This is a genomic window from Dactylosporangium sp. NPDC049742 (assembly GCF_040674675.1).
GTDB lineage: Bacteria > Actinomycetota > Actinomycetes > Mycobacteriales > Micromonosporaceae > Dactylosporangium > Dactylosporangium maewongense.
This window is the reverse complement of sequence record NZ_JBFANF010000091.1, coordinates 1-40,475: the sequence shown is the minus strand read 5'-3', so window position 1 is coordinate 40,475 and position 40,475 is coordinate 1. Positions and strand designations below refer to the sequence as shown.

The 40,475-nt window shown below is 74.4% G+C and carries 31 protein-coding genes; 16 read left to right on the top strand and 15 right to left on the bottom strand.

Features of this window, described 5'->3' with window-relative positions:
- Positions 1-118 precede the first annotated feature (118 nt).
- Positions 119-3,013: a hypothetical protein gene (locus tag AB0J72_RS53830; RefSeq protein ID WP_363415375.1), complete on the top strand. Its 2,895-nt coding sequence runs from the start codon at positions 119-121 to the stop codon at positions 3,011-3,013.
- Between the two features lie 154 nt (positions 3,014-3,167).
- Here AB0J72_RS53830 and AB0J72_RS53825 read toward each other — a convergent pair whose 3' ends face one another.
- Positions 3,168-4,082, bottom strand: a complete 915-nt coding sequence (locus tag AB0J72_RS53825) for a carbohydrate kinase family protein (protein WP_363415373.1) — start codon at positions 4,080-4,082, stop codon at positions 3,168-3,170.
- A 106-nt stretch (positions 4,083-4,188) separates the two neighbouring features.
- Here AB0J72_RS53825 and AB0J72_RS53820 point away from each other — a divergent pair, with 106 nt between their 5' ends.
- The 4 genes from AB0J72_RS53820 to AB0J72_RS53805 all read left to right on the top strand — a co-directional run bounded on the left by AB0J72_RS53820 (position 4,189) and on the right by AB0J72_RS53805 (position 7,891).
- Entirely contained in the window at positions 4,189-4,746 is a 558-nt protein-coding gene (locus tag AB0J72_RS53820) for a carboxymuconolactone decarboxylase family protein (protein WP_344504223.1), read from the top strand.
- Between the two features lie 47 nt (positions 4,747-4,793).
- Positions 4,794-5,957, top strand: coding sequence for a M20/M25/M40 family metallo-hydrolase (locus AB0J72_RS53815; protein ID WP_363415371.1), 1,164 nt, complete (start codon positions 4,794-4,796; stop codon positions 5,955-5,957).
- Between the two features lie 11 nt (positions 5,958-5,968).
- On the top strand, positions 5,969-7,144 hold the full coding sequence (locus AB0J72_RS53810; protein ID WP_363415369.1) for a glutamate--cysteine ligase: 1,176 nt from the start codon (positions 5,969-5,971) through the stop codon (positions 7,142-7,144).
- 147 nt (positions 7,145-7,291) lie between these two features.
- Positions 7,292-7,891 carry a nitroreductase family protein gene (locus AB0J72_RS53805; protein ID WP_363415378.1) on the top strand — a complete coding sequence of 200 codons (600 nt, stop codon included), beginning with the start codon at positions 7,292-7,294 and terminating at the stop codon, positions 7,889-7,891.
- On the opposite strand, the gene AB0J72_RS53800 is transcribed toward AB0J72_RS53805, so the two are convergent.
- The 3 genes from AB0J72_RS53800 to AB0J72_RS53790 all read right to left on the bottom strand — a co-directional run bounded on the left by AB0J72_RS53800 (position 7,875) and on the right by AB0J72_RS53790 (position 12,432).
- Complete coding sequence (locus AB0J72_RS53800) at positions 7,875-9,419, bottom strand: NAD(P)-binding domain-containing protein (protein ID WP_363415367.1); 1,545 nt, start codon at positions 9,417-9,419, stop codon at positions 7,875-7,877. The genes AB0J72_RS53805 and AB0J72_RS53800 overlap by 17 nt on opposite strands.
- 73 nt (positions 9,420-9,492) lie before the next feature.
- A complete protein-coding gene (locus tag AB0J72_RS53795; protein WP_363415365.1) occupies positions 9,493-10,434 on the bottom strand; it encodes a hypothetical protein in 942 nt (313 codons plus the stop codon).
- A gap of 189 nt (positions 10,435-10,623) precedes the next feature.
- Complete coding sequence (locus tag AB0J72_RS53790) at positions 10,624-12,432, bottom strand: discoidin domain-containing protein (protein WP_363415363.1); 1,809 nt, start codon at positions 12,430-12,432, stop codon at positions 10,624-10,626.
- Between the two features lie 238 nt (positions 12,433-12,670).
- On the opposite strand from AB0J72_RS53790, the gene AB0J72_RS53785 reads away from it, so the two are divergent.
- The 6 genes from AB0J72_RS53785 (at position 12,671) to AB0J72_RS53760 (ending at position 24,341) form a co-directional block, all read left to right on the top strand.
- Entirely contained in the window at positions 12,671-15,805 is a 3,135-nt protein-coding gene (locus AB0J72_RS53785) for a BTAD domain-containing putative transcriptional regulator (RefSeq protein ID WP_363415360.1), read from the top strand.
- A gap of 69 nt (positions 15,806-15,874) precedes the next feature.
- Positions 15,875-19,333 carry an ABC transporter ATP-binding protein gene (locus AB0J72_RS53780; protein WP_363415357.1) on the top strand — a complete coding sequence of 1,153 codons (3,459 nt, stop codon included), beginning with the start codon at positions 15,875-15,877 and terminating at the stop codon, positions 19,331-19,333.
- A gap of 116 nt (positions 19,334-19,449) precedes the next feature.
- Positions 19,450-20,373, top strand: a complete 924-nt coding sequence (locus AB0J72_RS53775; RefSeq protein ID WP_363415355.1) for a hypothetical protein — start codon at positions 19,450-19,452, stop codon at positions 20,371-20,373.
- Positions 20,374-21,390: 1,017 nt separating this feature from the next.
- Positions 21,391-21,729 carry a MerR family transcriptional regulator gene (locus tag AB0J72_RS53770; RefSeq protein WP_363415352.1) on the top strand — a complete coding sequence of 113 codons (339 nt, stop codon included), beginning with the start codon at positions 21,391-21,393 and terminating at the stop codon, positions 21,727-21,729.
- Between the two features lie 3 nt (positions 21,730-21,732).
- Positions 21,733-22,047, top strand: a complete 315-nt coding sequence (gene trxA, locus AB0J72_RS53765; RefSeq protein WP_363415349.1) for a thioredoxin — start codon at positions 21,733-21,735, stop codon at positions 22,045-22,047.
- A gap of 41 nt (positions 22,048-22,088) precedes the next feature.
- Positions 22,089-24,341, top strand: coding sequence for a bifunctional diguanylate cyclase/phosphodiesterase (locus tag AB0J72_RS53760; RefSeq protein WP_363415346.1), 2,253 nt, complete (start codon positions 22,089-22,091; stop codon positions 24,339-24,341).
- 18 nt (positions 24,342-24,359) lie between these two features.
- Here the strand turns inward: AB0J72_RS53760 and AB0J72_RS53755 are convergent, their stop codons facing one another.
- Positions 24,360-25,241 carry a zinc-binding dehydrogenase gene (locus tag AB0J72_RS53755; protein WP_363415343.1) on the bottom strand — a complete coding sequence of 294 codons (882 nt, stop codon included), beginning with the start codon at positions 25,239-25,241 and terminating at the stop codon, positions 24,360-24,362.
- A gap of 106 nt (positions 25,242-25,347) precedes the next feature.
- Here AB0J72_RS53755 and AB0J72_RS53750 point away from each other — a divergent pair, with 106 nt between their 5' ends.
- The 3 genes from AB0J72_RS53750 to AB0J72_RS53740 all read left to right on the top strand — a co-directional run bounded on the left by AB0J72_RS53750 (position 25,348) and on the right by AB0J72_RS53740 (position 28,310).
- Positions 25,348-25,740: a helix-turn-helix domain-containing protein gene (locus tag AB0J72_RS53750; protein ID WP_363415340.1), complete on the top strand. Its 393-nt coding sequence runs from the start codon at positions 25,348-25,350 to the stop codon at positions 25,738-25,740.
- Between the two features lie 56 nt (positions 25,741-25,796).
- Positions 25,797-27,422, top strand: coding sequence for a sensor domain-containing diguanylate cyclase (locus AB0J72_RS53745; protein WP_363415337.1), 1,626 nt, complete (start codon positions 25,797-25,799; stop codon positions 27,420-27,422).
- A 588-nt stretch (positions 27,423-28,010) separates the two neighbouring features.
- On the top strand, positions 28,011-28,310 hold the full coding sequence (locus tag AB0J72_RS53740; protein WP_363415334.1) for a hypothetical protein: 300 nt from the start codon (positions 28,011-28,013) through the stop codon (positions 28,308-28,310).
- On the opposite strand, the gene AB0J72_RS53735 is transcribed toward AB0J72_RS53740, so the two are convergent.
- From AB0J72_RS53735 to AB0J72_RS53705, 7 genes are all read right to left on the bottom strand, one after another.
- Positions 28,307-28,966, bottom strand: coding sequence for a methyltransferase domain-containing protein (locus AB0J72_RS53735; protein WP_363415331.1), 660 nt, complete (start codon positions 28,964-28,966; stop codon positions 28,307-28,309). The two genes, AB0J72_RS53740 and AB0J72_RS53735, sit on opposite strands and share 4 nt — an antisense overlap.
- A gap of 45 nt (positions 28,967-29,011) precedes the next feature.
- Positions 29,012-29,278, bottom strand: coding sequence for an acylphosphatase (locus AB0J72_RS53730; protein ID WP_363415328.1), 267 nt, complete (start codon positions 29,276-29,278; stop codon positions 29,012-29,014).
- A gap of 14 nt (positions 29,279-29,292) precedes the next feature.
- The gene (locus tag AB0J72_RS53725; RefSeq protein ID WP_363415325.1) at positions 29,293-30,933 is read right to left on the bottom strand and encodes a sodium:proton antiporter; all 1,641 of its coding nucleotides are present in this window, start codon (positions 30,931-30,933) and stop codon (positions 29,293-29,295) included.
- Positions 30,934-30,950: 17 nt separating this feature from the next.
- Positions 30,951-32,141, bottom strand: a complete 1,191-nt coding sequence (locus AB0J72_RS53720) for an LCP family protein (protein WP_363415322.1) — start codon at positions 32,139-32,141, stop codon at positions 30,951-30,953.
- 160 nt (positions 32,142-32,301) lie between these two features.
- On the bottom strand, positions 32,302-33,318 hold the full coding sequence (locus tag AB0J72_RS53715; protein WP_363415319.1) for a nitroreductase: 1,017 nt from the start codon (positions 33,316-33,318) through the stop codon (positions 32,302-32,304).
- A gap of 235 nt (positions 33,319-33,553) precedes the next feature.
- On the bottom strand, positions 33,554-34,555 hold the full coding sequence (locus AB0J72_RS53710) for a hypothetical protein (protein WP_363415316.1): 1,002 nt from the start codon (positions 34,553-34,555) through the stop codon (positions 33,554-33,556).
- Positions 34,556-34,677: 122 nt separating this feature from the next.
- Positions 34,678-35,337 (bottom strand): hypothetical protein, encoded by a 660-nt coding sequence (locus AB0J72_RS53705; RefSeq protein WP_363415313.1) that lies wholly within the window; start codon positions 35,335-35,337, stop codon positions 34,678-34,680.
- A 26-nt stretch (positions 35,338-35,363) separates the two neighbouring features.
- Here AB0J72_RS53705 and AB0J72_RS53700 point away from each other — a divergent pair, with 26 nt between their 5' ends.
- Entirely contained in the window at positions 35,364-36,176 is an 813-nt protein-coding gene (locus tag AB0J72_RS53700) for an SDR family NAD(P)-dependent oxidoreductase (protein ID WP_363415310.1), read from the top strand.
- 8 nt (positions 36,177-36,184) lie between these two features.
- On the opposite strand, the gene AB0J72_RS53695 is transcribed toward AB0J72_RS53700, so the two are convergent.
- The 3 genes from AB0J72_RS53695 to AB0J72_RS53685 all read right to left on the bottom strand — a co-directional run bounded on the left by AB0J72_RS53695 (position 36,185) and on the right by AB0J72_RS53685 (position 38,540).
- Positions 36,185-36,682 carry a SigE family RNA polymerase sigma factor gene (locus AB0J72_RS53695; RefSeq protein ID WP_363415307.1) on the bottom strand — a complete coding sequence of 166 codons (498 nt, stop codon included), beginning with the start codon at positions 36,680-36,682 and terminating at the stop codon, positions 36,185-36,187.
- Positions 36,679-37,425 carry a hypothetical protein gene (locus tag AB0J72_RS53690; RefSeq protein WP_363415304.1) on the bottom strand — a complete coding sequence of 249 codons (747 nt, stop codon included), beginning with the start codon at positions 37,423-37,425 and terminating at the stop codon, positions 36,679-36,681. Before AB0J72_RS53690 ends, AB0J72_RS53695 begins: the two co-directional genes overlap by 4 nt.
- 92 nt (positions 37,426-37,517) lie before the next feature.
- Positions 37,518-38,540 carry a helix-turn-helix domain-containing protein gene (locus AB0J72_RS53685; protein ID WP_363415301.1) on the bottom strand — a complete coding sequence of 341 codons (1,023 nt, stop codon included), beginning with the start codon at positions 38,538-38,540 and terminating at the stop codon, positions 37,518-37,520.
- Between the two features lie 184 nt (positions 38,541-38,724).
- On the opposite strand from AB0J72_RS53685, the gene AB0J72_RS53680 reads away from it, so the two are divergent.
- Positions 38,725-40,365, top strand: coding sequence for an FAD-binding dehydrogenase (locus AB0J72_RS53680; protein ID WP_363415298.1), 1,641 nt, complete (start codon positions 38,725-38,727; stop codon positions 40,363-40,365).
- The last annotated feature ends 110 nt before the right edge of the window (positions 40,366-40,475 follow it).

The window sequence follows — 40,475 nt, the reverse complement described above, 5'->3', positions numbered from 1 at the left end:
CGGGCTCGCCGGTGCTGTCCATCGCCACCGCGGGCTGCGACCTCGGCTGCCGCTTCTGCCAGAACTGGGACATCTCCAAGAGCCGCGAGATCGACCCGGCGGCGGGGAGGGGGTCGCGGTGATCGGGCTCGTGCTGGCGATGCTGTGGTCGCGGCGGGGGCGGGCCGCGACCGTCATGCTGCTGACCGCGCTCGCCACCGCCGGGGCGCTCGCCGCGCCCGCGTACCTCACCGCCGCCGACGACCGGATCGTCCGCTCCGAGGTGGCCGCCGCCGCGCCCAGCGAGCGGACCGTGCTCATCACCGGCGAGGTGCTGTCCTCCGGCGGCGGCAGCATGGCCAAGACGTTCCAGAGCCTCGCCGGCGGCTGGCTCGACGCCCCCGGCTACGCGACCGTGTTCTCCGCCCAGTTCCCCGCGCAGCCCGAGGACCTGGCGATGGCGACCGCGTCGCAGCTCACCACCGTCGTGTTCCGCGAGAACATCTGCGCGCACGTCCGCGTCGTCGCCGGCCGCTGCCTGATGGGCACCGGCGACACGATCCTCTCCGGGCGCACCGCCGACCGGCTCGGCCTGCACCCCGGCGACACCATGTCGCTGACCGGCTCCAGGTACGACCAGCTGTCCAGCCGGTACGTGCCCGCCGGGCCGGCGACCGCGCTCACGATCGTCGGTGTCGTCGAGCCCCGCGACGCCGGGGAACCCTACTGGGGCCGCGCCGGCGGCATGCGCGACGCGTTCCAGGTCGACCGGCGCACCCTGGACACGTTCTCGCGGCCGGCGGAGCTGGAGTCCTACGACGCGTACCCGCTGCCCGGCGCCATCACCGTCGACACCCTCCCCGCGCTGCGCGAGTGGGCCGAGAAGGCGCAGCAGCGCAGCACCGAGGAGGCGCGGCTCAACACCGACCTCGACGTGCTGCTCGACCGCATCGCCGAGCGCCGCACCGAGGTCCGCGCCGCCGTCCCGTTCGCGGTCGCGCCCGTGCTGCTGCTCGCCTGGGCCGTCATCACGCTCGCCGTGTCCACCGTCATCCGGGCCCGCCGCTTCGAGCACGGCGTCATCGCGCTGCGCGGCGTGGCCCGCCCCGGCCGGTGGTGGCTGGCGACGGGGGAGACGCTGCTGTCGGTGCTCACCGGGGCGGCGCTCGGGTTCACCGCCGCCGGCGGCTGGCAGATCCGCGGCGCCTGGCCGTACGCGGCCGTCGCCGTCCTCGGCGCGCTCGCCGTCGCCCTCACGGTCGCGCTGCGCACCGTGTCCGCGCCCGTGTCCGCGCTGCTGCGGCAGGTCGACCGGCACACCGCCCGCTGGCGCGGCCTCGCCCTGGAAGGCGTCCTCGTCGTGGCCGCCGTCGTCGCCGTCGCGCAGGTCCGCGGCCGGCCCGGCGGCGTCGCCCTGCTCGCGCCGGCCCTCGTCCTGCTCGCGGTCGCGGTCCTCGCCGGCCGGGTCGGACCGATCCTGAGCGGGCTGGCCGCCGCCAGGGTGCTGCGCCGCCCCTCCGCCGGCCGGTTCCGGCTCGCCGGGGCCCTCGCCGGGTTCCGGCTGGCGCGGCGGCCCGTCGGCGCGCGGCTCCTCGCGCTGCTCACCCTGGCCGTCGGGTCGCTCGCGTTCGCCGCGGGCACGACGTCCGCCGTCGACCAGCGGCAGCGCGACCAGGCCGCCCTCGCCACCGGCGCGCCCGTCGTCCTCAACGTCGACGCGACCAGCCGCACCCAGCTGCTGCGGGCCGTCCGCGCCGCCGACCCCGAGGGGCGGTCCGCGATGGCGGTGGTGCCGATCCGCGACTCCGACGACAACCCCGGTGCCGTCGCCGTCGACGCGGCCCGCCTGCCGGCCGTCGCGCTGTGGCCCGCCGGCGCGCCACCCGTCGCCGACGTGGCCGCGCGGCTGCACCCGTCGGCGCCCGCCGAGGCGGTCACGCACACCGGCGCCAAGATCGCCCTGGACGTCACCGTCTCCGTGCTCGACCGCCCCGACGTCGTCCTCACCGCCACCCTCGCCCCGCTCGACGGCCAGCCCACCGCCAGCGCCGACCTGGGCAAGCTGGTGCTGGGGCGGAAGACGTACACCGGCGAAACCCCCATGTGCGTGCGCGGCTGCCGCCTCGTGGAGATCGCCGCGAAGCTGCCGCCGTACGTCGGGCCGACCATCGTGGTGACCCTGCACTCGCCGCCGCAGACCGAGTGGCGCACCGCACCGGGCGCGACCGCCGTGCGCGGCGCCGACGGGATCACCTTCAGCCTGCCGATGACCTCCCAGTCGGGCGCCGGCGTGCTGCGCCCCGCCTTCGGCCCGGCCGAGCTGCCGGTCGCGACCACCGCCCCGCTGCCCGACGCCGAGTTCAAGACCTTCGGCAGCAAGGCCGTCCCGGTCGCCGAGTTCAGCGCCACCCGCCTGCCCCGCGTCGGCACCGCCGGCGCCCTCGTCGACCTGGAGTACGCCGACCTCACCGCCGAGGACGACGGCCGCGCCACCGGCGCCGAGGTGTGGCTGTCGGCGACCGCGCCGCCGGGCATCGTCGACGCCCTGCGCGCGCAGGGCCTCACGGTCACCGGCCGCCGCACCGTCGCCGACACCCGCGCCGCGATCGCCGCCGGCGGCACCGCGCTCGGCCTGCGCTTCTACCTCATGGCCGGCTGGCTGTCGGCGGTCCTCGGCGCGGCCGGCCTCGCGGTGGCCGCGATCGGCACCAGCACCCACGACCTGCGCGCCCTGCGCGTCCAGGGCCTGCGCCGCTCGACCGGCACGCTGGTCGAGCCGTTCGTGGTGCTGGTCCTCGTCGCGGCGGCCGGTGTCGCGGGGGTGCTGGGGGCGGGGCTCGCGTGGTTCGCCGTCGGCGGCACGCTGCCCGGGCTCAAGGGCACCGGCCTGCCGCCGCTCGGCGGGCCCGCGGCGATGGTCGGGGTGACGCTGGCGGCGCTGGCCGTGGCTGGCCTCACCGCCCAGGCCGCGGCTTCCCGCACCCGTACGCCGCGCCGCTCACCCCGCTCCGGCAGGTCCCGGCGCTTTCCGTGATCCGGTAGACCTTGTGCACCCGGGAGTGCACGAAGTCTTCCGGATCACGAGGAACTGGCGTGGAGGCTGAGCCGCGGCGGCGGTTGCGGTCCGGCCAGCGCTTTCCGTGATCCGGTAGACCTTGTGCACCCAGGAGTGCACGAAGTCTTCCGGATCATGTGAGCGGGGCGGGGGACAGGGCGGACAGGCGGGTGGTCAGGCCGGTGGCGGTGATGAGGTCCTCGTGGGTGCCCGGGGCGCCGCAGGCGTACGCGCCCGAGACCGCGCCGGCCAGGGCGCACTCGGCGACGGGCCGGCCGGCGAACCAGCGGCTCATGAAGGCGGTGCTGAAGGCGTCGCCCGCGCCGTTGCTGTCGACGACCGGGCGGTCCGGGGTGACGGCCGGGTAGCGGACGATACGGCGGTCGGCGCGGTCGAGCACCTGGCAGCCGGCGGCGCCGCGGGTCGCCACGACGAGCGTCGCCCGGCCCGCGTCGAGGACGGTGTGCATGAGGTCGTCGATCCGGTCCGGGGCGGCCTCGGCGCTGAGGAACACCAGGTCGGCCTCGCGGGACAGGGTCAGGCCCCACTCCGACGTGCCGTCCCACGCGTGGATGTCGGTCGACGTCGTGATGCCCAGCCGGCGCGCCTCGCCGAACGCGGCGGCGGCCCGGCCCGCGGCGATGTGCACGTGCCGCGACTGCGCCAGGGCCGGCAGGTACGCGTCCGGCGGCAGGACGAGGTCGGCCGGGTGGCGCGGGTCGAAGAACGAGAACCGGCGGCCGGCGGCGTCGACCAGGTTGACGCTGCGGGGCGTGCCGTTCGGGGCCGGCAGATGCGCGAAGTCGAGGCCGGCGGCCGCGTAGCGGGCCAGGATCTGCGCGCCCTGCGGGTCGTCGCCCAGGAAGTCGATGAACTTGGTCCGCAGCCCGAGCGCGTGGAACCCGAGCGCCACACCGTTGCCGGAGTGGGCGACGTAGTCCCGGACGGGGTCGACGTGCAGGTTGTCGCCGGGCGGGATGGCCAGGTCGGGGACGCGGACGATGGTGTCCACCCCCACGCCGCAGAGCACCAGGACGTCATAGGTCACGTGTCATTCAATCATGTCCACAGTGGACAGAAGCACCGCACGAACGGAGAAACACGGACGCCGGAGAAAGTGGCATCGTGACAGCCAATACCGGAAGGGGAGCGACATGGCACACATCGATCTCGGGGTCGACGAGAAGCAGTTCCCGGGCATCACCGGACCGATGCGGTTCCGCCCGGAGACGGCGAAGCCGCTCAACGAGCTGGCCGAGGTGCTGCTGCGCGCACCGCACTCGCTGCCGGCGGGGGAGCGGGAGCTGATCGCCGCGTACGTGTCCGGCCGCAACGACTGCAACTTCTGCTGCGCGTCGCACTCGGCGTTCGCCGCGGTGCAGCTGGACGAGGGCTACACGCTCGTCGACCAGGTGCGCGCGGACCTCGACACCGCCCCGGTCTCGGCCAAGCTGCGGGCGCTGCTGCGCATCGCCGGCGCGGTCCAGGTCAGCGGCCGCCAGGTGACCACGGAGCTGGTCGAGGCCGCCCGCGCGGAGGGCGCGACCGACGTGGAGATCCACGACACGGTGCTCATCGCCGCCGCGTTCTGCATGTTCAACCGGTACGTGGACGGGCTCGGCACGTTCGCGCCCGAGGGCCGCGACGCCTACGCCGAGTCGGCCCGCCGCGTCGTCGAGGTCGGCTACGGCAACGCCATTCCGATGGACTGAGCAAACACAAGGGTGACCGGGCCCGATCCAACTGCGATCGTCGATGAATGGATCGTGAACGCCGCCTGCTCCAATCCGCGCAGCAACTCCTGGCAGACATGGTCGACCGGCTGGCCACGCTCGTCGCGTGCGAGTCGCCGCCGGGCTCGCTGCCCCATCTCGAATCCTGTGCCGATCTGCTCGCCCGCTGGGGCTCGCAGGTGCTCGGCCGGCCCGCCCGGCGGGTCGTGATCGACGGCCTGCCGCACCTGCTGTGGCCGGCCGCCGATCAGCGGGTGCTGCTCCTCGGCCACTTCGACACGGTCTTCCCGGTCGGCACGACCAGGTCCAGGCCCTTCACCGTACAAGGGGACATCGCGACGGGTCCCGGCGTGCTCGACATGAAGGGCGGCATCGTGCAGATGCTCGCGGCGCTGCGCCTGGTCGAGGACACCTCGGCGGTCGGCGTGCTGCTCACCTGCGACGAGGAGACCGGGTCGGTCACGTCGCGGCCGCTGATCGAGGCCGAGGCGCGGCGCTCCGCCGCGGTGCTCGTCTGCGAGGCGGCCACGCCGGAGGGGCACGTGAAGGTGGCTCGGAAGGGCGGCTCGGTGTACAGCCTCACCATCCAGGGCCGCGCCGCGCACGCCGGCGTCGAGCCGCAGCGCGGGATCAACGCGACGGTCGAGGTGGCCCACCAGGTGCTCGCGCTGGGCCGGCTCGGCGTGGCCGACAGCGGCGGCACGTCCGTCACGCCCACCCTGCTGTCGGCCGGCACGACGACGAACACCGTGCCCGAGAGCGCCAGCCTGGCCGTCGACGTGCGGGCCTGGACGAGGGACGAGCTCGAGCGCGTCGACCACGCCATCCGCGGGCTGGTCCCGGTCCTGTCGGACGCGACCCTGGCGGTGGGCGGCGGGATCAACCGGTACCCGATGCCGGCGGAGCTCGCCCGCCCGCTGCTGGCCCTGGCCCGGACGACCGCACGCCGGCTCGGCATCGCCGACCTCGACGGGGCGTACGCGGCCGGCGCGTCCGACGGCAACTTCACCGCCGCGCTCGGCGTGCCGACCCTCGACGGCCTCGGCGCGGTCGGCGGTGGCGCGCACGCCGCCGACGAGTACATCCGCCTGGACCGCATGCCGGAGCGGGCCGCGCTGCTCGCCGGTCTCGTCGAAACGCTCGCCGCGGCAAGGCGTGCCGAGGCCGCGAAGGCGGGCGGGATCCCGTAACGTGCGTCGGCATGACCTCGGCGCAGCGCCCGGCATCGGCAGTCCCTCTGGTCGGCGTCGAGGAGGAGTTCCTCGTCGTCGACGCGGCCAGGGGCGAGGTGGTCCCGGAGGCCGCGACGGTCGTCGACGCGGCCCGCCCCGCCCTCGGCGCCAGGGTCGGCGGGGAGATCACCAAGCTGCAGGTCGAGACCCGCACCGACCCGTGTCGTAGCGTCGACGACCTCGCCGCGCAGCTCGCCGGTGGGCGCGCCGCCGTGCAGGCCGCGGCCGCGCCGGCGGGGCTGCGGGTGATCGCGAGCGGCTCGCCCGTGCTCGGCCGGGCCGTGCCGCCGCCCATCACCGAGGGGCCCCGCCAGGACCTCGGCAACGCCACCTTCCGCGGGCTGCACGACGAGCTCGCGATCTGCGCCGTCCACGTCCACGTGGAGGAACCCGACCGGGACCGCGCCGTGCTGATCGGCAACCACCTGCGCCCGCACCTGCCGGTGCTGATCGCGCTCACGGCCAACTCGCCGTACTGGGCCGAGCGGGACACCGGCTACGCGAGCTGGCGCAGCGTGACGTGGGGGCGCTGGCCCGTGGCCGGTCCGCCGCCGTTCCTGACCTCCGCGCGCCAGTACGACGACCACGTCGACATGCTGCTCGACGCGGGCGCGCTGGTCGACCGGGGCACGATCTTCTGGGACCTGCGGCTGTCGGCGAACCACCCGACCCTCGAGGTCCGGGTGGCCGATGTGCCCGTCACCGCCGACGAGTCCGCAGCGCTCGCGGCGCTGGTGCGGGCGCTCGTCGTCGTCGCCGGCGACGCCGTGGACAAGGGCGACGAGGGGCCGAGGCCGCTCGCCGAGCTGATGCGGCTGTCGTACTGGCGGGCCGCCCGCGACGGGATGGGCGGCCACGGCGTCGACGTCGCCACCGGGCGGCTGCTGCCCGCGGCGGCGCTGGCCGAGCGCCTCGTTGCGCTCGCCCGGCCGGCGCTGGACGAGGCGGGCGACCGCGCGCGGGTCGAGGGCTGGCTGGCACGGCTCGCCACCGGCGGTGACGGCGCCACCCGCCAGCGCGCCGCCGCGGCGCGGCGCGACCGGCTCACCGACGTGGTCGACGAGCTCGCCGCCCACACCGCCCCCGGCGTGCCCGCAGGTCAAGTAATGGCATCGATGACAGTCGAAGAGAGCACGTCCGCATAGCGACGAACCGCACCGGTCTCCGCGACGCTGGAGGGGCCGGGCGCCGCCTGGGCGACCGGCCGACCCTCGCAGGGAGGCCACAAGGTGTCCGACGCAGAGCTGCTCGCCACCGTCCCGATCCGGCACGACCGCAGGCCGCCGGCGGACATGGTCCGCGCGGCGGAGGTGTTCGCGGAGCGGATGGCGCAGCGCCGTTCCGTGCGGGACTTCGCCGCCGACCCGGTGCCGGACGGGGTGATCGAGGCCGCGATCCGCGCCGCCTCGACCGCGCCCAGCGGCGCGAACGTGCAGCCGTGGCGGTTCGTCGTGCTGACCGACCCGGCCCGCAAGCGCCGGCTGCGCGAGGCGGCGGAGGCGGAGGAGCGCGACTTCTACGAGCGGCGCGCCCCGCAGGAGTGGCTGGGTGCGCTCTCCGCGCTCGGCACCGACTGGCACAAGCCGTTCCTGGAGACCGCACCCGCCGTCATCGTCGTGTTCGAGGTGCACCGGGGGCCGCACAGCCCGAAGCCGTACTACGTCAAGGAGTCCGTCGGCATCGCGGTCGGCCTGCTGATCACCGCGCTGCACCACGCCGGCCTGGTCACCCTGACGCACACGCCCAGCCCGATGCGGTTCCTCAACGAGGTGTGCGAGCGCCCGCCGGAGGAGCGCCCGTACGTGGTGATGCCCGTCGGCTACCCCGCGCCGGACGCCCGCGTCCCGGACCTGACCCGCAAGCCCCTCGAGGAGGTCATGGTTCGCTGGTGAAGTCCTTGGCCAGGAAGTCCACGAGCGGCTCGACGTGCCGGTCCGGGCGCCGCCACTCCGCGAGGAGGTCCTCCAGCAGGTGCTGCTCGGCGACCAGCTCCGTGCCGCGGTACCGGCGGATCACCGGGTGGATGAAGGCGCTCTCCCTGGCGCGGTCGGGGGTGGGGTGGCGCTCGATGGCGAAGACGTCGCCGTAGTCGTCCCGCCCCCAGCGCAGCGCGAGCGTGTACCAGTGCCGGGCGTCCGCGAACCGGTCCACGGCGTAGTCCTCGGGCAGGTCCTCGTAGTGGTGGAAGTCGCCGGTGTCCTCGTCGCGGACGAAGACGTCGCACAGGTACTCGAACTGGGTCCACAGCGCCGAGCTCCAGTTGACCCGGTCGAGCATCAGCTCCGCCAGCGACCCGGGGTCGGCCGGCGTCGCCGTGCGCGGCAGCGGCACGCCCTCGTAGCGCTCCCGCAGGATCCGGGTGAAGGTCCGCAGGTTGTACCGGAAGCCGTCGATGAACGGCGACGACGCGTGCTTCACGTCCCGTGCCTGCGCGATGGTGCCGGCGAAGTACAGGCCGTTGACGTTGCTGGACTGCCAGTCAGGGCGCAGCCCGGGCATCCGCCCGTCGCGGATCATCTGCGGGCTCGTGGTCTCGTCGAAGATGCCGGTGTCCATCTGGAAGCCGGTGCAGCGCAGCACCGTGTGGTAGTCGAGGACGGCGGTCTCGCCCTGGGCGTGCGTGTACGTGATCGACACCTGGAAGCGCCCGTCGACGGGACGGATCTCGTCGATCGTGCAGTCCAGCACCGAGTGCAGCGTCTTGAACTGGTAGCTGTCGAGGATCGCGCCGTACTGCCCGCGGACGTCCCCGGGATGCTTGGTGTTCCACGCGAGCCGCAGCGGCTGCCGGCTGGCGAGGTGCACCATCGACGCCCGCCCGAGGATCGCCGACGCGGTCTCGAACGCCGAGTTGCCCTTGCCGATGATCAGCACCCGCTGGTTGTCGTATGCCTTCGGGTCGATGTCCATGTCCTCGTACCCGACGGCGTGCTCGATGCCCTTGATGGCGGGCACGAACGGCGCTCCCCAGCCGGCCGCGACGATCACGCACGCCGCGCGCACGTCACCCTGCGCCGTGCGCACCGTGAACCCGTCACCCGTCCTGGTGATCCGCTCGACCGTCGTGCCGAACCGGATGTTGAGCCGGTGCACCCGCTGGAACTCCGCGAGGTAGCCGACCAGGTCGTCGGCCGCCGGCAGGTACTCCTCGCTGAACTTCGGGAACAGCAGCTCCGGGTCGTCGTTGAGCAGGGAGTTCCAGTCCCACCGCAGCCGGATCTCCGGGTCGGTGCTGTCGGTGTGCACCTTGTTCAGCGAGATGAGCCGCCGGTGCCGGGGGAATTTCGTGAAGAACCCGCCCGGTGCGTCCCCGCTCTCGAGTGTCAGGTAGTCGGCACCGTGCTGCTGCAGGTAGTAGCTCAGTTGAACTCCGGCGGGTCCCGCCCCGACGATGACGTACCTGTGCTCGCTGCTGGCCATCCGTAGCCCTTCCGCAGATCGACGGCGATGCGTTGCACCGACCTTGGCGGCGGAGGGCGACACGTGTCAAGGCTCATGCGGCCATGCTCGACCAGCTGTCGTAGTCATGGATCGCGATGCCGTTGAAGGAGGTGTACCGCGCCGCCTCTGTGTCCACTGTGGACAATGCGGTGGACAGGGCGGACCGGGTGCCCGCGGCGAACGTGCAGTAGGCGCAGCCGGCCAGCGGCTGGGTCTCCGCGGCGAGGCGCACCGGGCGGCTGGCGCTCTGCCCGCGGGCGAGCAGGTCCGCGCCGACGCCGACGACGCCCGCCGCGCTGTCGCGGTACGACATGACCGTGATCGCGTGCACCCTCGCGATGACGGCGTCGGCGAGGTTGCCCTTGCCCGCGGGCACGGTCGCGAGCCAGAAGGGCACGTCCGCGTCGAGCGGCTCCGGGCCGGCGGTGCGGACCGCGTCGAGCATCGCCAGGTAACCGGCGACGATCCGCGGCTGGTCGGTGGTCCAGCCCGGCAGCAGGTACGGCTCGACGTCCAGGTGGATCCCGTCGAAGAGGCCGGTCGCCGTGGCCCGCTTGCGCCAGGCGACGGCCGACGCGGCGTCGAGGGCCCAGGACGGGTCGCCGCCGAGGGCGGAGAGCCGGATGCCGGCGGCGCGCGTGCGGGTCCGCAGGTCCTTCAGCCGGGCGAGCTGCGCGGCGGTCGGCTGCCACGGCACCGCCACGAAGATCTCCGTGATGCGCTGGCCGGTGGCCCACGGCACGACGGCCGCCGGATCGGCCTGCGACCACAACCACATCGCCCGGGAGCCGGCCATGGTCTTCGCCTTCGAGTCGGTCGGGGTCTTCGTGGCCGGCGTCGCGGCCGGCTTCGTCGCGGCCGGCTTCGTCGCGGCCGGCTTCGCGGCGGCGGGTTTCGTAGCGGCGGGCTTGTTCGTGGCGGCGGACGCCGCGGTCGGGGCGAGGGTCAGCCCGACCGTCAGCGCCGCGGCCACCGCCCACGACTTCCGTGCCATGCCCGACCTCCGTGCCCGCCGTTGTGCGTGAGGGGCAAGCGTCACGGCCGGTCGTGGCGGGCACGGTCCCGGACCGGTTCGATCCGGTTGCCGTGCCACGGGTCGGGCACATCCTGTGATACTGCGCCGTCCGCGACGTGCGGCCGGCCGGATTCCGGTGGCCGGCCGGCCGACACGCGCGGGGTGTTGTTACGGGGTGCAGCAGGTCATGGCGTACACCTGGAACTCGAACAACGAGTAGCCGTAGTTCGTGGCGCGCTGGGTGCCGAGGACCCGGACGTAGCGGCCCGACCCGCTCGCGTTGAGCGTCTGCACGCCGCCAGTGCCCGTCGTCGTGGAGTAGATCGTCGTCCAGGTGGTGCCGTCGGTGGACGTCTGCACCTGGAACGCCTTCGCGTAGGCGGCCTCCCAGTTCAGCACGACCTTGTTGACGTTCATGACGGCGCCGAGGTCGACCCGCAGCCACTGCGGGTCGCTGAAGGCGCTCGACCAGCGGGTGCTGCCGCTGCCGTCGGTGGCGTTCGCCGCGGCGGTGCCGGCGTTCTCCGTCGACGAGGCGGTCGTCGGCCTGCCCTGCGAGACCAGGGTCCCGCCGGTGTTGGTGCCCGGCGTGCCGTTGACCGACATCTCCCACAGCGAGTAGCCGTACGCGGTGCCGCGCTGTGTGCCGTACATGCGCACGTACCGGCCGGAGCCGCTCACGTTCCAGACGTCGGTGCCGCCGTCGCCCGTCGTGGTCGCGGCGACGTCGACCCACGTCAGCTGGTCGTTGGAGGTCTGGATCTTGTACGCCTTGCCGTACGCCGCCTCCCAGTTGAGCGCGACGTTGGTGATGTTGTACGTCTGGCCCAGGTCCACCTGCAGCCACTGCGGGTCGCTGAACGCGCTCGACCAGCGGGTGTTCAGGTTGCCGTCGGTGGCGCAGGCCGGGCAGCCCGCCCCGCCCTCGTTCGAGGACGCCGTGGTCGGCTTGCCCAGCGCGACGTTGTTCGTCGGCGGCACGGTGCCGGGGCCCTTGTTGTAGACCGCGACCCAGTCGATGTTCAGCTGCCCGCCGGAGACCGTGGCGGCGTTGGGCCCGCCGCCGAACGCGTCGGGGAAGCCGCCGCCGATCGCCAGGTCGTAGATGATGAAGAACGGGTGGTGCACCGCGTTGGCCCAGGTCGTGGCGTCGACCCGGGTCGCCGGCAGGGTGAAGTACAGCGCGCCGTCCAGGTACCAGCGGATCTCCTCCGGCGACTTCGACCGGTCGATCTCCACCGCGTACGTGTGGTAGCCGGTCTGGCAGCCGGCGCACGGCCGCTCGCCGCTGCCGAGGCCGGTCGACTCGTTGCACGGCCCGCCCGGGTTGACCCCGCAGTGCAGCGTGCCGAACGTCGAGCTGCGCCCGTTGATGTCCTCCATGATGTCGATCTCGCCGCTGGTCGGCCAGCTGGTCCCGGTCCGCAGCGTGGAGCCGAGCATCCAGAACGCGGGCCAGTACCCGGCGCCGTTCGCGGTCGTCACGTCCGGCTGCTGGAGCGAGGACTCCATCCGCACGACGCCGCCGGGCTCGGCGCCGAACGTCGCGGCCTGCGTCTCGATCCGGCCCGACGTCCAGCCGGCCCGCGGGTCGGTCCCCGAGTGCAGCGCCCGCAGCGCCAGGTGACCGTTGCCGTCGTGGAACACGTTGGCGGTGCTGCTGGTCATCGTCTCGATCTCGCCGGTGCCGAAGCTGCTGCCCGGCCCGGTGTCGTACTTCCAGTTGGCGGTGTTGACGCCGGTACCGGCGGCGGCGCCGAAGTCGTCGCTCCAGGTCAGCGTGAAGCCTGCCGGTGGCGCGGGCACGGCCGCCGCCGCGGCCTGCGCCGTGCCGGCGGTGGTCGCGGCGTTCGCGACGGCGGTGACCGCCACCAGGGCGACGGTGGCGGCGGCGGTACCGGCGGCGACCCACCCGCGGAAGCGGCGCTTCGGGGCGGGCGCGGGCGGTGGTGTGTGCACTTCGTGCGGGTCGTTCATGCGGGAATCTCCTCAGGCGGGGGTGTCCACCAGCGGCGGAGTCCTGCCGATGGGCGCGACGATGCGGCCGATGGCGGGTCGGCGGGCGGTGCCGGGGACGTCCGGGCGGGTGGACGCGGACCGTGTGATTGGTCACGGTCGATGCGGTGGAGCTGGGAGAGCGCTCTCTCGGCACCGTACAACGCGCGGCGCCGGGTGGAAACCCTCGTTCTGCGCGCGGCGGGGCACAATCGGGGACGTGCGGATCGGGGTGCTGGGGCCGCTCGAGGTGCGGGCCACGTCCGGCGCGCCCGTCGAGATCGGCGGTGCGCGGCTGCGGGTGCTGGTCACGCTGCTCGCGCTGGACGCCGGGCGGCCGGTCACCGGCGCCCGCCTCGCCGACGGCATCTGGGGCGGCACCCCGCCGGGCGACGCCACCAACGCCCTGCAGTCCCTCGTGTCCCGGCTGCGCCGGATCCTGCCTGACGGGATGCTGCTCGCCCGCCCGTCCGGCTACCAGCTCGACGTCGACCCCCGCGACGTCGACCACCTCCTGTTCGCCGACCTGGTCGAGCACGCCAGGACGCTGCTGGCCGAGGACCCGGCCGCCGCGGTGCGCCTGTTCCGCGACGCGGAGGCGCTGTGGCGGGGCCCGGCGCTCGAGGACGCGGGGGAGGCGCCGCTCGTGCTCGCCCGGCGGGCCACGCTCGACGAGCTGCGCCTGGCCGCGACGGAGGACCGGACCGCCGCCGAGCTGTCCCTCGGCCGCCGCGTCGTGGCCGACCTGGAGGCCGCCGTCGCCGCCCACCCGCTCCGGGAGCGCCTCGTCGACCTGCTGATGCGCGCCCTGCACGCCGAGGGCCGCACCGCCGACGCGCTGCGCGCCTACACCCGCTGCCGCGAGACCCTCGCCGAGGAGCTGGGCGCCGACCCGTCCGCCGCGCTGACCTCCACCTACCTGGCGATCCTCCGCAGCGCCCCACCCGGCCACCACGCGGCGGGGCCGCCGTCGACGCCTGGGGAGGCCGCGCCGGAGGAGTCCGCGGCGAACGGGGCGGGGAACCTGCGGGCGCCGCTGACCAGCTTCGTCGGGCGGGCGGAGGAGCTGCGGGCGCTGCGGGACACGCTCGCCACGGCGCGGCTGGTGACGCTGGTCGGGCCCGGGGGAGCGGGCAAGACGCGGCTGGCGACCGAGGCCGGGCGGGCCGCCGCGCCGCGGGACGGGGTGTGGATCGTCGAGCTGGCCAACGTCACGGACCCCGCGGACGTCGTGCAGGCGGTGTGGACCGGGCTGGGCATGCGGGACCCGTCGGCGGCGGCCGGGCCCGTCCGGCGGGCGACGGTGGCGTTGCCAAGGATCGCGGAGGCTCTGTCGTACCGGCGGATCCTCCTCATCCTCGACAACTGTGAGCACGTCGTCGAGGCCGCCGCGGCGCTCGCGGACCGGCTCCTCGGCGACTGCCCGGACCTGCGCGTGCTCGCCACCAGCAGGGAGCCGCTCGGCATCACCGGCGAGGTGCTGCTGCCGGTCGGGCCGCTGCCCGCGGACGCGCTGGACTCGGCGGCGGTGCGGCTGCTGTCGGACCGGGCGGCCGCGGTACGGCCGGGCTTCCGGCTGGACGGATCCGCCCTCCGGATCTGCCGGGCCCTGGACGGGATGCCCCTCGCGATCGAGCTGGCGGCGGCGCGCTGCCGGTCGATGACCGCGGCGCAGGTCGCGGACCGGCTCGACGACCGGTTCCGGCTGCTGACCCGGGGGAGCCGCACGGCGCTGCCGCGCCACCAGACGCTGCGGGCCGTCGTCGACTGGAGCTGGGACCTGCTCACCGAGCCCGAGCGGGCGATGCTGCGCCGGCTCGCCGTCTTCCCCGGCGGGGCGACCCTGGAGGCGGCCGCGGCCGTCTGCGACCCGGACGGCGCGCTCGGCGACCCGGTCGAGCTGATCGCCGCGCTGGTCGACAAGTCGCTGCTGGTGGAGGCCGGCGGGCGGTACGGGATGCTGGAGACCATCCGCGCCTACGGCCTGCAGCGCCTCGACGAGCAGGGCGAGACCGTGCGGCTGCGGCACCGGCACGCGACCTGGTTCCTGACGCTCGCCGACCGGCTCGAGCCGTCGCTGCGCACCGCCGGGCAGCTCGAGTCCCTCGCCGTGCTGTCCGCCGAGCACGACAACCTGCACGGCGCGCTGCGCCGCGCGATCGCCGACGGCGACGCCGACCTCGCCGTCCGGTTCGTGCTGGTCCTCAGCTGGTACTGGTGGATGCGCGGGCACCGGGTCGAGGGCGGCGCCCTGGCCGTCGCGGCCCTCGCGCTCGACGGGCCGTGCGACCCCGGGGCGCGCGCGATGGCGTGCGGGGTCGCCGCCGTCAACGGGTTCGACGGCGTCGGCGAGGCCTCGCAGGTGAACGAGTGGTTCGACGAGGCGTTCGCCCACCAGGGCGACCACCCGATGTTCCGGCTGTTCCAGGCCGTCGCGATGCTGTTCCGCCAGGGGTCGAGCGAGGCCACCCTCGACCGCATCGGCGCGCTCCTGGACGACCCCGACCCGTGGCTGTCGAGCCTCGGGCAGCTGCTGCTGTGCCACGCCGAGATGAACGTCGGCATCCCGTACGACGCCGCGGTCGCGCGCTTCGACCTCGCGCTCGCCGGGTTCCGGGCCATCGGGGAGCGGTGGGGGATGGCGGCGTCGCTGCAGTCCCTCGGCGAGATCCACGCCCGGCGCGGCGACTACGCGACCGCCGCCGGGCACATCGAGGAAGGGCTGCGCCTGTTCGACGTGCTCGGCGCCACCGAGGACCGGCCGCCCGCCGAGGTGCGGCTCGCCCAGCTGTACGAGCTGCTCGGCCGCACGGAGGAGGCGGAGGCGATGCTGGACCAGGCGCGGCACACGGCGCTCAAGGTCGGGCTGCCCGACGGGATCGCCTACGTCGAATACGTGCAAGCCGACCGGGCGCTGCGGGCCGGCCGGCTCGCCGACGCCCGGCAGCGGTTCGGCCGCGCGGCCGAGGTGCTCGGCGCCGACCGCGCCTCGCCGCAGCTGCTCGCGGCAGTCCACGGCGGACTGGCGGTGGTGCGCGCCCGGGAAGGTGCGACGGCGGCCGCCCGTACCATGGCCGCGGTGGCTCTTGAACACGCCCGCGACGCGTTCGACGGGCCCGTCGCCGGAGCCGTGCTCGAGGATGCGGCGGAGGTCCTGCTGCTCGGCGGTGACCCGGCCACGGCAGTGACGCTGCTCACGGCGGCCCGGAAGACCCGGGGCGGCCCCGACCGCACCCGCCCACACGTCGCCACGCTCACGGCGGACGCCGAGGCCGCCCTGCCGGTCGCGGAGCGTGCCGCGGCGGTCGCCAGAGGTCACGCCCTGTCGATCGAGACGGCGGTTGATCTCCTGTAAATGGTTTGAAAATGCCCCGCGTCGCGGCGCAGGCTGAGAGGCCGCCACAACGATCCGGGGGGATCCACCATGCGCCTGCTCCGTGACCTCTGGGCCACGTCGCCGCGCCGCACCGGTTTCGTGGTGTTCCTGGTCGTCCTCGGCGCCGCCGGTCAGGCCCTTGCCGCCGGCGTCGCCGGCTCGGTCCTGATCCATCGATCATGGACCATGTTCGTGGTCCTCGCGGTGGCGCTCTTCGCCGCCGTGGCCACCGATCTCCTCGTCGGGCTCATCATGGCTCGGGTCACCGCCGACTGGTCCGCCGACGTGCGCCGGCGGCTGTGCCGGGTCGCGTTCGGCCAGGACCTGCCGACCCTGGAGACCACGCCGGTCGGCGAGCTGCTCGACCGCATCGACGGCGACGTCTACCAGGTCGGCTCCGAGCTGCGCGGCAGCGGCGTGCGGATCGCCCAGTCGATCGCGTTCGGCGTGCTGTCGATCGGCACCACCTTGTACGTCTGGTGGCCCGCCGGCGTCGGCATGGTCGTGCTCGTCGCCGGCCTCACCGCCGTGCTGCGCAAGCCGACGTCGAAGATCGGCACCGCCCGCATGGGCGAGGAGGAGGCCTGGTCCGACCTCGCCGCCGTGATGGAGGAGTCCATCCACGGCCAGGACGACGTGCGCACCAGCCTCGCCCGTCCCTACGTCCTGCGCCTGTACGCCCGGCGCGCCAGCGTCGTGCTCGAGCGCGGCCGCCAGGTCTGGAACCGCTCCGGCGCGGTCACGGCCGTCGCCGCCGGGACCGTCCGGGCCGGCATCGCGGTCATCGTCGTCGCCGGGCTGTGGGCCCTGACCGCCGGCCACATCGACGGCGCGCGCCTCACCGCCGTGTGGCTGCTCGCCCTCGGCTTCGGCGCGACCGTCGAGCACACCAGCCGGATGGTGCCGGAGCTGCAGTACGCGCTGGGCGCCTGGGGCCGGGTGCAGCTGCTGCGCGACTCGCCGCAGGAGCCGCTCGGGGGCGCCGCGCCCGCGGCCGGCGACCTCGTCGTGCGGGACCTGACCTTCCGGTACGCGGCGGACTCCACGGCGCGGGCCGCGCTGCGCGACGTCAGCCTCACGTTCGCGCGGGGCCGTTCGTACGCCCTCATCGGCCGGACCGGATCGGGCAAGTCGACCCTGGCGAAGGTGCTGACCCGCGCCGTCGAACTGCCCCGCGGCACCGTCTTCCTCGGCGGCACCGACCTGCTCGACCTCGACATCGAGGCGCTGCGCCGGTGGATCGCCGTCGTGCCGCAGCGCACCGAGATCCTCGCCGGCACCCTCGCGGAGAACATCGCCCTCTTCGACCCCGCGCTGCTGCCCCGGGCCGCCGACGCGCTGGAGGAGCTCGGCCTCACCTCCTGGGTCGCCGAGCTGCCGGACGGGATCGACACCAAGCTCGGCGAGGGCGGCCACGCGCTGTCCGCCGGGCAGGAGCAGCTCGTCGCGTTCGCCCGCATCGTCGTGCGCGACCCGCAGGTCGTCATCCTCGACGAGGCCACCGCGCGGCTCGACCCGGTCACCGAGGCACAGGTCCAGCGGGCCACCGACCGGCTGCTCGTCGGGCGCATCGGCATCATCGTCGCGCACCGGCTGTCCTCCGTGCGCCGCTGCGACGAGGTCGTGGTCCTCGCCGACGGTGCCGTCGTGGAGGCCGGCCCCATGTCGTCCTCGACCCGGTTCGCCTCGCTGCTGGCGTCTTCTGAGGTCCGTGTCACCGTGCCCGCGTCTTCCTCGTCCGTCGCGGTGCTCGATGCGCCGCCGCCGTTGGAAGGCTCGCTGGTCTTCGCCGTCACGGACAAAACGGACCCGCCGCCGCTGCCGAAGCTGCCGCGCGCCCGCACGCTGTGGAACATCTACAGGCTCGCCACCAACGACGCCCGGTTCGGCCTGGTCTCCGTCGCCATGTTCTCCATCATGGTGTTCCTCGGCCTCGACGGCTCGGTGCTGCCGTGGCTGTGGGCCGACCTCGTCGACGGCACCGGCGACCTGCTGTGGCCGGCCGTCGGGATCGTCGCCGGCCTCCTGCTGCCGTTGCCGCTGCCGTACTACACCGGCAAGTGGTTCCCCGAGTGGTGGGTCAGGCAGCTGCTGCGGATCAGCCTGCGCCTCGTGCACGGCCAGACCGGCCCGCGCCGCGTCAGCAGCCACACGCCCGCCGAGGTCGTCGCGCAGGGCGGCGACACCGAACGCGTCGTCGTGCTCGCCGACAACCTCATCGACCAGTGGATCTGCGCCTTCGTCCTGGTCTCGATGACCCTGGTCTCGGGCTCCCTGGTGCCGGCCGCGTTCATGGCCGCCACGATCGTCGTCTCGGGCCTCACCGCCACCCTCTTCGGCCCCGTGCTGAAACGCTCGGCGACCTTCACGGTGGCAGCGCGCGCCGCGTTCGCCACCGCGCTCGTCTCGTCGCTGTCCGCCGCCCGCACGGTGAAGCTCGCCGGCGCCACCAGCCCCGTCCTGGACCACCTCGCCAAGCTCGACGAGATCCGCAGCGCCCGGCAGCGCTGGGAGATCTCGATGCAGGTCTGGGCCCGCTCCACCCCGGCCATCGCCAGCGGCCTGCTGCCGATCGGGGCCTGGGCGCTGCTGCTCACCGGCCACCTCACGCCGGGCGCCACCCTCGTCGCCGTGTCCACCCTGGGCTCGGCCCGCTGGTTCGCGTGGACGACCGCGTCGCTGGTCTCGCAACTGCCCTCCGCCCGCGTCTGGACCCGCCGCACCGTCGCGATGACCGGCGAGGCGGAGTACGCGGCGCAGGTACCCGGCGTCGACCTCTCGCTGGGCACCGCACCTGCCCCGGTCGCGCCGCCGCGCCGCCCGCTGCGCCGCCTCGACCTCGACGGCTTCACCGCCGTCCACGAGGACGGCACCGTCGCCGTGCGCGACCTCGACCTCACCGTCTCCCGCGGCGAGCTCGTCCTCGTCGTCGGCCCCGTCGGCTCCGGCAAGTCCTCGCTCCTGCGCGCCCTGGCCGGCATCGTCCACCACACCGGCGCCCTGCGCTGGAACGGTGAGCCCGTCACCGAACCCGAGATGTTCCTGCGCCCCAACCAGATCGGCTACGTCGCCCAGCTCCCGCGCGTGCTGTCCGGCACCGTCGCCGACAACATCAGCCTCGGCCACGAGGTCGACCCCGACGACGCGGTCTCCACCGCGCAGCTCACCCACGACCTCGCCGCGGCCGGCGCCGGCCTGGGCCTGCTCATCGGCCACAAGGGCACCCGCCTGTCCGGCGGCCAGCTCCAGCGCCTCGCCCTCGCCCGCGCCCTGGCCCCCCGCACCGAGCTCCTCATCGCCGACGACGTGTCCTCCGCCCTCGACGTCACGACGGAGCTCGCCCTCTGGCGCGCCCTCCGCGCCCACGGCGTCACCGTGATCGGCTCCACCTCCAAGCGCGCCGCCCTCACCCAGGCCGACCGCGTCGTCGTCCTCCTCGACGGCACCGCCGCCGCCCAGGGCACCTGGCACGACCTGGAACCCCACTGGGGCCACCTGGCCGGCTGAGGCTGTGCTGCGGGGGATTGGATCATGGGTGGACGCTCGTGGTCGTTCTCCCGCGTATCCACAGCTCTGGTCAGCCCCTTGCCGCTCCGCGCGGCGTTGCGGCACCGTCGGGCCTCATGGGGGACACTCAGCACGGCCTCATCGCCCGTTCACAACTCACCGCCGCCGGCGTGACCAGGTCACAGCTGCGCTGGCGCCTGCACACCGGCCGATGGACGGCCCGGCTACCCGGCGTCTACGCGACGTTCAGCGGCGAGCTCAGCCCTCACCAGCAGGCGATCGCCGCCCTGCTCTACGGCGGCCCCTCCGCCTGCCTGACCGTCGCCTCGGCGCTCGTCGTGCACGGCTTCCACACCGCACCCCGCGAGCGCTGTGTCCGAATCGTCGTCCCCTGCAACAGCCGGGTCCCGTCGACCGGTTTCGTCCGCGTCCACCGTACGACCCGCCCGGATCCCTTCAGCCGGCGCTACGGGCCGCTGCGGGTCATCTCCCCTGAGCGCTGCGTGGTCGAGGCGTCCAGGCTGTGCACCGACCCGGGCCGGGTGCGGGCGATGGTCGCCGAGGCGGTGCAGTCCGCCCACTGCACCGTCGAGGACCTGGCCCGGGAACTGGCAGCCGCACCCAAGGCCGGCACCGCCTTCTTGCGTCGAGCCGTGGCCGAGGTGCTCACCGGCGTCAGGTCGGTCGCCGAGGGCGACGCCCGGGCACTCCTCGCCAGGTCCACGATGCTGCCGGCCATGCTGTGGAACCCCGTTCTGAAGACCCTCGACGGCACGGCACTTCCCTCACCGGACGGCTGGATCCCCGACGTCGGTCTCGCCCTGGAGGTCGACTCCCGCTCATACCACCTGTCCCCGGAGGGCTGGGAACGCACCCTCCGCCGCCATGCCCGGCTCACCGAGGCGGGAGCCGTGGTCCTGCACTTCTCGCCCCAGCAGATCCACCGCGACCCTGCGTGGTTCGTCGCCTCGGTCGAACGCAGCTACCTCGCCCGCCTCACCGCCAGCCCCAGACCCCTGATCCGCACCTTCCCCCGTTGAGACCCAAGCCCGCCCGCTGACCCCGCTCGTGATCCAAGGACAGTCGTGGCCATCCGGACGACCACCACGCGACTTCGATCACGGACGGCGCCGCCGAACGACGAACACGACCGACGCTGTGCCCGGTGGCGTTGCCGTGGCCTCCCATGCCGAGATGCGGACCTGCATCCACGCCTCGGGGAACCTTCCGTTCCCGGCTGACGCCGCTCGTGATCCAAGGACGGTTGTGGTCGTCCGGACGGCCGCCGCGCGACTTCGATCACGGGCGGCGCCGCTGGGCGGCGAGCACGACCGACGCTATGTCCGGTGCCGTTGCCGTGGCCTCCCGCGCCGAGATGCGGACCTGCACCCACGCCTCGGGGCCCTTCCGTCCCCCGGCCGACGCTGCTCGTGATCCAAGGACGGTTGTGGCTGTCCGGACGGCCACCGCGCGACTTCGATCACGGGCGGGTGCGCCGGGCGGCGAGCACGACCGACGTTATGTCCGGTGGCGTTACCACGGCTTCCGCGCCGAGATGCGGACCTGCACCCACGCCCTGGGAGACCTTCCGTCCTCGGCTGACGCGGCTCGTGATCCAAGGACGGTTGTGGTCGTCCGGACGGCCACCACGGGACTTCGATCACGGGCGGGGGCGCCGAACGACGAACACGACCGACGCCTTGTCAGGTGGCACCGTGGCTTCCCGCGCCGAGATGCGGACCTGCACTTACGTCTCGGGAGCCCTTCCGTCCCCGGCTCACGCGGCTCGTGATCCAAGGACGGTTGTGGTCGTCCGGACGGCCACCGCGCGACTTCGATCACCGGGCATGGCGTCGGTGGTGAGCGGCGGGTGGGGCGATGGCCGGCCACCGGATGCTGCGCACGCGCAGTCCCAGGCAGCGCGGCACGCGCGCCTGTGCGTCGCGGAGCGGCGCATTGGGGTGCGGGTGAGAATCCCCGCAGGGACCCGCCGCGACAGCGGTGGGGGGAATTACAGGCTGGCGTTGACGCTGGTGGCAAGGTTTACGGTTGGCGGCATGCGGATCGGTGAGCTGGCGGAGCAGGCCGGGACGAGTGCGCGGGCGCTGCGGTACTACGAGCAGCAGGGGTTGCTCAGCGCCAAGCGGACGTCGAACGGGTACCGGGAGTACGACGAGGAGGACCTGCGGCTGGTGCGGGAGATCCGCGCCCTGCTGGAGATCGGGTTCAACCTGGAGGACACCCGGCCGTTCGTGGAGTGCATCCGCGAGGGGCACAGCTCGGGTGCGGAGTGCCCCGGGTCGGTCGAGGTGCTCACCCGCCGGCTCGCCGAGATCGACGACTACATCGTGCGGCTGCGGCGGATCCGGGCCACGATCGTGAAGGAGCTGGGCTGAGTCATGCAGGATGTCACGGACGCCACGTTCGCCGCGGAGGTGCTCGGCAGCGAGCTGCCGGTGCTGGTGGACTTCTGGGCGGAATGGTGCCCGCCGTGCCACCGGTTGTCGCCGGTGCTGGAGGAGCTGGCCAAGGAGTACGAGGGCCGGGCGAGGATCGTGAAGATCGATTCGGATGCGAACCCTGAGACGGTGCGGGCGTACGGGGTGCTGTCGATGCCGACGCTCAGCCTGTTCCGCGGCGGGGAGCTGGTGTCGCAGGTGGTCGGGGCGCGGCCCAAGTCACAGCTGCGGGCGCAGCTCGACACCGTGAGCTGAAGCACCCTCAACCAGGCGGCAACCCCGCCGAAATAGCACAGGTGCGGGGGAAGCTGTGGATGTGGTGGACGGTCGCCGGCGTGCTGGCGACCGTCGGCTACTTCCTGCTCCCCATCGGGTCGCTCGCCGCCGGTCTGGTCTACGACGGGCTCGGCGCCTCCGCCGCGACGGTACTGCTCGCCGTGGCCCCGAGGCAGGCCGCGAAGGAACGGCCCGCGTGGTGGCTGTTCGCGGCCGGCATGCTGCTGTGGTCGAGCGGCGACGCCGTCTACACGTACTACGCGCACGTGCTGCACCAGGACCCGTTCCCGTCGGTGGCGGACGCGCTCTACCTGGCCGCGTACCCGCTGCTCGCCTCCGGCGTGTTCGTGCTGGTCCGGCAGCGGGCCGGCCGGAGCCGCGCGGCGGTCCTGGACGCCTCGATCGTGGCGACCGGCGCCGGGCTGGTGCTGTGGACGTTCCTCATGCAGCCGATCGCGCACGACGGCTCCGCGATCGGCACGCGGGTGGTGGCGCTCGCGTACCCGGCGTTCGACGCGCTGCTGCTGGCCATGCTCGCCAGGCTGTTCGTCTCCGGCGCCGTGCGCGACGCCGGGATCGGCCTGCTCGCCACCTCGCTCGCCCTGCTGAACTGCGCCGACGTCATGTACTCGATCGTCACGTCGTACACCTCCTATGGCGGCGGGCTGTTCGACGCCGGCTGGATGCTGTCCTACGTGCTGTGGGCGGCCGCGGGGCTGCACCCGTCGTCGAGAGCGCCCCGGGCGAAGGCACGGGAGGCGCGGGCGACGGTCGGGTGGGTGCGCCTGCTGACCCTGGCCAGCTCGTCGCTGCTGGCCCCGGGCGTGCTCCTGGTGCAGGGCGTCACCCGGCCGCACGACATCGACTGGCTGCCGGTCGGTGCCTGCGCCGTCGTGTTGTTCCTGCTGGTGGGCGTACGCATGGCGGGGCTGGTCCGGCAGGTGCACCGGCTCGCCATGCTCGACGACCTGACCGGCCTGGCCAACCGGCGGGAGCTGGAGGCGCGCATCCGGGCGGCGCTCGACACCCCCGCGACGGTCGCGCTGATCGACCTCGACGACTTCAAGGGCATCAACGACCGGCTCGGCCACGGCGTCGGCGACCGGCTCCTCATCGCCGTCGCCGAGCGGCTGCGGTCGGTGGCCCGCCCGGGCGACACCGTGGCCAGGCTCGGCGGCGACGAGTTCGCGCTGCTGCTGCCCGGCGGCGACGTGGCCGCCTACGCCGAGGCCCTGGAGCGGCCGTTCCAGGTGGGTTCGCACCGGCTGCTGGTGCGCGCCAGCGTCGGCGTCGCGGACTGCCTGGGCACCGGCGAGGAGTTCGAGCCGCTGCGCCGCGCCGACGTCGCCATGTACGCGGCGAAGAAGACCGGCGGGCGGGTGCTGCGCTACGACACCGCCCTCGACCGGCAGGCGTCCGAGCACGCCGAGCTCGGCGCCGAGCTGCGCACCGCCCTCGACGAGTCGCAGTTCTTCATGGCGTACCAGCCGATCGTCGCCCTCCCGTCCGGGGAGACCGTCGCGGTGGAGGCGCTGGTGCGCTGGCGGCACCCGCTGCGCGGGCTCGTCAGCCCGGCGGACTTCGTGCCGGTCGCCGAGCACAACGGCCTGATCGTCGAGCTCGGCGCCTGGATCCTGCGCGAGTCGTGCGCCCGGATGGCGCACTGGCGGGCCACCCTCGGCGCCGACGCGCCGCAGCGGGTGAGCGTCAACGTCTCGGCGCGGCAGCTGTCGGAGCCCGGCTTCGCCGAGTCGGTCGCCGCCGTGCTCGCCGACACCGGCCTGCCGCCGCGGCACCTGGTCGTCGAGGTGACCGAGACCGCGGTCTTCGACAGCGACACCGCCCTGGACACGCTGCGTGCGGTGCGCGCGCTCGGCGTGCGGATCGCCCTCGACGACTTCGGCACCGGGCACTCGTCGCTCGGCCTGCTGCAGACGGCGCCGGTCGACATCCTGAAGGTGGACAAGTCGTTCGTGGATCACGTCGGTACGCCGGGGCGGCAGGCCGTGATCGCGCGGGCCCTCATCGACGTGAGCAACCATCTCCAGCTGACCGCGATCGCCGAGGGGGTCGAGACCGCGGCGCAGGCCGAGGAGCTGTACCGGCTGGGCTACCGCTTCGTCCAGGGGTACCTCTACGGCCGGCCCGCGCCGGACCTCGTCAGGTCGAGCGGCCAGCACCAGCTGACCGCCTGGACCGCCGCCGCCAGGAGGCGGCCAGCACCGGCTGACCGCCTGGACCGCCGCCGTCAGGAGGCGGCCAGCACCGGCTGACCGCCTGGACCACCGCCGTCAGGAGGTGGTCAGCACCAACTTGCCGCGCAGGCCGCCGGCCTCCAGCCGCCGGTGCGCCTCCGCCGCCTCGCCGAGGGGCAGGGTGCCGGCGACCCGGGTGACCAGGCCCGCGCCGAGCAGCTCGGCGAGCAGCGCCCGGTCCGGGGTCACGTGCACCGTGCCGACCCGCACGCCGCGCTCGGCAGCCGGGGCGGACGGATCGGTGACGGCCACGTGCACGCCCCCGTCGCGGACCGCGCCGATCGCCCCCGGCACCGACGCCGCGTCCAGCACCGCGTCGAACGCCTTCGGCGGCAGAGGATCCGTGCGCGACAGCACCGTCTTCGCGCCGAGCCCCGCGACGAACGGCTCGTCGCCCGTGGACGCGACCGCCGTCACCGCGACGCCCGCGGCCGCCGCCAGCTGCACCGCGAACCCGCCGACGCCGCCGCTCGCCCCCGTGACGAGCAGTGACTGGCCGGCACCGAGCCCGGCGATGCGCAGCGCCTGCGCCGCCGTGACCGCGTTCAGCGGCAGCGTCGCCGCCGTGACGAGATCCGTGCCGGCGGGCACCGGTGCGAACCACGCCGGGTCCGCGAACAGCACCGAGGCCTGGGCGCCGACGGTGCCGCCCTGCTCGAACCACGGCACGAACCCGGCGACCCGCTGCCCGTCGTCGGTGACCCCGGCGAAGTCCCAGCCCAGGACGAACGGCCCGGTCAGGTCCGGCAGCAGCGCCGCCAGCCAGCCGGCCCGCGTCGCCACGTCGACCGGGTTGACCGCGGCCGCCTCGACCCGCACCCGCACCCGCCCGGCGGCGGCGTCAGGGGCCGGCGAAGTCCGCTCCACGACCCGCAGCGCGTCGATCCCGCCGTACCGCTGCACCTCAACAACTCGCATGACGATCCCCCTCTGGTGTCGCTCTGACAGGGACCAGCCTGAATCGAGGCAGGTACTGTTGGAAACCAGGCACCTGAAAGTGCCCTAGGGACGCGAAGGGACCGTCATGACGAAGACCGCGGAGCAGCAGCGCCTCGAGGCGAAGGTTCTCTACGACGCCTACATGGCCGCCTGCCCGACCCGCGAGGTGTTCGAGACGATCGCCGACAAGTGGGCCGGCCTGCTGGTCAACGCGCTCGCCGACGGCCCGCGCCGACACAGCGAGCTGCGGCGCCGCATCGCCGGCGCCAGCCAGAAGATGCTGACCCAGACGCTGCGCACCCTGGAGCGCGACGGCCTCGTCAAGCGCACCGTCACCGCCGCGGTCCCGGTCCGCGTCGACTACGAGCTGACCCCGCTCGGCCAGTCCCTGGCCCCGGTCCTCGGCGCCCTGAAAGCCTGGGCCGAGACCAACATCGAGCACATCATGGCCGCCCGGGACGCCTACGAGAGCGTTTGAGCATCGGCGGCGTCACAAGCCCTTCAGCGGGTGACCGCCCGGCCGATGACGCGGGCATGCCGGGACCGACGATGGACGCCGCCGCCCGCGACGCGGTGTTCGCCACTGTACTGGCGGAGCACCCCGACGCGTTCGTCAGCGCCGTCACGGTCCAGGGGCTGTTCGCGCCGCTGCCGGACGAGCTGCGCCGCAGCGGCCTGCGCCCGCTCGAGGGTCCGTCGTCCGCGCTCGGCCTCATCGTCGGCGAAGACCACCCGGCGGTCGTCGACGCGTGGCACCGGGCGGTGACGGAGGGCGCCGCCGAGTGCCTGGTCCGCCCGAGGGCCGCGCCCGGCGTCGTCGCCCGCATGCTCCTGGTCGACACGACGCACCGCTTCGGCCTGTACACCTGCTGCATCACGGGACTGGAAGGGCCGCTCGGCGCGCTCGGCGCCGACCCGGTGCGGCCGCGGATGGTCACCGTGCGCAAGGATCAGACGGCGGTCATCACCGCCGCCGACCCGGGCATCGCGCGGCTGCTCGGCTGGACCGCGGAGGAGCTCGCCGGCCGCCGCGCCATCGACCTCGTCCACCCCGACGACCACCAGCGGGCCATCGCCAGCTGGATGGACCTGCTCACCGTCCCGGACGGCGGCGCCCGCCGGGTCCGGCTGCGGCACCTGCACCGCGACGGCCGCGCCGTCTGGTTCGAGATCACCAACCACAGCTTCCTCGGCACGCCCGGGGACCCGCACGTGGTCGGCGAGATGCTCGACATCAGCGACGAGATGGCCGCCGAGGAGGCGCTGCGGGCCAGCGAGCTGCGGCTGCGCCGGCTCACCGAGGCGCTGCCGATGAGCATCCTGCAGATCGACGCCGACCGGGTCATCGTGTATCAGAACGCGCGGGTCGCCCGCACCGTCGGCACCGCGGAAGGCGACGTGCTCGACGGCGCCCGCCTCGCCGCCGGCGTCGCCCCCGGCGACCTGCCCAAGGTCTCCGCCGCCCTCGACGCGGTCCTGCGCGACGGCACCGACGCCGACCTCGAGTACGGCTTCCGCCACCCGGACACCGGCCTGCGCCGCGTCGACGCGAAGGTCCGCGCCCTCGCCGGCGACGACGGCCGGGTGACCGGCGCCATCATCTGCCTCACCGACGTCACCGACGCGGTCCGGATGCGCGAGGAACTGCACCGGCAGGCGACGTACGACGCCCTCACCGGCTGCCGCAGCCGCGCCGCGACCCTCACCGCCCTCGAGGAGGCCCTGGCCCTGCCGACCGGCGGCCGCGGTGTCGCCGTCGTCTTCGTCGACCTCAACGAGTTCAAGCAGGTCAACGACCGGCACGGGCACGCCGCCGGCGACCGCCTCCTCACCCACGTCGGCGACCTGCTGCGCGGCGCGGTCCGCGACGGCGACGTGGTCGGCCGCTTCGGCGGCGACGAGTTCGTGGTCGTCTGCCGCGACGTCGCCGGCCGGCCGCAGGCCCGCCGGATCGCCGAGGCCCTCGCCACCGCCGTCGCCGCCGACAGCGCCGCGCTCCGGTTCGACGGCGTGCGGATCCTGCCGCGGGCCAGCATCGGTGTCAGCTGGGCCCGCCCCGGCACGGCCGACGCCGACGCCCTCGTCGCCCGCGCCGACGCCGCCATGTACCGCGCGAAGAAGACCCGCGCCGGCCGCGTCGCCCTGCAGGAAGCCGCCTAAGGTCTGTTCGACAAGTCCGGCTTGGTGCCGGGTTTGTCAAGCAGTCCGGGGTGTGCGGCTCGTCGTTCCGGCGTGGTCCGGTCCGCTGGTGCGGGGTGGGTCTCATCCGGGGTTGTCGAGGGCGCCGGCCACTGGTTGGTGCTGTGGCTCGTACCGGTAGTTCGCCGAGCACGCCGGCATCCTCCCGTCTGGCCGGTACGGCCGGACTGGTGGGTGCTGCGCTGCGGCCGCCGGGACCGGGCACTGGTGTGGTGCTGGTCGGGGCGGTGGGTTCCGGTTGACTCGGTCAGGGCTCCTTGCAGCCCTTGGTTGATCGCCTCGACGCCGTACCGGTCGAGGGTGCTTCGGGTGGCGGTCCAGTCGATGCGGGCGGTGCCGGGCTGGTTCGGGTCGGTGAGGGTGATGTGGGCGCCGACGAGCGCGGCGACGAGGTCCCCGGTCACCGTGCAGCCCGCACGTGTGGCAGGTGTGGCGGCGGTCGCGGAGCTGTTTCGGGACGCGGTTGCCGCACAGGCAGTGCTGCGTCCAGGCGGTGTGCCGGGTGCCCGCCCGCAGCAGTCCCGCGGTGCCTGCCATCGTCTCGGTGTCGTGGCCGCGTGGTACCGCGGCGTGGCCACCTTCGCCGCCGCGGTCGCACCCGCCTGGATCGGTCTCGCCGTCGGCGTCTCGGCCGACCTCCTGGACGGCGTCGCCCAGCGCCTCGACGCCGAGGGCTACACCGTCGCGGTCGCCCGCGGGGGCAGCGGCGGCATGTTCCTGTACGTCGTCACGCCGGCGCTCGTCGTCCCGATCGTGGCGCTGCGGGCCTGGTCCGTCTCCCGCCGCCGCACGGCACCGCCCGCGGCCGCCCCGGTCGCGCCAGCCGCCCCGGTGGGACGGGCCGGCTAGCGGCGGCCGCCGCTGCCCCAGTAGAACGGGCCGGCCTCCTGGACCGTGACGGCCCAGCCGAGCTCCCCGAGCCGCCGCTCGAGGTCGGCGGGCCGGTGCGGGATCTTGAGGATCCGGTAGGGCGTCCCGTCGGTGAGCCGGCGCTGGATCACCGGGGAGTCCGCGCCCTCGATGAGCTCCTCCTCCGTGCGGTAGGCGTCGTCGACGAAGAGCACCCGCCCGTCCGGTTCGAGGCACTCGGCCACCATGGACCAGAACGACGCGAAGCGCTCCGCCGGGACGTGGGACAGCCAGAAGCCGAAGAACACCACGTCGTAGCGGCGGTCCGGCCGCCAGCTGAACAGGTCGGCCCGCTCGAAGCGCACGGGCGCCGCGCCCACGCGCGCCGCGGCGATGCGGAGCATCTCGGCGGACGCGTCGACGGCGGTGAGGTCGGTGGCGTGCCGCAGCAGCTGCCGGGTCCAGGTGGCCGGGCCGCAGGCGAGCTCCAGGACCCGGCCGGTCGGCCGGAAGTCGTCGATGGCCCTCTCAAGGCGCTCTGCCAGCTCGTCGCCGCCGGCGAAGTGCAGCGCGTGGTCGTCGTACTCCGACGCGACCGCCTGGTAGAAGGCGGCCTGTTCGTCGAGCAGCGTCGTCAGGCGGTCCCCGTCACCCATCCGCCGACTATCCCGGAACCCTGCGCCGGGGCGCAACGCCGGCGGTCAGCGGATGGCGAAGACCGCCAGGCCCTCCGGAGACTCCGCGTGGACCTCGACGCGGGAGACGGACGCCTCCGCGGGACCCTGACGGGTCCACGCGACCAGCCGCTCGACCGCCTCCAGGGGGCCCTCGAAGACCGCCTCGACGCGGCCGTCGTCGAGGTTGCGGACCCAGCCGCCGACGCCGGCGCCGACGGCGACCCGCCGGCACGTGTCGCGGTAGCAGACGCCCTGGACCCGTCCCGACACCAGCACCCGCCTGCGCTCCATGCTGCGACGCTACGTCATCGGGACGGCCGTTCGGGCAGGAGCCGCTCCTCGTGGTCGAGCTCCCGCTCCAGGACCCGCAGGCCCTCGTCGGGCAGGGTGCCGGCGTCCCGCCAGCGCAGCAGCTCCTCCCGCTGGGCGTCCATCGCGGCGCGCCGGACCCGCAGCGCCGCCTCGTACCGTGGCGACACCGGCATCTCGGGCGACTCGGCGTTCTGCAGCAGGTCGATGCGGCCCTGGTAGCGGGCGAGGCGCTGGTTGAGCAGGCCGCGCATGACCTGGATCGCCTCCATCTCGGCGGCGGCGTCCTCCGCGGATCGCCGGCCGGGCTTCTCGCCGATGACGACGGCGAGGTCGTCGAGGCGTTCGAGGGCGGCGCGGACCGACGCGGAGCGCGCCTCGTTGCGCAGGCGGGCCTCGTCGACGGCGTCGGCGCGCAGGCCGAGGCGGCGCACGAGGGGGCCGAACGTGAGGCCCTGCCCGACGAGCGTCACGAGGACGACGGTGAGGGTGCAGAACAGCAGCAGGTCGCGGTCGGGGGTGACGATGGGCAGGGTGAACACGGCCGCGAGGCTGATGACGCCGCGGGTGCCGGCCCAGCTCAGCGCGGTGACCTCCCGGCCGGTGAGCTTGCCGGCGTGCTGCCCGGTGCCGAGGCGGGAGTGCAGCGACCTGGGCAGCGACTGGGTGAGCAGGAGCCACACGGGCCGGATGAGCAGCACCGACCCGACCGACACGAGGACCGCCGTGACGATGGTGGAGGTCTCGTACCGGCGCAGCCCCTGGAGCACGTCCGGCAGTTGCTGGCCGATGTACAGGAACACGAAGCCCTCGAGCAGGAAGTCGACGAGCCGCCAGACGGCGCTGGTCTGCAGGCGGCTGGCGCCCGACGCGGCGCGGGGCGCGTGGTGGCCGACGACGAGACCGGCGACGACGACGGCGAGGACGCCGGAGACGTGCAGGTGCTCGCCGAGCAGGTACGCGGCGAACGGGGTGGCGAGGGAGATCGCGTTGGCCGTGAGCGGGTCCCGGTTGAGGGGTCGCAGCATCCCGACGCCCACGGCGACGACCGCGCCGACGGCGGCACCGCCGACGGCCGCGACGACGAACCGGACGACGGCCGCGGTCGCGGAGAACTTGTCGCCGAGGATCGCCGCGGACGCGAAGCTCAGGATCGTCAGGGCGGTGGCGTCGTTGAGCAGGCCCTCGCCCTGGATGATCGTGACGAGCCGCTGCGGCAGGCCGACCCTGCGCCCGACGGCGAGGGCGGCGACCGGGTCGGGCGGGGCGACGGCGGCGCCGACCGCGATCCCCGCGGCGAGCGACGCGCCCGCGACGAGGTGGTGGAAGCCGGCGCCGATGACGAGCGCGGTGATGAGCACCAGGATGACCGACAGGCTGACGACGATCCGCACGTTGCGCCGGATCGCCATCAGCGACGCGTCGAGCGCCGTGCTGTACAGCAGCGGCGGCAGCACGAACGTCAGCAGGATCTCCGGCTCGAGGGTGATGTCCGGGGCGGGCAGCAACCCGTACACGATGCCGAGGACCGGCAGGATCGCGGCGGCGGGCAGCCCGGTGCGCCCCGCGAACCAGCGCACCGCGACGACGACGGCTACCGCGGCGAGGGCGAACAGCAGCAGCGTCTCGGCACCCACCACCCCATTGTCGGTGCCTAACGGGTGGAAGGCTTCCCAGACGGCGACTTCGACGGCGTCGCGCCGGGTGTCACGGCCGGCTGGTCGGCGTTGTTGTTGATCATTTCGGGGTGGCCGGCGAGGAACGGGCCGACCTCGTCCCGGACGATCGCGGCGAGGAGCGCCTTCGCGGTGTCGTCGAGGATCTCGTACGACTGCCCGCCGATCGTCTCGGAGTGGTAGTCGCCGTTGTTGACCCTCAACGTCACCATCTGGTCGGGTTTGATGCCCTTGAGGGTGAAGATCCAGTCGGTGAGCTCGATCTTGTTGTTGTAGAACGAGACCGCGTCGCCCATCCGGTTCAGCATCTCGGCGGCCCTGATCGGGTTGAGGATCACGCCGGAGCTGGTGGCCTTCTTCAGCATCGCCTTGATGAACTGCTGCTGGTGGCGCTGCCGGCCGTAGTCGCCGTCGTTGTTGGCGAGCTTGTCGCGCTGCCGGACGTAGTCCAGGGCCTCCCAGGCCGCCATGTCATAGCAGCCGACCTCGTAGATCTGGGGGCGCATGTTGGGCTTGAGGGTGGTGGGGAGGTCGTTGACGAAGTTGTAGGGCACGCCCTCCTTGCCGGTCTTGGTGTTCCAGCCGGTGTGGATGGAGGTGACCCGCTCGTCGACGCACATGTGCACGCCGCCCATCGCGTCGACCAGGCCCTTGAACCCGTCGAAGTTGACGATCGCGGCGCCGTTGAACCGCAGGCCGCCGGTCAGCTCCTTGACGGTCTCGGCGAGCAGCTCCAGACCGCCGTCGCGGCCGCCGCCGTTCTCCGAGCCGGCCTGGAACGCGGCGTTGATCTTGCCGGTGCCGCCGGTGTACTTCGTCTTCGGAAACGCCGGGATCCTGACCCGGGTGTCCCGGGGGATCGAGGTCAGGTAGACGGCGTCGTGGCTGGCCGGGATGTGCGCGATGATGATCGAGTCGGCGCGGGCGCCCATCTCGGCGTTGCCGGCGCGCTCGTCGACGCCGACGAGCAGCAGGTTGATCGGGCCGTCGATGGTGTTGCCCGCGGCGGCCGCCTGGCCGAGACCGCCCTCATGGGTGATCTGGTCGCTGTAGTGGTCCAGCAGCAGCTTGCCGCCGATCAGCCCGCCGCCGCTGGCGACGAGCAGCAATGCGCCCAGCACGAGGAGCAGCTTCGCCCACAGCGGGTCCTTGCGTTTCTTCTTCGCCACCGCACGCCCTTCCAACCGTCGATCTCATGCTGAAGACGGAACCGGGGCGTGCAACGTTGCGTCTCGCTACTCGGGTCGGCCGTCCTTGACGATAGCGCCGACGAGTTTCCACTGGTCGTCCCGTGTTCACCCGATGTACGGGTGGCAAGTGTGGCGATGCTCACCCGGCCAGGTCGACCGCCGTGCCCGACGGGCGGCGCGGGGCCGCGGGGGCGGGCTGGATCCTGCCGGGCACGCCGATGCGCACCGCCATCGCCGGGTGGCCGACGTCACCGAGCATCCGGCGCAGCATCGTGCGGGCCGGCAGGACCTCGACGACGTCGCTCATCGGCGAGGCGGCCAGGCCGTCGGCGGCGGCGGTGAGCAGCACCGCCGACAGCGCCTCGCCCGCCGCGATCCAGTCGCGGGCCAGGTCGCCGCCGGTGACCAGCACCGCGTAGCGGGCGTGCCGGTCGGCGACGTCGCCGCCGTCGTACACGCTGGGAAGGGCACCCGGTGTGCCGGTGAAGTCGCGGACCGGCACCGGCCGCGGCCCGCCCTCCGCGGCGGTCGCCGGCGGCACCCCGTCCTCGGCGTCGTCGCGCACCCAGTCCGCGAGCTCCGCGCGGTACGCCGGGTCGGCCCGCTCCACGTCGGCCGCGTGGCCGGCGGCCACCACGACGTCGACCAGGTCCCGCGGGCGGACCACGTGCAGGTCGGCGCCGGCGGTCGCGGCCGCCCGGCGGAGCCCGTCGAGGGCGGCCTCGGGCACGTCCCGGTCGGCGAACGGCCGCCGGTCGGTGCGCCGGATGCCGATCGCCCGGCGCAGCCGCTGCGCCGCCGCGGTGCGCTCCCCGGCGCCGGCGACCCGCACGGTGGCGAGCAGGTCCGGGTCGCCGGCGTCCGGCAGGTACGTCACCTCCACGGCGAACCCGTCCGCGGCGAGCGCGACCCGGGCGTGGTGCAGGGCGGCGCCGCAGCTGAGCGTCAGCAGCCGGCCGTCGGGGTCGATCACGGGCAGCTGCCGCGACCGGTCGGCGCGCAGCTGCGCGGTGTCGCCGTCGATGCGCCAGTGCCACGGCTGCGTGTTCAGGATCGACGGGGCGCCGAGGGCGGCGAGGACGGCGTCGGTCAGCGCCCGGCCGGCCGGGCTGACCCGCACGGCGGCGCCGCGATCGGTGTACAGGATGGCGGCCATGACGGGGCTCCTTCGAATGCTCGGAGAGTGACGCTTCCAGCCTCGCCGCCGCGGCGGGCGGCGGGCAGGGCGCAGATGCCCGCACCCCCGGGACCTTGGTCCCGGCCTGCTCAGGACCCGTTTGTCTGCCGCTGTACGAGGGGCCGCCTGCGGCGCGGGGTGCGACGCAGGCGGCTGCTCGGTACGGGTTGCTCAGGTGTTCCCGTGTTTCCCGGTTCGCCCGGGGACCGGGTGCTCAGGCGGTGACGGGCCGCGGGGCGGGGGTGCGGCGCAGGCGGGGCAGCCAGCGGACGTCGCCCGCGGTGGCCGGGTCCGAGCCGTAGGCGAGCAGGGTCAGGAAGACGCCGTAGACGGGCAGGTGACCCAGCAGCTCGGGGGCGCCGAAGATGAGCAGCGTCGCGTTGAAGGGGACCGCCGCGACCAGCATCGCCAGCTGCGGCATCGCGCCCGAGAGGACCAGCAGGCCGAAGAGCAGCTCGGTGGCGCCGGCGACGAGGATGAAGGTGTCGGCGGGGACGTGCAGGCCGAGGTAGGCGAAGACGTCCAGCTGCGGGTAGTGCTCCAGGGTGGCGCGGGCCATCGCCGGGTTGGCGAGCTTCTCCGAGAACGCGAGCGTGACCAGGGCGGTCGCGACGCCGACCCGCAGCGCGAGCAGCGCCCGGCGCAGGGCCTTCGGGTCGGGGGTGACGGCGCCGTGCCGGTCGCCGGACGGCGGCAGGAAGGCGAGGAACCCGGCGATGCCGAGCAGGTCCGCGGCCTCCAGGAGGCTGACCGGACCGGTCGCGGCGAGCGCCACCGGCCCGACGACGACCAGCAGCAGGGCGGCGGGGCGCAGCCGGTACCCGGTGATGAACCAGACACCGAGCGCACCCTCCACGACGCCCAGCAGCGCCGGGGCGGGCAGCTCGTGCAGCTCCAGGTCGGCGGCGAGGAAGTAGCCGCGGGCGGCGAGGGTGAGCAGGCTGACCCCGAGGTGGATCGCCAGCAGGCGCGGCAGGTAGGGGGTGATCCGGCCGAGCGGGCGCAGGATGCCCAGCTCCGGGGTGCCGACCCGCCGGCCGACGGCCCGCCAGGCCACGGTCACCGCGACGATGAGCGCGAGCACCGCGAGCGTGGTCGGCCGGGTCGCGAACGACCAGTCCGGCGTGTAGGCCGACGGGTCCTTGAGGAACCACTTCTCGTGGGCCAGCACAATGTCGTCGCGTTGCATCGGGTCGCCTCCAGCGTCCGCCGTCATCCTTGCCATCTCAGGATCGGCGGGCACGGCACCGGTCCTCAGGGCCGAAGGTCCTGAGGCGGCGGGACACGTGGCATCACGACCTCACGGCATCACCGCGAGGCACCGGGGCGGCACCGGGGTCAGCGGTCGACGGCGATCCAGGTCGCGTGGGCGACGGCGAGGACGTCGCCGCCGGGGCCGTACAGCGTGGACAGCACCGACGCCTTGCGCCCCTCGGAGCCGACGTGCCGGCCGGTGATCACGCACTCCGCCCCCGCCGGCGGGACGGCGTCGACGTGCGCGGTCATGCGGCCCAGGACGTACGGGCGGCCCTCCGTCAGCACGGACCAGCCGCCGGGGCAGTCCAGCGCCGCCCAGACCAGGACCGGCGACACGTCCGCCGGGACGCGCCAGGGCGTGGCGGTGCGGCCGTCGGGCAGCGGCCCGGGGAACAGGCCCAGGCCGTCGGTGCGCTCCGGCCCGCACACGAAGCAGGTCGGGAACGGGTGCGCGGCGAACCCGGGGTAGCCGGCCGACGCCTCGACGGCCGCCGCGAACGGGACCGCCGGGACCGCGTCGGGCCGGTCTCCGCTGTCGGCGCGCGCGGACGCGACGAGCGCGTCGCCGTCGTGCACCTGCACCGAACCGGCCGTGGTACTGACGGCGAGCGGCGTGTCCAGCGGCGGCGGCCTCCGCAACGTCACCTCTGCCGGCCCCTCGAGGTGCGCCGCGACCAGCCCGGCGGTGTAGCCGCCGTTGCCGGAGCCGGGTGGACCGTTGTACCGCGCCTCGATGATCATCGTGCCCCTTCACGTACGCTGCCGGCATGGACGGCCCTGACGCGCCCTTGCCCCGCTCCGCCGTGCCCCCGTTCGAGGCGCCCCGGTTCGACGTGCCCGGGCAGGTGGCCCTGGTGACCGGGGCCGCGCGGGGGCTCGGCCGCGCGATCGCTCTCACCCTCGCACACGCGGGCGCCGACGTCGCGCTCGGGCTGCGCGACGCGGGCGCCGACGCGGGTCTCGCCGCCGAGGTCGCCGCGCTCGGCCGGCGGGTGCTGCCGCTGCAGATGGACGTCACCGACGTCGGTCAGGTCCGCGCCGCCGTCGACGCGACCGTCGCGCACTTCGGCCGCCTCGACATCCTCGTCAACAACGCCGGCATCGCCCCGGAGAACCTCGCCGAGGACGTCGTCGAGGACGACTTCGACCGCACCCTCGCCGTCAACCTCAAGGGCACCTTCTTCGCCAGCCAGGCCGCCGGCCGCGTCATGATCGGGCAGGGCTACGGCCGCATCGTCAACATCGGCTCCCAGGCCGGCGCCGTCGCCCTGCCCGGCGAGGCCGTCTACTGCATGACGAAGGCCGCGATCGCGCACCTGACCCGCTGCCTCGCCGTGGAGTGGGGCGGTCACGGCATCACGGTCAACGCGGTCGCCCCGACGTTCATCCACACCCCGGGCACCGAGGAGTACCTCGCCGACCCCGCCCACCGCCGCGACGTCGTCGAGCGGATCGCCGCCCTGCACCGCATCGGCGAACCCGTCGAGGTGGCCGGCGCCGTGCTGTTCCTCGTCTCGCCCGCCGCGTCCCTCATCACCGGCGAGACCCTCCTCATCGACGGCGGCTGGACCGCCCGCTGACCCGCGGGTCAGTCGCGTAAGGCCAGCTCCGTGGTGCCCAGCAGGCGGCGGAGGCGGGTCAGGGCGCGGGCGCTCTGGGCCTTCACCGTGCCGGTGGGGATGCCGAGGAGGTCGGCGACCGTGTCGACGCTCTGGTCCTCCCAGTACCGCAGTACCAGGATCGCGCGGTCGCGGGCGGGGATGTGGGCCATCGCCTCCAGCAGGGTCAGCCGGAGCTCGGGCTGGTCCGGGCGGGCCTCCGGCTCGGCGATGTGCGGCACGACCAGCTCGCGGCTGCTGCTGCGGCGCTGGTGGTCCAGGAAGACCCGGAGGAGGACCTTCCGCGCGTACGCGTCGGGGGCGTCCCGCCGCTGGATGCGCCGCCAGTGCACGAACAGCTTCGCCAGCGTCGTCTGCGTGAAGTCCTGCGCCAGATGCCAGTCGTGGCAGAGCAGGTACGCGGTGCGCCGCAACCTCGGCGCCGCCGCCCGCGCGTAGTCGACGAAGTCCGCCTCGGCGCCCGTCATGTGAGCTCCGGCAGCGTCGGGTGGCGGGCGGCGCCGGCGTCCACGAGGGAGCGGGGGATCATGACGCCCCAGCGGGGGTCGGCGGCGACCGCCTCGGCCTGCACGGCGGTGAGCACCTGCGGCGCCTCCGCGTTGGCGGTGCCGTCCCAGGCGAGGCACGCGGCGATGTTGACCTGCACGACGACCCGGTCCGGGCGGTGCAGCACGACGACGGTGCGCTGCACGCAGTTGTCGGGCAGGTACGCGACGGTCACCTCGGCGCCGTCGGGCCGGCGGAACGGGCCGGTGACCGCGCCCTGGCTCAGTTTCGCGCGCTCGTCCGCGCCGAGCGGGCCGTTGGTGTCCCGGCCGACCGCCACGCGCAGCATGCCCGGGCCGCGGCCGGTGTCGAGGTACACCTGGACCATCAGACCGCCGTCGGCACTGCCGGCGTAGCCGCTGGTCACGCCCTCCGGCAGGAGCGACTCGAGCAGCACCAGCAGGCCCGCCGGGGTGGCCGGGACCAGCGGGCCGGCGAGCGCGGGGGCACCGACCTGCGCGGCCCCCGGACGCAGCACGGCCCACCCGCTCACCAGGCCGGTCGCCACCAGCACGGCGAGCAGCGCGGCCGCCCCGTGCCGCAGCCGCCGGGTCACCCGCAGCCGCCGCCCCCGCCGGATCGACGCCGCGACCAGGTCGCCGATCGGCGGCTCCGGCCCCGCCGACAGCTCGTCGGCCAGCCGCGACCGCAGCTCCAGCTCCACCGGCGCCTCCCCACCTGCCCGTCCACCCTTCCCGACGGGCCGGGCCGAGCTTCCGGTTCAGTGGCGTGCGTCACATCTTGGTCGGCCGCGCTTCAGGACAGGCCGAGTTGCAGCGCCAGCCGCTCGTCGGGGTCGTCGAGCCGGTCGCCGTACGCCGCGCGGAGCTTCCGCAGCCGGTACCGGACGGTCTGCGGATGGGTGTGCAACGCCTCGGCGGTCGCGATGACCTGTCCCTGGCAGCGCAGCCACTGCAGGAGCGTCTCCGCGAGCACCTCCCGTGACGCCGGGGTCGCGTCCGCGAGCGGGGCGAGGGCGCGGGCGGCGAGCCGGTCGGCGACGCCCGGCTCCCACGCGCGCAGCAGCGTCACCAGGTGCTCGTCGCAGGCGACGACGCCGTCGGGGAGCGTGCCCGACTGCTGCAGCTGCAGCGCCCGCCGCGACAGCCGGTGCGAGGTCCGCGCCCGCCGCAGCTCCACCTCCGGCCCGACCGCCGCGCGCCGTCCGGTGAGCCCGCGGACGGTCCTGCCGGGCAGCACGACGCTGGTTGCGCCGTCGATGACGGTGGCGATCGCGTTGCCGCCGACCGCGCGGGCGACGTGCTCGGCGTCGGTGCCCTCGACGCTGACGACGGTCACCGTCGCCGGCAGCGGCCAGCGGGCCGCCTCCGCGGCGGCGTGCAGTGCGGCGTCGCCGGGCGGGTCCGGCTGCACCAGCAGGGTGATCAGGCGGCGCCGGACGAGCGCCCAGTCGAGCGCGGCGTCCTGCTGCTCGTCGAGGTACCCCTCGGCGGCGGCACCGGCGAGCACGTCGACGTAGCCGAACAGGGCGTGCGCCACGGCGGACAGGTCGGCGCGGTCGAGCGCCTCGCCGTCGTCGCCGGGATCGCTGACGGCGGACCAGATCGCCCGGCCGCCGACGGTCAGCACCGAGCGCAGCGCGTCGATGCGGTGGCCTTCGCGGTACTCCGTCCGGCCGAGCTCGTGGAACACCGCACGGGTGCGGGTCAGGTCGCCGCCGGCGACGAACGTGTCGACGAACGCGTCCACGGCTGTCTCGACGCCCATGGTGAGCCCGCGGCCCTGCCCGCCGGACAGCGACCGGCCCTGGGCGAGCATCGCCGCGCTGACCGTCGCCAGGGTCCGGTCGTGCAGCCGCTCGCGCAGGCCGCGGAGCCGCTCGCGGACGGCGGCGCTGAGATCGACCGTACACCTCCCGGAATTGTCACCGGAGTGACAAAACGATGCCGAGATTCTGCTCCCGGCGCCACGATTCTCGCACGCCGGTGCCTAGTCTGAGGGCGTGGATGCAGATGTGATCGTGGTCGGCGCGGGGCTCGCGGGGCTGGTCGCCGCGGCCGAGGTCGCCGACGCCGGCAAGCGGGTGATCCTCCTGGAGCAGGAGCCGCCGCAGAGCCTCGGCGGGCAGGCGTGGTGGTCGTTCGGCGGGCTGTTCCTGGTCGACACGCCGGAGCAGCGCCGCATGGGGATCAAGGACTCCGCCGACCTCGCGTGGCAGGACTGGCTCGGCAGCGCCGCGTTCGACCGGGACGAGGACCTGTGGCCGCGCCGCTGGGCGGAGGCCTACGTCCAGTTCGCCGCCGGCGAGAAGCGCTCCTGGCTGCGGGCGATGGGGCACCGCGTGTTCCCCGTCGTCGGCTGGGCCGAGCGCGGCGGCGGCCCCGCCGACGGCCACGGCAACTCCGTGCCCCGCTTCCACATCACCTGGGGCACCGGGCCCGGCGTCGTCGAGCCCTTCGCCCGCCGGGTCCAGGCCAGCCCCCTGGTCGAGATCCGCTTCCGGCACCGCGTCGACGCCCTGGTGAAGACCGGCGGCGCCGTCACCGGGGTCAGCGGCGCCGTCCTGGCCGACAGCTCCGTGGCCCGCGGGCAGACGAGCTCCCGCGAGGTCACCGGCGAGTTCTCGCTGTCGGCCCAGGCCGTCATCGTCACCTCGGGCGGCATCGGCGGCGACCACGACCTCGTCCGCAAGGCGTGGCCGGCCCGGCTCGGCGCGCCGCCGAAGCGCATGGTCGCCGGCGTCCCGGCGCACGTCGACGGCCGGATGCTCGGCATCACCGAGGCCGCCGGCGGGCAGATCATCAACCCCGACCGGATGTGGCACTACACCGAGGGCCTGCAGAACTGGGACCCCGTCTGGCCCAACCACGGCATCCGCATCCTGCCGGGCCCGTCGTCGCTGTGGCTCGACGCCACCGGCAAGCGCCTGCCGGCCCCGTGCTTCCCCGGCTTCGACACCCTCGGCACCCTCCAGCACCTGATGGCGACGGGCTACGACTACAGCTGGTTCGTCCTGACCCAGAAGATCATCGAGAAGGAGTTCGCGCTGTCCGGGTCCGAGCAGAACCCGGACCTCACCAACCGCAGCGTCCGGCAGGTGCTGCAACGGGTCCGCCCCGGCGCGCCCGCCCCCGTGGAGGCGTTCAAGCAGAAGGGCGCCGACTTCGTGGTGGCGCCCACGGTGGAGGAGCTCGTCGCCGGCATGAACACCCTGGCCGGCTCGTCCCTGCTCGCCGCCCCCGCCGTGAAGGCCGTCATCGAGGCCCGCGACCGCCAGCTCACGAACCCGTTCGCCAAGGACGCGCAGATCACCGCGATCCGCGGCGCCAGGGCCTACCGCGGCGACAAGCTCATCCGCGTCGCGACCCCGCACCGCCTCCTCGACCCGAAGGCCGGCCCGCTCATCGCCGTCCGGCTCAACATCCTGACCCGCAAGACCCTCGGCGGCCTGCACACCGACCTCTCCGCCCGGGTCCTGCAGCCCGACGGTTCGCCGCTGCCGGGTGTGTACGCCGCGGGCGAGGCCGCCGGCTTCGGGGGCGGCGGCATGCACGGCTACAACTCGCTGGAGGGCACGTTCCTCGGCGGCTGCCTGTTCTCCGGCCGCGTGGCCGGCCGGGCCGCGGCCGCCGCGATCGCCTGACCCGGGCGACCCCTGGGCCCGTCCGGCGGTGGCTCGTCTGGCGGTGGCTCGTCTGGCGGTGGCGCGTCTGGCGGTGGCGCGTCTGGCGGTGGCGCGTCTGGCGGTGGCGC

Excerpts from the sequence above, each read along its gene's own strand:
- AB0J72_RS53820 (WP_344504223.1), top strand. The coding sequence starts at position 4,189 with ATGGCACACATCGATCTCGGGGTCGACGAGAAGCAGTTCCCGGGCATC.
- AB0J72_RS53815 (WP_363415371.1), top strand. The coding sequence starts at position 4,794 with ATGGATCGTGAACGCCGCCTGCTCCAATCCGCGCAGCAACTCCTGGCA.
- AB0J72_RS53810 (WP_363415369.1), top strand. The coding sequence starts at position 5,969 with ATGACCTCGGCGCAGCGCCCGGCATCGGCAGTCCCTCTGGTCGGCGTC.
- AB0J72_RS53805 (WP_363415378.1), top strand. The coding sequence starts at position 7,292 with ATGGTCCGCGCGGCGGAGGTGTTCGCGGAGCGGATGGCGCAGCGCCGT.
- AB0J72_RS53800 (WP_363415367.1), bottom strand. The coding sequence starts at position 9,419 with ATGGCCAGCAGCGAGCACAGGTACGTCATCGTCGGGGCGGGACCCGCC.
- AB0J72_RS53795 (WP_363415365.1), bottom strand. The coding sequence starts at position 10,434 with ATGGCACGGAAGTCGTGGGCGGTGGCCGCGGCGCTGACGGTCGGGCTG.
- AB0J72_RS53790 (WP_363415363.1), bottom strand. The coding sequence starts at position 12,432 with ATGAACGACCCGCACGAAGTGCACACACCACCGCCCGCGCCCGCCCCG.
- AB0J72_RS53780 (WP_363415357.1), top strand. The coding sequence starts at position 15,875 with ATGCGCCTGCTCCGTGACCTCTGGGCCACGTCGCCGCGCCGCACCGGT.
- AB0J72_RS53775 (WP_363415355.1), top strand. The coding sequence starts at position 19,450 with ATGGGGGACACTCAGCACGGCCTCATCGCCCGTTCACAACTCACCGCC.
- AB0J72_RS53770 (WP_363415352.1), top strand. The coding sequence starts at position 21,391 with ATGCGGATCGGTGAGCTGGCGGAGCAGGCCGGGACGAGTGCGCGGGCG.
- trxA (WP_363415349.1), top strand. The coding sequence starts at position 21,733 with ATGCAGGATGTCACGGACGCCACGTTCGCCGCGGAGGTGCTCGGCAGC.
- AB0J72_RS53755 (WP_363415343.1), bottom strand. The coding sequence starts at position 25,241 with ATGCGAGTTGTTGAGGTGCAGCGGTACGGCGGGATCGACGCGCTGCGG.
- AB0J72_RS53750 (WP_363415340.1), top strand. The coding sequence starts at position 25,348 with ATGACGAAGACCGCGGAGCAGCAGCGCCTCGAGGCGAAGGTTCTCTAC.
- AB0J72_RS53745 (WP_363415337.1), top strand. The coding sequence starts at position 25,797 with ATGCCGGGACCGACGATGGACGCCGCCGCCCGCGACGCGGTGTTCGCC.
- AB0J72_RS53735 (WP_363415331.1), bottom strand. The coding sequence starts at position 28,966 with ATGGGTGACGGGGACCGCCTGACGACGCTGCTCGACGAACAGGCCGCC.
- AB0J72_RS53730 (WP_363415328.1), bottom strand. The coding sequence starts at position 29,278 with ATGGAGCGCAGGCGGGTGCTGGTGTCGGGACGGGTCCAGGGCGTCTGC.
- AB0J72_RS53715 (WP_363415319.1), bottom strand. The coding sequence starts at position 33,318 with ATGGCCGCCATCCTGTACACCGATCGCGGCGCCGCCGTGCGGGTCAGC.
- AB0J72_RS53710 (WP_363415316.1), bottom strand. The coding sequence starts at position 34,555 with ATGACGGCGGACGCTGGAGGCGACCCGATGCAACGCGACGACATTGTG.
- AB0J72_RS53705 (WP_363415313.1), bottom strand. The coding sequence starts at position 35,337 with ATGATCATCGAGGCGCGGTACAACGGTCCACCCGGCTCCGGCAACGGC.
- AB0J72_RS53700 (WP_363415310.1), top strand. The coding sequence starts at position 35,364 with ATGGACGGCCCTGACGCGCCCTTGCCCCGCTCCGCCGTGCCCCCGTTC.
- AB0J72_RS53695 (WP_363415307.1), bottom strand. The coding sequence starts at position 36,682 with ATGACGGGCGCCGAGGCGGACTTCGTCGACTACGCGCGGGCGGCGGCG.
- AB0J72_RS53685 (WP_363415301.1), bottom strand. The coding sequence starts at position 38,540 with ATGCTCGCCCAGGGCCGGTCGCTGTCCGGCGGGCAGGGCCGCGGGCTC.